Raw genomic sequence first — 45,619 nt, forward strand, 5'->3', positions numbered from 1 at the left:
TATACTATGACCGTTTTTTGCAGCCTAGTGCCAAATTTGGCAATAACTAAAATATATTTGCTAAATTGTAAACAGCAAAGGCAATGCGCTCCTAGCCTATTTAAAATCCATTTGGCAACTTATTAAAAATGAAATCATCTACATCACTATTATTTTCTTTGCTAATAATCATCTTTATTTCCTGTAAAAAGGAAGAGACAAAACTTGTTACTAAAGTTTCTAAACCCAATAGCATTGTTTTAATTTCTTTAAACGCACCCCAAAAATATGTTCATTTAGTAAAGCAAGATAGTATAGGAAAGATCTTAAAAGATAGTATAGGGCCTAAAGCTATTTGGAGCAAAAATGGCTTTACTTATTTAGACCACATGAATAATATCCAAACCTGGACACCAAAACCTAATGCTCCAGATACTCTAACTATAGAAACTTATCACGATTATCTCGAATTGTCAACAAACAACTTCTTTACCTCAATAAAAGAAACTTTTTTAGTAAAAAATGGCGATACTGTTATTTTCAATTACGAGCACAATATTCCAAAAGGAAAGATTAAAAACAGAGTTATAAATGATGTAGAATTAAATTATAATAGTTATCGGCTTAAAAAGCTATTCGATAATAAATACACCAGCCATTTTCTGATTTTTGGGAACCTCTTTTTAAATGATAGTTTAGAGAAATTTGAACAAAAATCTATCGAATATTATATTCAGGCTAAACAAGATTATGAAAGAGAGGTTAAGCTATTAGACTCATTAAAAGACAATAACATAATCTCTAAAACTAATTATTTATATCGCTTGGATGCATTAAATATGCTTATGAAGAAAAACAAAAGCATAAAAAATATAAAAAAGTGGATCGAGCAAAATGAGACGATAACCGCTACAGAAAAATTTGAAAGAATTTATGAATTCGACTTGTCACAAACAGATTCTTTAATGAAGTTTTCATTTTTTAGAGACTATCTTACAAACATTTCCCAATACAATTTAACCTTAATTGAAGAGAACAATGGAAGTTCGGGAGGCTTTTATATTGACTCCAGAATAAGGTTCGATTCTATTTTAAAAGATCCACGATTTAACCAAACGGCAAAAAATTACCTGTTATTTGATGCCTATCAGGGAATTGGACTCAATTTTAAAGTAAAAGACAAAGAAGCCTATTTTAAAAAACTTCAGGAAAATACAACCAATATTGAAGCACTAAATAAACTGAAGAAAAAATATAAACTTGACTTTAGTAAAACTGAAGAATTGCTTTTAACAAATCTTAAAAACGAGACACTTAATTATAAAACTCTTTTAGAAAACAATCAAGGAAAATGGCTTTACATCGATTTTTGGGCTAGTTGGTGCGCGCCATGTCGAAAACTAATGCCTGAATCTAATAAACTTAGAAAAGAATTAAAAAACCAGAATATTAAATTTCTTTATTTAAGCCTGAATGATAAAAAAGAAGAATGGATTAAAGCACTAAAAAGAGATAGCATTCCAAAACATCAAAATTATTTTATTGAGAACGGAAGCACCTCGAAAGTGATTGAAGATTTAAACATTAAAACAATTCCTCACTACTTAATTTATAATCCAAAAGGGGAATTAGTTAACGGATTTGCCAACCGACCTGGGAAAGGAGCAAAAAAACAATTGATGGAATTAATGACTGCAAACTAAATCTAGTACTAAATACTTAATCGATATTCGATGTTTTTAAGCTATTTTTACAATCATTTTTTCTCGAAATTCAACTTACCAGCGATACATCAACTTAATATTTTAAATGGACTATTCTGAAGTAAATAGACTCTCACGGCTAACAGCAATTCTAATTCAATTACAAACAAAAAATCTTATCACCGCTGCAGAACTGTCCAACAAATTTCAAATTAGTAAAAGAACGGTTTATCGCGATATTAGGGCTTTAGAAAGCGCAGGTGTTCCTATAATTACAGAAGAAGGTAAAGGATATTCATTAATGGATGGCTATAAAATACCTCCTGTTATGTTTACTGAAAATCAGGCAAACGCATTAATTTTGGCTGAACAGTTAGTCTTAAGAAATAATGATGCTTCCTTTATAAAAGATTATTCTGAAGCTATTGAAAAAGTAAAATCCATTTTAAGATATACCACCAAAGAAAAAGCAAATATTCTTGCAAATAGAACACAATATGACGAAGTATTAAATCAAAAACGCAACAGTAATAATTTATCAGATCTGCAAAATGCCCTTACCAGTTACAGGCTGGTAAGTATAGATTACATCAACCAAAATGGTAGCTTTACAACTAGAATAATAGAACCATTCGCTATCTTAAGTACAGAAAACTGGTATGTAATTGCCTGGTGCCGTTTAAGAAATGAATTTCGATTTTTTAGACCAGACAGGATTCAGAAAATGAAAGTACTATCTGAGCATTTTGAACCACATAATATGACGCTGCAGGAGTATTTCGATAAATTTCACTAAGTTTATTATACCCTTGCCATAAGGCTGTCACTGCTCCAATTTAGGTTTGTCGTCTAGTAAACCTTAAATAAAATAGCATGACAACACCATTATCAATTAATTTTACAACACCTAAAATGATTCCCGTTAACGATATTTCACTAGAAGTGTTTGAAGCTGGTACTCAAAACCATGGAAAACCCATCGTATTATGTCACGGATTTCCTGAACATGCTTATGCCTGGCGGTATCAAATCCCGGCTTTGGTTAAAGCGGGTTATCATGTTATTGTTCCTAATCAAAGAGGCTATGGAAACTCATCCCGTCCTGCTGAATTAGAAGCTTACGATATCATTAATCTAACAAATGATCTTGTGGCACTTCTGGATTATTTTGGATATAAAGACGCTACTTTTGTTGGGCAGGATTGGGGAGCAAATGTAGTTTGGAATCTTGCCTTATTGCATCCAAACCGAGTGAATAAAATTATTAATCTGGCTTTGCCGTATCAGGAAAGAGGAGAAAAACCCTGGATCGAGTTTATGGAAGAAGTATTTGGTGCAAACTTCTATTTTGTTCATTTCAATAAACAACCGGGTGTGGCAGACCAGATATTGGAAAAAAATACGGCTCAATTTCTGCGGAATTTATTTCGTAAAAATCTCCCGTTAAAACCTACAATATCAGGAATGTTAATGATTAATCTTGCTGAAGCTGAAAAACCACTGGGTGATCCTATAATGACTGAAAATGAACTGGCGGTATTCATTTCTGCTTTTAAAAAATCAGGTTTTAAAGGAGCTATTAATTGGTATAGAAATTTAGATCGTAACTGGCATATAATGAAAGACATAAAACCACTAATTTCACAACCAACTTTAATGATTTATGGAGAAAAAGATACTATTCCGAAGTCTGAAACTTTAAAAAATGTCGTTACAAATCTAGAAGTAGTTAGCTTAGATTGTGGCCATTGGATATCGCAGGAAAAACCAGAAGAAACAAACAAGGCCATTTTAGCATGGCTGGCCAAACAAGATCTTAAAAACTAAATCCAACATAATAAAATTACTAATCAGGAAGTTGTTATAAAATCACTTTTTTGATTAGCAATAATACATTAGCAAAACTTCATTGATTTGAAGTTTTGCTAATTTTAAAATCAAAAACTATTCTTCAATATTGATTAGACAAAATTTAAAAAAGAACGAACCTAAGATTCGATATTTTAGATATCTTTTCTATTGTAAAATTTTTCAGATTGCATGGTTTCTATCCAATTAAACATTGTAGAAACACTCATTTTACAAGTCAGCCATAAAAAACTACCGTTCAGTAGGATTAATAATGCCTCCTTAAAATTTCATTTGATATTTGGTCTATAATAATTATCAAAATATCTAAAAGATGAAATTTTTAAAATTTGTTGGAAAAACTCTTGTCGTACTTTTAATTCTGAATCTTCTTATTATATCTATATTTTGGATAAGAAATCAAGTTTATAAAGGATCAAAAAACGATGAAAATATTGCCTATTTAAAGGCTAATCATAAAGTAATTTCTGATAATAGTAATGAATATGATTTTACTAACTTCTTTAATAAAGACTTTTACGATTCTAAAATTTTTCTCTTAGGCGAAAATCACGGTTTTGCCGAAACCCAATCCATAGATTTAGAATTATTTAAACATCTTCATCAAACTATTGGCGTTAAATACTATTTAGCTGAAATGGATAGTGTACGTGCTAAAAAATTGAATAGCTTTTTGAATAAAGCTAGCAAAGACACAGTGCTATTAAAACAAATTGTAATCGATATAAAACAAAGAATTCCGCAACAATCTGGCAAGCAACTCTTTAATAAATGGTCTAAATTATACGATTACAATCATAAATTAAAACAGACTGAAAAAATAACAGTTTTAGGAATCGATAAAGATTTTGATGATGAAAGTACCGCAATTTCACGTGATTCTATAATGATATTAAACTTTCAAAATAATATAAAAGACAAAAACATAGAAAATGAAAAATTCTATGGCTTCTTTGGGTTTGCCCATGTTTTACAGGAAGCTTATGGAGAAAACCAACACCGGTCTTTTGCTGCAAGACTAAAAAGAAGTTATCCTAAAAACAAGATTAAAACCTTTGTTTGCTATAATATCGATAGTGAAGTGTATTTTCCAAAAAATGATCAATACCCTTCTCCTAGTGATGGGAAAACAAAAATTTTAAATGAAGATGGCCCTATTATGTTAGTAAAAGGCATCAATGATCTAAAAGTACTCACTAAAGCAAATTCAGTAACATTATTTAACCTTAACAGTGAGGCCTCTCCATATCATTCTTCAAAATACTTAAGCGGTATAAAAGTTAATTTTTTTGGTGGTGATGCTTTATCAAAGTCGCCAAAAGTTCATACTACAGATGTGCTACAGTATGTTTTCTTAATCCGAAACTCCAAAGCTATAAAACCCATTACGGCACAATAATTTTTAGCTTTAATCCGAATAAATTAACTTCAAAAACCTTAAATAATACTATAATTTTAGCTATTTTTAATTAGTAATTTAATTACTAGTTAAAAGCACTTAAATCCCTGTATTTATTAGGGTTGTAAGAATTTATTTCAGCAAAATCATCAATCAAAAATCATCTTTAATGAAACCAGTTAAAGTATTACCTCTTGCTATTTATAGTGTGATATTTTTCATGCTTTCCTGTGATCCAAATCAAAATAATGATCAAGACGAAATTATAGAAATTCAGGATTATAATTTTAGATATGCTTTGTTAAACACCAACGCAGTAGATACAGATAACGACGGTGTTGGCGATAGAAATATCGATCTTAATAATGACGGACAAATTCAATTAGGCGAAATTAAAGGCGTAGAAAGTTTAATTCTTGGGTTTAATTATGGATTAATTCAAAATTCGGTTGATATTAAAGAAATCAGACAGTTCTCGAATTTAAAGTATTTAGAAATTACCAGTAGCGAAGATAATGGTTTTATATTAAGCACCTATTCAGGTAAAATTCCTTATAATTTCAATGCGTTGCATGAATTAGAAGTATTAAAAATAAACCACTTATCCTCAAACAGGTACACCGGTATAGATGTTTCTTACCTTGATAAATTACGCCTGCTAGATCTTACACACAATAGACCTGATGATAATGAATTAGCCCCTGAAGAATGGGAATATCCTACGCATTTTATCAAAGTTTATATGGAAGGCTGCACTAGCTTGGAAGAAATGATCATGGAAAATAGCTTTCTTATTGTCAATTTTTGTGAAGCGCCTTCTATTAAAAAATTAAATATGCGTTATCTGGAAGGTGGCGAGCCAGAAGTATTCGATTTTCATTGCCTGGAGCAGTTAGAAGAACTTGAAATTTCAGAAAATATAATAAATACACTTATCCTTAAAAACGGTTCAGTTTTAAATAAATTTTGGGCAAATTATATAGGAAACTTTGATCTGGCAAATTATCCGTTTGTCAGAGAAGTTTGTATTGATGATATGCCTGAAGAGCTTGAACAAATTTCAGAAATTATAAATGAGGATACGCTTATAACAACAGATTGTATTTTTTAAACCTACATTAAGATTTTAAAGACTTAAATAAGGCTTAACTTAACAGAAATCATTAAATCATCATCATGCAATCCATCAAATCAAGTATTCTTCTTTTGTTCGCTTTTTTAGCAATCGTAACAGGTTGTAAGGAAAAAACACCGCAATTTGGTACGCCAAATGTTGAAATAGCTAGCATTCAAAACCATTTCTTAAAATGGTATAAATACAACAAGATCTATATCGATCTTAGCAAAGATTATCACGCATTAAATTCAAATTCCGAAGAAATAAGTAAACAGGCATTTTTAGAGAAATTAAGTACGGGCAAATATTTTATTGTACGTATGAATTCTACTAAAGAACTTACATTCTACAAATTAGTAGAGATTCCAGAAGATGGAATCAAAACAATAGGTGACCATATTGCTAAACAAGCAGAGCGTGAATTGCGAAATCTTAGTTTTGTAAATACGTCTTTACCAGATTTAGATCTCAAAACTTTAAAAGGAAAGTCTTATGACATAAACCATTTAAAGGATCAATATTTGGTGCTTAATTTTTGGTATACCACCTGTGGAAAATGTAAAACTGAACTGCCAGATATCGAAGCTCTTGCTCAAAAATATAAGTATCGTGATATTAAATTTCTTAACGTGTCGATTAACGAAAAACATACCTTAAGTAATTTTTTAGAGGATAAAGATTACCAGGTAGAAATGTTACGCCTAGACAAAAAATTTGTACTAGACAGCTTAAATATACGCCTGTTTCCTAGCTATTTTATTATCGATCCTAATCAAAAAGTTATTAAGGTTTCGAATAATTCTAAACAATTAGAAAAAAGGCTTAAAGAAATCCTAGCTGAATTAAAATGATTATATTTCAGGCTTCAACCTTTTAAATCATACATGGAGTATTCAAAAAAACCAGGGAAATACTATGTAGATTCCAGACCAGAAATGCAGGCTTTATTACCAACCAAAGCCAAGAAAATCTTAGATGTTGGCTGTGGCCAGGGTGCGATGAGTGCAGAACTTAAAAAGCAAAAAGAGATCGAGGCCTGGGGAATCGAGTTTATGGAAGATGAAGCAAAAATGGCCGAAAAACGTCTGGATACTGTTATTAATTCGAAGTTAGAAGATGCTATAGAGCTGTTGCCAGACGATTATTTTGATGCTATTTATTTAAACGATGTATTAGAACATTTGGCCTATCCAGAAGACGCATTAAAAAAGATTAAAACCAAACTGAATGAAAACGGAGTGATTATTAGTTCTATTCCAAACATTCGCTCACATAAAGTAATTACCCGTTTTATTTTTCAGGGCGATTGGAAATATCAAAAATCTGGCGTGATGGATTATACACATCTTCGTTTTTTTACCTCTAAAAGTATTAAAAGAATGTACGAGGATAACGGTTTTGAAATTATAGAGCATTTTGGCATTAATAAATCTAAATCTTTAATGCCTTACGTTTATAACATCGTTTTGCTTTGCACTGCTTTAGATTGCTTTTACCCGCAATTCGCAACCATTGCAAGAAAGTCTGCTTAAGATCAAGAATATTAAAATTCAGTATAAATTATAGAATATCGGTTTTTATCAAGCCAATATTCTATAATTCTGAATACATTTTTTCTGGCTTTAAACTAAGCTTTTAATTTTCACAGTTTTTTAAAATAATTCCCTTCTCTTTTTTCTAAATTGAAGCTATTGCCGCATTAAATTGAGAGACATGAAATTATTTTTTAGAACAATCATCGGTTTTATATTGGCGATATTAGCCATTTCACCCTTCATTTTTATAGGATTGTCTTTATACGATGCTTTCCCTAATTTCTACGGAATTATAGCATTAGGAATCATATCTATACTGAGTTTATGGATCGCTTATGGTATTTTTAAGCTCATAAAAGGCAAAGGAATATTAAAAATACTAAGTTACCCCTACGCATCTCCAGATTTGGATAAAATTAAACAGTAAATTGTCTAAGCTTATTAAATTTTTAATGATATCGGTTTGAAGTAGAGTATCTCTATACAATTGAAATATAAAAGCATAAAAAAAGAGAGGCAAAACCTCTCTTTTTAACACATCAAAAACAATTAAAACTATATTGAATAACTAACAATCCAATCTTATTCTATACTTATAGATATAGATTTCTTTTTCAACGGAATTTTATAAGCACCGTTCATTTTATCGAATTTCAGACCTAATTCTTTATTTGATCTTAAATAAGCTTCCGGGCTATCCTTAGTTTTATCATTTAAAACCAATTCTATTTCGCCTGAAGATTTATCATAGATCAATTCTTTAAAAGTACCTGCATCTAGGGTTAACCATAATCCTTTTGGTTCAAAATAGATCTTACTTTTTGCGGCAGTAGTTAGGCTTACGATAATTTCATCATCATCTTCCTCGATATTTCCACCAAAAGAAAGCCATCCTAAATCTTCGTTTTTGGTAACATACGTAGCGGTATTAATCGCATAACCAAAGAAGTTAGATCCATAATCTCCAGATAGGTAATCGATTCTCATGGTAGATGGATACGAGTGGAAAGCTGCAGATCCAAATCCATCTTTTGTGATGTTAGAAATCGCTCCTAGAGTTCCGCCATAACCAACTTTTAATAGATAGAAATCTGGATTATTTCTATAAGCTTTTAAAACCGGGATCGCATTTAAACCAGATCCATAATGATGAATTTGGCGTTCTACTCTGGATAATTTACCTCCGTAAAGGAAATCCCAATATCTACGTGCGTTACCGTTATAAGCCCAGTGTGGCATTGTTGGCATGTACGCTAGGATCGCATTTAAAGTAACGTTTGCTTTTTGCTGATATCCAAAATAATCACTCCACATAAATACTTCTTCCTGCCCGGTAGAATCCCAAGGCATTTCGCTACCAAATGGATAATTTAAAGACTTCCAGTGATCTGCTCTTTTCTTCATTGAAGCTTCTAAGCTGGTCGCCATTTCGGTTAATCCTTCTGCTTGTAGATCTTTTAAAATGTTTAAGAATACTGTTCCTTCCATTTGTCCAAAAACAGCATACCAGGGCGCTAATTCTGGCATCGTAACAGAGGTGTGATATGCCTGCTCTAAATACCATTTCCAATCATGATTATCTACCAATCCTTCGTGATATCTAGATAAACGATACATTACCCAGTAAGCAGCGGCTACGTGAGGATAGTTATACGATCTTCCTGGATCACCGGCATGCTCTTTATTCCATGCTGCCCAAGTGTTATAGTTTATATCGTCACGGTATGTTCCTTTTGGTAAAGAATCTGGCTCGTAATAAAAAATACTTTTCTTAACTCCGTATTTTCTTTTTCCTTCATCATACTGAATACCACCCCAAAGAGTTTCATCAATAAATAATTCCAGTTTTTCGATCTCTGCTTTTTCTGGCTGAATAAGTTGCTTCATCATGGCTCCTAACCAGCTACCAGCACCACCTTCATCACTTAATCCGGCTACCCATGCACGACTGTCCTGAGTAATTTGCTTTTTATCTTCGTAATCATAAGAGATCACCGAGTTTGTTCTTCCAAAGAATTCATCAGGTTGATCAAACCACTGCTCGGTCATCAAGAAATGTCCAAAATCATCGACAACTTCGGTTTCTGGCTTAATAACATTATAATTGATGGTTTGTTCTAAACCGTCTGTATAAGTAACCGTTACGCGGCTTCTACCCCAAATATTTCCTTTTACCTGATATTCAGTAAATCCGGCACCTTTTTTTCCAGTCTCTGTAATGCTAATCGCTCCTTTTGGTTCTACCAAAATCTCTTCTACAGCTTCTGGATAGTTAAGGAATAATTTTCCGTCCACATCCATTGGCAACACATAACCTGGCACACCAACGGCTACCGGTCTTTGCTCTTCAATTAATTTATCCTGAATTTCTTTAATGCTAGGCGCCAATACAAACTTCAAAGCGAAATTCTGCGTTTCACCCGCTCCAAGGCTCAAAGAAGTTGGCTTATTCCACTGGTCTTTATCTTTCCACTCTTTTTCAGCATAAGCTTTACTAAGCGCCATCCATTCGTGAACACCTTCAAACACAATACTTCTATTGGTAGGATCGTCATTTAATGGTCGATAGGCTTCAAATGGCATATTACTCTCTGGTAACACCAATAAAGCTTCGCCTTCGCCTGTAAGATGTTTTACTTCTAAATACCCGGCATCGTTCCCAATATATGGGTCAAAAAATACATTATCGGCATGCGTTTCATCTAAATGCTTTCCTTCTAAAATGTTATTGAAAGCCATTGGCGTTCCTAAAGCACCAATTTCAACAGATTTGCTCGTTGGGTTTGTAATTTCAAAACGTAAAACCAAACCACCGTCTTTTTTCTCGTAGTATCTTTTAATACTAAGTGGATTTTCCTCACCTAAAGTATTACTAAGATCGGCTGCTGCTAAAACATTACCGGACACCGATAAAGCTTCTACTTTTTTACGATGCTTAGCCGTAGAAAAAGACTTCCATTCGCCATCTTCTCCTTTTATTCTGAAGTTTAGATCGCCAATATAATAGATACCATCTTTATCCCGAATTTCGATACGTTCACCCGGAGTAAAATCGAAATCTGGATCTGAATTTGGGTATAAGCCCGCTACGGTTTGTGAGGCATTTACCAGTTTTAGTGTAAATTCGTCGGTTTTTACCTCAGTAAAACCTTCTTCGATCCCAAGTGTAGATTCCCGGTCTTTAAGGTTATCCCAATAGGTAGATTCCTGCTGTGCATTTGCCGTTATCGTTATCAAAAACAATAAAAGCAATGTCTGTAATTTAGTTTTCATGTTCATTTTTTACTCAATTCTCAAGAATTACATCCAAAAATGGCTAATCCTGACTTCTATTTTTAATGTTTTTTTCGTCGGAAAAGTATTTCTCTAGCCGACTTATTTATTCACTTTAAACTTATAGATTCCTGCGCTTTCCTTCGGAATTTCTATAGCGTTTTCTGAAATTTCTATTCCAGCTTCAGAAATACTAATACGCTCTTTATTTTCTTCATCATTAAATACCATATCATTTTCTCCTGAAATAATAAATGATTCTCCTGAAGTAGCTATGCTTTCTGAAATTCCGTCTAATTTTAAAGATTGTGTCTCATGCGTAGCGTTTACTACTGAAATTGTAAGAAATTCGCCATCTTCTGTTAGCGTGGCTGAAACATCTAAAGGCTCTGGCGATCCGGTAAATTCAACCGGCTGCGTACCAAATTCCTGACGATATAATTTTAAGACTAATCCTGTTCCTTCTAACCAGGCATCGGTCTTTGTGGTTTTTATCGCTCCAATTACATTTACGGTTTGAGCATAATTAGCCATATAATAAATATCAGACTGGCGAGAGAATTCATTCAATCCTGCAGCAATACCTAAAGCGTCTCTTAAAAAGTAACGTGTACCTAATAAACCGTAAACATGCGGCCCATACCAGTAATTCCACTCGTCCATCGCTATCTTGATATTCTTCTCTGCAATGCCAGGGATTTCTCTACGAGCTCTTCTATGTTCTTCAGCTACCGCCGCGATTACTTCTGGCATTTGATTAACGTGAGTTAACAATCCACCGGCATGCCAGTTTTGTTTGTAAAAGTGCTCACTAATAAAGGTCATATATTCTGCACTATTCTTGTACATCATATCATTCCATTTACCAGGATAACCAACAGCAATAAGATCGATGTTTGGATCTACATCCCACATTGCCTTAGCCACTTTATTATGCTTTTTCACATAATCTTCAATTGGCATATGGCCTAACTGCCAATCACCAAACATTTCGTTTCCTACGGCCCAAAGTTTCACATTATAAGGTTCTGGATGCCCATTTTCAGCTCTCCATTGTCCCATTTTTGTAGAAGCAGCTCCGTTAAAATATTCAACTTCGTTAGCAGCAAGTTCTGCCGTTCCAAGACCGGTATTTACTGCAATATTCGCTTTAGTTTCTAAGATCTCACAAAGCTGCATAAATTCGTGAATACCAACATCGTTATATTCTAAACCATTCCAGGCTCTTTCAAATTTCGTAGGACGTTTATCGGGATCGCCAATACCATCTTTCCAATCGTAACCCGAAACAAAATTTCCACCAGGCCATCTGTAAATTGGCGCATCTAATTGTTTCATTAGTTCGATCACTTCAGGGCGATATCCTTTAATATTGTCGTTTGGCATTAAAGAAGCTGCAGCTAAAGTTAGTTTACCAGTTCCTTCAAAAGTGATCTCTAAACTTCCATTATCACTGGCTTCTTCAGAAGAAAACTCAAAAGTTATTTTATGAAAATTACTGCCAGAAACATCGAAATTCTCTTCATTTCCGTTTAATGCAACAGTAACTTTTTTAATACCATTTCCTTTAAAAACCAATCGGCCTTCGTAAGTTTTTCCAGAAACAAGCGCTAATTTTTGTTGTTTTAAGCTTAAACTATTTTCTACCTGATACACCGGTAATTTTCCCTGTGAATATGTATATGAACTATCGATGCTAACCAAATTGGTATCTACAGCTGTTTCCCAAGGTGATTTTTTGGTACCCGGAACATAATAAAATTTACGATCATCCAGCATTTCTGCCCACATACCGCCGTAAATCGATTTTCCCATGTGCTCTATAAACTGCCCATAGATATATGGCGACATAGGATCTAATTTTTCTTCCAGGTTTACGGTAATTTCCGGTTTTAATTCTTTAGCTGAAATTTCTTCTAACTGAAAATTATCGAAATAGATCTTTCCTTTTGCCTGTCCTCTTTTTCCAAGTAAAAGCTCTAGCATAAAGCTATCGTCCATTTCTGTAGAGAATTCCATGTCGACTTTTGTCCAATCGGTATCTCCTTTAAAAATAATATCACCTGTAAATTCAAATTTTCCAAGTCGTAGTCCGGCACCACTATATTCGCTTTCGCCTTCTACGCCTTCAGTTTTTACAAAACCAGTTACTTTATAGGTAGCAAAAGGTTTTACATCAATTTTTTTAAACCAACGTTCAGCAGTTAAGGTATCTGAAGATAACATAAGTACCTGCGAATCGTATTGATCTGAAGCTGCATCTTTATAATGAGCCGGTGCGCTCCAGGGCTCGTATTGCCAGCCGCTTTCTTTTATATCGCTATCCTTTGCCGGAGATAATAAATTTTCGTTTTCTTCTTTTCCGCAAGACCATAGTGTACAGACTAGAAGCAAAAGAAATAATACGTTTAATTTTTTCATTTAATGAGTTTGAGTTAGAGTTATTTTGAGTGTAATGATTTACTTAAATTCGGTTGAGAACTTCCAGTTTGCTTTATAATTTTTAGGAATTTCTTTGTCTTCTAGTAACAAACGAAGTACAGCCACAGGCATCATATGTTCTTTCATCACGCGGTCGTGGAATTCTTTTTCTGTCCATCCCTTTTCTAAAAGTTCATTTCTAAGGGCATAAAACTGAAGTCCACCGATCATATACGCTAATTGATATAATGGCGGGGTGTACGATGTTGCAAAAGATCGGCGAACTTCAGCTTCAGCATTGGCATACTCATGTCCTACTTCGTCTACTAACATGTCTATACATTGTTGCGGAGTCCATTCTCCTAACTGGTATTTTAAAGAGAAAATGATACGTGCACAACGGTGAATTCTCCAAAAAAGCATTCCCATTTTTTCTTCCGGAGTACGTGGGAAGTCTTTATTCCACAAAATGATTTCCCAGTAAAGTGCCCAACCTTCCATCCAAAAAGGAGTATCAAATGAACTACGATAAGGTTTATTTCGCTGGTTCATATAAAATTGAAGATTGTGCCCCGGGTGCAATTCGTGTTGTACGGTAGGAAATGAGAAGTTTGGATTATTACCACGCATACTCATTAATTTATCTTCGTGCTCCATTCCTTCTGTTGGATACGAGATACTAATTTCCCATCCACCGGTAAAAAACGGATTCACTTTTTGTCTTTCTGGCGTCATCATGATCATTCCCCAGGTTTCTTTTGCCAGCTCTGGGATCGTAATTAGATCGCGCTCTTCGATAAATTCTACTGAATGATCGTATAAACTATTAATCGCTTCTGGCTGTTTTCCAGGCGCTACATAGGTGTTTTTTACGTGCTCTAAAGCCGCTTTCCAATCGTCACCATAACCCATTTCGTTTGCCGCTTTGATCATTTCAGCTTTACACCATGCAAACTGACTTTCAGCAGTTTCGATTAATTCTTCCGGAGTGTACGGAATAAACTCATATTCGAGGTTTTTGATCAATGTTTTTCTACCTACCGGTTTTCCTATAATTCCGCTGCCGTCGTCTTTCTGACTATCTTTTGAATAGTTTTCGCTAAGAAATTCAGCATATTCCTTCAGTTTTTGATCTAAAGAAGCATACGGAGTCTTCATCCACCAGGTAAAATCTGGATCGTAATCATAATAGAACTTATAGGCTTCTCCTAAACCACGTTGAAGCGAATAAATGATCGCTGCAGCCTTTTCAGCCTTCAACCAATCTTCAAATTCGTTATTTTTAAGCGCTTTTATTTTTTCTGAAATCTTCTTTTCAGCATCATTAAAAGCCATCGCCAAAGCTTTTGCATCTGGCTGATTTCCTCTTCTTCTTTGCTTAATAAAAGAGTACAAATTATCTGCAAAATCAACTACAGACGCAACTTCCTTGAAAGCATCGTAATCCTGATTTAGCAAATATTCTTCTTTTTCGATCAGGTTTCTTAAAAGCACATAATCTGCTTTTCCATCTTTCGATAAACCATTAAAATCAATATCCTTTAGTTTGGTTTCCCATGCTGAATAAAATTGATTGTAACGCTCGTAGTATTCTTTAGATTCACGAATATTATAAGTACGTCTTAACGCAAATTTATCGGCTCTAAAGGTGTTAATTACATCGATCATTTCATTAGCATAAATGCTACTGGAAAGGCTTATAAATACGAAAAGACAACTTAATAATTTCTTCATAATGTAATCTGAGATATTAGGTTTTAGAATTCTGATAAAAAAGTATTATTCAAGATCTACATCCAGATACACTGAATGTCTACCATAGGTTTCGTAAAATGGTTTGTAGATAATCCCGTCGATCTCGAAAGTAAGCTCCTCTGGATTTCCTTTAATTGATGCTCCAATATCTTCAGCATCAAAATTCACTTTACGCCATTCTGTTCTTGGTTCGTCTTCCTGCGCTGCTAATAACACAGGACCATAAAATAAACTTGCGATATTTTGCTGATCCATCACAGGATCTAAATGGAAACCAAATGGCATTGTTAATTCTACCGTATCACCATCTCTCCACTTTCTACTTAGCGTTAAATACGTTCCTGGTGTAGCTTCTACACTTTCTTCTTTACCGTTGATTTTAACGATAAATCTTTTAGTTGCCCAACCTGGTACACGTAATTTAAGATCGAACTTTCCTTTACCGTTAATCGTTAATTTGGTATGATCTTCTTTAGGGAAATTAGTTTCCTGTGTCACTTTTATTTTCTCTTCATGCCAATGCAAGGTCGATGGCACGTATAGATTCACGTATAAAGATTTATTATCTGCTCCTTTAAAATAGATCGAATTCTGAAGTTTTGTACTGCTCTCTAAAGCTGTACCATTACAACAGGTAAAACCGGTCATATTTGGGTTTCCAAAACTTTTTCTTGATCCAGGACGCAACGGAACATGATAGGTGTTTGCCGGAGAATCTTCAGCTACTGAAGCTAAAATATGATTGTATAAGCCGCGTTCGTAATAATCCATAAGTTCCGGGCGCTGCTCGTAAAGGAATAAATTACGAGTAAGTTTTAGCATATTGTAAGTTGCACAGGTTTCGTTTTGCCCACCGGCAGATAAACCATTTTCGTATAAAGTTCCCGGTTGTGCTATAAAACATTCGGCATTTGCAGGATTTCTGGCTCCGGCAACACCACCAATACTGTACATATAATCGTTAGTAGCTTTCACCCAAAAGTTATCGGCTACATTAAAATATTCCGATTTATCTGAATCACGATACATTTCCAACGCACCAACGATCTGTGGGATATGTTGATTGGCATGTAATCCTCTAAAAGTATCTACGTTTTTAGCTAAACCATGAGAATGATTGGCGTCCCCGAAAAATACTTTGATATTATCAAAAAGTCGGGCGGTTTCTAAATAAGCATCTTTTCCTGTGATTCTATATAAACGTGCCATAGCTTCGTTCATTCCACCAAACTCTCCAGCGATATAGCGATTCCACATGCTAATAAGGGTTTCGGTTGGTAACTCATTAAGACGAGCATACACCCAGTCTCCCATTCCTTCTGCAACCGCTAAAGCTTTTTTGTTTCCGCTTACTTCATAGATATCCATTAATCCAGCAAGGATCTTATGAAGCGTATAATATGGTGCCCAAACCTGTGTTTCCTGTCCGCCATAAGTAGCGCCTTCTTCCAGCATAATAAATTGATCTGGTGGATAGGCACTAATAAATCCTTCTCCCCAGTTCCAATAATCGGTACGGATACCTTCTTCACTTAGATCTGAACTATAGATCTCTTTTCCTGGTCCCATAGGAACCGTAGTTGGATCGGCGTTGAATTCGCCACCTTGTTCAGCAGGCTTTCCAGACATTTCCGATAAGTCGTATAAAGTATTCACCATATACGCCATTTTATCGGCAAAATTTTGCTGTAATTCTTTATCGTAACCACTGCTTGCGTAAGCCTGTGCGATTGCCGTTAAATAGTGACCAGAAGCATGGCCTCGTAGTTTTGTTTCCTGCGTATCCCAAACGCCAAGTGGTTTTGCACCTTCCGGTTGCTCTTGTCCAAAAGCATTTCTGAACATATATAAGAATGAATCGGGATCGGTTTCAGCAAGCGTATTTATAAATTTATCACGATTTTCAATGAATTTCGTGTTTTGGCCATTCGCATTGGCATCTAAACTTACCGCGTCTAAACCAAAAGCTTCTAAGGCTCTGGATGGTTTTTCAGCAGCAATAGTTTGCACTACATTAACGGTCGCTTTAGGTTTCAAATCTGTTCCGGCTACGCTTCCAGTTACCGTATAAGTCCCGGTTTTTAAAACTTCGCTATTATCTGTTGGTGCTGGCCAGGTTACTTTTACTTTTGGTCCTTTTAAGCCATTTTTATAAGTTCCTTCTAGTGTTCTTGGCAATCTTGGTAAAACGCCTACTGCAGTTTGTACTTCAATATCTTCTACGGAAGTTAAAAACTCATTGTACAGTTGCGGAGCGGTTCTTGAAAATTCAGGTAGGTTATCCTGAGGTTCTTTATGCTCGTTTACCACACCATCACGCTTTTTAAAGGCATTTTCAAAAATTCCTTTTACCTGAGTATCGGTAAGTCCTATTCTATAAAGTCTAAAATCATGAATACTGGCATCTAAAGCAGGCTTGTCTTCAGCAATAGATCGACCAATATATAATTCGTTTTCTTCGCCAGATTCTACATTAAAAACATCTGATAATTCAAGATCGATATCTTCTTCTAAACTTACCTGAACGCCGTTGATATAGGTTTTTATAGCTTTCGAAGGAACATCGATTACCAATACCAAATGCGACCAACGATCTTTTGGAACTTCAGCTACAGAAGTCGATAATTTGTATTTTTTGCTTGAATTTTTAGCGACTTCAGCTGTGAAATCTTTCGTTTCTCCAATTCCGAAGGGAGCCAAATAAGCGTGCGTATTTTTATTTTTTCCGAAGTCAAAAAGAATTTGGTCAGTATCTGTCGAATTTAACTTGACCCAACCAACCATACTAACCGACTCAACATTGCTTAATGCGGAAGATGGTAAAGAGATATATGCATCTCCTGAAAGTGACAGCACATTTTTAAATAACTCGTCTTTTACAAATTTCGCGTCACCTTTAATCGTTGCATGCAGGTTATTACGAGACCAATCCTTGGCATCCTTATCAAAAACATAGCGGGCAATTAAACCTGTTTCTCCAATTCCGTCAAGAATTTGATCACCCTGAGCGCGGACTTCAACTAATCCTGCGATCATAGCGCAAATAAAACAGGTGACAATTTTGTACAATTTCATATTATAAATCTTTCGGTATAAAAAATTAAGCTTGTTTCTACGATTCTTAGTGGATTAGTTGTAAACCTTGTCCCATGATGGCGGATCTACCTCTAATAAATGCTTCACGAAAAAGTCTCTTCGTTTACGTTCGCCAAAAACACCTCCAGAAGTATGATTTTCTCCCGGTAAAACCACCAAATCAAAATCTTTATTGGCTTTTATCAAGGCATCTGCAAATTGCATGGTAGATGCAGGGTCTACATTATCATCTACTTCCCCAACGATAAGCATTAAATTTCCCTGCAATTGGGCTGCATTTTCGATATTTGAATTTGCCGCATAATGTGGGCCAATTGGATATCCCATCCATTGTTCGTTCCACCAAATCTTATCCATTCTGTTATCGTGACAACCACAAGAAGCTACGGCAACATCATAAAAATCTGAATTAAAAACCAAAGCAGCACCTGCACTTTGTCCACCGGCAGAAGTACCTCGAATACCCACTTTATCGGCATTCATATAAGGATATTTTTCAGCCGCAGCAGTGATCCATAATTTACGATCTGGGAAACCGGCGTCTTTTAAATTTTGCCAGCATACATCATGAAAGGCTTTAGATCTGTTAGAAGTTCCCATCCCGTCGATCTGTACCACGATAAATCCAAGTTCAGCTAAAGAGCTTAATGCCCAGTAATAACTACTGAATTCCTTCGGAACAAAAGAATCGTGCGGCCCTGCATAAATATATTCGATGATGGGATATGTTTTTGAAGGATCAAAATTGGTAGGTCTTACGATAATTCCCCAAATATCAGTTTCGCCATCTCTTCCTTTTGCGGTAAAAACTTCAGGTTGTTTCCAGCCTGTTTTTTCTAATTCACTAATATCTCCTTCTTCTAAAGCTAATATTGGCTTTTTCTTACCTGTTTTTTTCAGAACAGTTACTGCCGGCATATCTACTCTGGAATATTGATCTACGTAATATTCTTTATCTGGAGAAAAAGTCACTTTATGGTTTCCGTTTTCAGAAGTAAAACGGGTGAAATTCATTCCGTCGAAATCAATTCGGCAATAATGGATCAAATAAGGATCCTGGCCTTTATCCAGACCGCTGGCAGTGAAATAAATTTGGCGATTTTCGTCATCTACTTCCACTACTTTTCTAACCGGCCAGTTTCCTGAAGTTATTTGATTTTTAACCTTCCCGGTATTGCTATCGTAAAGGTAAAGGTGATTGTATCCATCACGCTCTGATGCCCAGATAATCTCGTCTTTTCCTTTTACATCATGGCGATACTTTTTACCGCTATAATCGATAAAAGTAGGGCTGGTTTCATCGATTATCGCTGTAGCTTTTCCTGTTTTTGCATCAACTTTAATTACCCGGTATGTCTGGTGACCACGCTGATTGAACTCGAATGTAAACGAAGAACTGTCGTCTTTCCATTGATAATTATAAAGTGAAAACTGAGCATTAAAAAGATCTGTTGCTACCGGAATGTGCTTTTGAGAAGTTACATCAAAAAGTTGCGGACTCTTAAAATCCAACTCATCTCCGGGCTTTGTATAATCTCTGGTATGTAATTTTGGCTGAAGCTGATCGTCTGGGCTGGATTCTACAAAATAGATATCATGCTGTTCTCCCGGTCTTACTTTATACGCAACTATTTTTTCGCTATTTGGCGACCAGATAATATTTGCAGCATAAAAGAAACCTTTGGTACCGTCGAAACTTAATTGTGTTTCTTTTTTTGTTTTATTGTCTTTTATATAAAGATTAGAATTCTTTATAAAAGCGGTATATTTTTTATCCGGAGATGGTACAGGATCGCCTTCACGCTCGTTTCCTCTTCTACCCCAGTATCCTCTGTCCCAATTTCTACGCGGAACATTTTCGATCACGCTAAGCTTGTATGCAGCAAGATCTATATTGTATTTTATGGTATCTAGCTGAAATTCCAAATTCGATTTATTTTCATCGAATTTTAGATTAGAAATATCGATTTTGGAACTTTCAATGTCCTTTTCTAATTTTTCTGAAAGTGCAGCTGCTAGTTTTTGATGATCAAAAGCTGATTTTTGTTCTTGTGTCTCAGCATTTACAAAAACATATTCACTTCCTTCCTTGGTATTATTTTTATACCAAAATTCGTTTTTATTTAACCAGTTAAAACTGCTTGGCGTATTAAAAACTTTATTTCTGAAAAGAGTATCCAGGGATTCTGCTCTTTTATAATCTTCTACTGTTCCCTGAGCGAATAGACTACTAAAACACAGGAGATTAAAAAGAACTAAAAATTTTCGTTTCATATAGCAAATTTTTCAGAATAAATTTAGTTGATCTTCTCCTGAATTTGCTAAAATATATTAGCTTATACTTGTACTATATTAACTAGAATTTTATTTTTTTTAAACCTAATGCGTATTTATTATATATAATATGTAATATTTTAAGATTTTAGTTAACACTAAATTCAGTATAACTTAAAACTAAAACCGCTCCAAATCAAATGGTTCTAATAAAACAGAAGTAGTATTAGCGTCTATAATTTCAGACATTAATTTACCTGTTATTGGGCCAAGACTCCATCCCATCATCGCATGCCCAGCAGCGACATTAAGATTTTTGAATTTTGAAGATTTTCCAATAAACGGTAAACCATCTGGAGAAACAGGTCGTAACCCACTGGTAGCCGATTGTTTTTCTTCTGAAGTCAGTTTGAATCCTGAATAAAAACTTGAAGCTGCATTAGCAATCGCTTCTACCCTATTTGGTAAAATAGTACTGTTATCACCAGATAATTCCATCGTTCCAGCAAATCTGGTAAAGCCATCCATTGGTGTAACCGCCACTTTTGCTTCGGTTAAAATTGCTGGTAAAGTAATATTAGTCTCTCTGGTAATATTCATACTATAACCTTTACCGGGTTGGATAGGAATATTAAGACCTAATTTTTTAGCAAGCGGGAAGGTCCAGCTTCCTGCAGCCATAATAAATTCGTCGGCTTCTATAGTATTGGTTTCTGTCGTGATAGCTTTAATTGTTTTTCCATCTACTTCTAAACCGGTAACCGTTTCCTCTAAAACAAATTTCACCCCTTTATCATCCAACCATTTTTTCAGGTTTTTCATAAAGAGATTTGGTGTACTATGTGCATCACATTCATAATGAACTCCGCCAATAACGTCTTCGCTAAACTGAGGTTCCAGATCATGCAATGCCTTTTTATCCAAAACACTAACATCCAGACCTAATTCTTTTCCTTTTTCAGCAAGTTTGGCTTCGTGCTCTTCGTTCTTCGCACTTTTATAAACCATAAGAAGACCTTTACGCTCCATGTGAAAATCAAAATCTAAAGATGCTAACATCTCAGCGTAAAGGTCTCTACTTTTTTCATTTAATTCCTTAAGCACAGGAATAGCTTTCGCTACTTTTTGTTTAGTTGAAGATTTTTTGAAATACCAGGACCATTTGAAGAAATCCATATCCCATCGCGGTTTTATATAAAACGGACTAGAATTATTGAACATCCATTTAATTCCCTGGTTAATCATTCCAGGTTCTGCAATTGGCACAAAATGACTGGGAGTCACATAACCTGCATTAATAAAAGAAGCGCCATCTGTGATATTACCTTTATCTACTATGGTAACATCGTGGCCGGCTTTTACCAAATAATAAGCCGAGCATAAACCAGTAATTCCACCACCAATAATTGCAACTCTCTTCATAATCTAAATTTTAAAGTACCTGAAATCCGTGAGCATAAGGATCGTCATCATCGATAACGATATTATTATAACCGGTAACCATTGCCCAACCTTCTATACTTGGCACAATCGCTTTTTTACCGCCTAATTCTGTCTCTTCTTCTATTCTTCCAATAAACTTACTACCAATAATACTTTCGTGTACAAAAAGATCACCTTTTTTAAGCTTTCCTTTAGCATACCAGTGAGCCATTCTTGCTGAAGTTCCTGTACCGCAAGGTGAACGATCTATAGCTTTATCGCCATAAAAAACAGCATTACGAGCGGTAGAAGTTTCATCGATCACAGCACCTGTCCATTGGATATGACTTAAACCAAAGATCGTAGGATCTTCTGGATGAATAAATTCGTGGGCCTCGTTTAATTTACTTCTTAACTCCCTGCTCCACGTAATTAATTCACTGGCCTGGTAATGCTCTAAACCTTTAAAGTTTGCCTGAACTTCTACAATAGCATAAAAATTACCACCGTACGCAACATCAACTTTTAATTCGCCAAGAACATCGCTATGTACACTAATATCTTCTTTTGCTAAATACGATTTGATATTTACGATTTTAACCGATTTTACTTTTTTTCCTTCCTGAACATAACTCACTTTTACAAGTCCCGCCGGAGTTTCCAGCCTTAGCGTTCCAGGATTTTTGGGAGAAACCAAACCTTCTTCGATTGCGACCGTTACGGTACCAATCGTTCCATGCCCGCACATTGGCAAACATCCACTGGTTTCAATAAAAAGGATTCCGCAGTCATTTTGGGGATCTGAAGGTGGAAACAAAATGCTTCCACTCATCATATCGTGACCGCGTGGTTCAAACATCAAACCACGACGAATCCAATCGTATTCCCGCATAAAATTTTGACGCTTTTCACTCATGTTCTTTCCTTCGATAAACGGGCCGCCACCAGCAACCACTCTTACCGGATTCCCACAAGTATGGGCATCAACACAAAAAAAAGTTTTTCTTGCCATTAAAATCTATAAGCTATCTGTTGTGTATTTATTATTGATATTACGTAAAATTCCTAAAGGATTTTCATCTTTTAGTGCCTGCGGAAGCAATGCCTGTGGCCAGTCCTGGAAAGAAACCGGTCTTACCCATCGTTGTACCGCAGTTAATCCTACTGAAGTAAATTTAGCATTAGACGTTGCCGGGAATGGCCCACCATGCGTCATCGCAGCACAAACTTCTACACCTGTTGGTACACTGTTATAGATGATTCTACCTACAGTATCGGTTAAGGTGTCGATAATCGTTGCAAATTCACTTAATTCTTTTTCTTCGGAATTTAATACCGTACCGGTTAGCTGTCCTTCTAATTGCTGAAGCACTTCTGCCAGTTCTGTTTTATCTTTACATTTCACCACTACTGAAAATGGCCCAAATACTTCTTTATGAAAGTTTTTATTCTGAAGGAAATTAGCACCAGAAACGGTGATTACCTGCTGTCTACCAAAGTTTGGCGCAACTTCACCATCGTATTTGCTAACTTCTGTATAACCTTCTTGTGCTAAAACTTCAGATTTTGAAGCTTCATATTGATTTTGAATCCCAGGACTCAACATCACTGAAGGGGCAAGATTCGATAAATTTTCCCCTAATTTTTCAACAAAACTATCTAAAGCAGCGCTCTCTATTCCTAAAATTAGTCCGGGATTTGTACAAAATTGTCCACATCCAGCAGTGATCGAACCAGCATATTGCTCGGCCCAAAAATCTCCTTTAGCTTCTAAAGCAGATGGTAAAGCCAAAACAGGATTAATACTTCCCATTTCTGCATAAACCGGAATAGGCTCTGGGCGATCTGCAGCTAATTTAGTAAGCGCAGTACCTGCTTTGTAACTTCCGGTAAATCCAACCGCTTTTATTTTTGGATGTTTTACCATCCACTCACCTACTTCAATTCCTTTACTGTTTAGATTGGAGAAAACACCATCTGGCATTCCGGTTTTCTTAGCGGCTTTAATGATCGCTTCAGAAACCAATTCTCCCGTACCTGCATGTAAAGGATGAGATTTTACGATAACCGGAGACCCCGATGCTAATGCACTAGCAGTATCTCCACCAGCCGTAGAAAATGCAAATGGAAAATTACTTGCCCCAAAAACAGCTACCGGTCCAAAAGGCACCTGCATTCTTCTAATATCAGGTTTTCCTTCAGGATTGCTAATAATAGCTTCTACCCAGCTACCTTCTTTAAGCATCGTAGCAAAAGCTCTTAATTGCCCGGTTGTACGAGCAAATTCTCCGTTAGAACGTCCTTCTGGTAAGCCAGATTCTGCTCTATAAATTTCCTTTAAAGCTTCAGCATTTGCCTCTAATTCCTCAGCAATTGCTTCTAAAAATCCAGCTTTTTCAGCATCAGATTTTTGTTTATACACTTTAAAAGCGGCTGCCGCTTTTTCTACAGCAGCATCAACCTCCTGGGTTGTAGCTTCAGTAAAAATAGCGGCAGTTTCTTTATTTTCTTTTGGATCAAAAGTTTTAAAGGTAACATCACCTTTACCTGAAAGCTCCTCACCAATATAATTTTTTCCTGTAATCATGCTTTCTGTTTTCTTGATTTATAAAGATTTGTATTCTACTAATTCTGGTCTTACAGCCATTGCAGCATCAATGATTCCCTGTACTCTTTCTCTTTCAGCTCCCTGTAAAACTAATCTTGGCGCTCTTACATACTCGGTCCCTAAACCAGTTGCAACTTCAGCCAATTTGATATTTTGTACTAATTGCGGAGAAATATCCAATTCTAATAATGGCATAAACCATCTGTAGATTCTTAAAGCTTCTGCGATATCTTCTGTTTTTACTAATTTATAGATTGCTACAGTTTCTGCAGGATAAGCCGCTACTAAACCAGCAACCCAACCATCTGCACCAGCTACCATACTCTCTAATGCTAATGTATCTACACCACATAAGATCTTGATACGGTCACCAAATTTATTCTTTAAACGTGTAACATTACTAATATCACGAGTAGATTCTTTTACTGCTTCGATTGTAGGACAATCTGCTAAAAGTTCTTCGAACATCTCGATAGTAACTTCGATCTTATAATCTACAGGGTTGTTATAGATCATAATTGGCAGCGATGTGCTTTTTGCGATCTCTTTAAAATATACTACAGTCTCGTGATCTGTTGCTTTATAACGCATTGGTGGTAACAACATTAATCCTTGTGCTCCCCAAGCTTCAGCATTTTTTGCAACCTGAATCGCTTCAGTAGTAGACTGCTCGGCAATATTAATGATTACCGGCACCTGTCCTGCTGTAATTTCTAAAGTTTTCTTTACAAGCGTTTCCTTTTCTGCCGGTGTAAGAGTACTTGCTTCACCCAAAGTTCCTCCTAAGATGATTCCGTTTACACCTGCTTCCAGTTGTGCGTTAATGTTCTTTTCAAAGGTTACTAAATCCAGTTTGTCGTCTTTTGTGAATTTAGTGGTTACTGCGGGCATTACCCCTTCCCATTTTATTGCCATGTGTTTAATTTTTTAACAAAAATATATGCATTAAATCGCTTTCAATTTGTATTGATTAGCTAAACCTGATACGATATTACCATATAAATTGCCTAATTCGGTTTTTTTTAATAATATTTACAAAAACTCACACCAATGAAAGTCTTACCATTTAAAATCCCTAAGCCAGAGAAGGAAGCTTTGGTTTATCAGGAGGACCATGAAATTATATTTTATGATAAACTTCACCAGCACGAGGAGATACAAATTAGCTATATTATGGAAGGTAGCGGCTCTTTAATTGTTGGTGATAGTATTAACGAATATCAGCCCCACGATATTCTTATTATAGGCGAAAATATTCCGCATGTTTTTAGAAGTGATGCAGAGGCTCATCCAAATTCTATCATGTACACCTTATTTTTTACCAAAAAGTCCTTCGGAAAAGAATTTTTCAATCTAACTGATCTTAGCGGAATACAGAAGTTTTTTGATGAATCTGAATACGGAATGAAAATTAAGGCTGATGAAAAAAAGTTTCATCTTTTTAATAATCTGAAGCGGCAAAGTAAAATTGAAAGAGTAGCTACTTTATTATTATTACTGAATGAACTTACGCATGCCGAGCGGCAGCCATTGTCTTCGTTCGTTTACCAGAAAAAATATACCGAGGATGAAGGAAAACGAATGAACGATGTTTTTCAATACGCCATGGATAATTTTCAGGATAATATTTCTTTAGACGATATTGCAGATATTGCTTTTATGAGTAAAAATGCTTTTTGTCGATATTTTAAGAAAAGAACCAACAAGACTTTTTTTCAGTTTTTAATCGAAATAAGAATAGAACATGCCTGCAAATTATTATATAAAGATCAGGACTTATCGGTATCAGCGATCTCTGAACTTTGTGGGTTTCAGAATATCGCCAATTTTAACCGAAAGTTTAAAGAATTAAAAGGAGTGACACCTACACAATATAGGCAGCAAACCGATTAATGTTCTTTTAAAAGCGCATTTCTAATTTCAGATTGCAATTTGTTTTCAGCTTCAATCTTTATAAGCTGATATTCTTTTTCTACGATCTCAGTTTTTTCGTCATCTACTAGAGACATATCTAGCGCGAGTGCGGCGTGCTTCAGGTATTTTTCATAGTCTGGTGTTCCTGTAGATTCTACATAACTTCTTATTTCATCTAAAGAATTACCGGCCATTGTAGCCACTGTTTGCCAAAATTCATCTTCAGTATAACCTCTTCCCTGTTTGCGATAATATTCGTTGTACAAATAGCGCATCACATCATCTAGAGATTTTTCGTTCTCACTTTCATGACGAATCGCAATATCTAAAAGCAGCCCAATAATTGGCCCTTTTTGGTAATACGAAATTGTAGTTTCGTTGGTGATCTCGTCGTTATTTAAAAAGTGGTTCCAAACATCGAAACTCGATCTTTCTAAAGACATATGATCTTTACCTTCTTTATTTTCTATAGCTTTAAAATGACTGCTTAAAAAGTCTAAAACATCCTGGGAAGTTAATAATCCCGCGTCGCGCATAATCATGTATTCATAGTACACGGTAAAACCTTCTGCTACCCAAAGCATCGTGGTATAATTTTCTTTGCTATAATCAAACGGCCCTAATTCTATTGGCCTTATGGCTTTTACATTGTATAAATGAAAATACTCGTGCGTAAGAAAATTCATGAAGGATTTATACGCGTGATCGTTCTTAAAATCCATACTTCCGTAAGTGAAAACTGCCTGAGAATTCCAATGTTCTAAACCGCCGCCGCCTGGCTCCATCATAATAAAGGTGTAATCTTCAAACGGAATATGTTGCATAAGATCTGTAGTTCGCAGCATAATTTCACGAATATCTTTAGTGAATTTCTGTTCATCTAAACCTTCAGGAGTAGCGATAGATAAGGTAACATCTTTGCCTAATTGCTGAAATTCGATAATTTTCTGGTTGCCTAAATAAAACGGACTATCATAAAGAATATCAAAATTTTCAGCATAAAAATGGCCATTTTCAAGCTCTTTTAATCCTGTGGCGATCTCTTGCCATTGTTCAGGTAATTTAATCTGAAGACTGACCGGAGTATTGATCTTATCTTCAGGAAACATAAAAATATCGGTATTGGTTAAAAAGGCTTTTTCTTCTGAAATATTAGATTCGGCCACCGATTTTCGATTCGCGAACACCCGATAACTTACAACTATTTTCTCATTTTGGTCATTTTCGATAAGCCATTTATTTTTTGAAGTTTTTTGCCATTTTACAAGTTCTCCTGAAGTAGTTTTTACTTCAAAATCGATAATATGGGCAGGATTATCCAAAATCATATAATAACCTGGCGTCCAAACCGGTAGCACCAGCGTATTTTCTGTAGATTTTAGGTTTTTATACTGAAGTTTTACCTCAGCATAGTGATCTTTGGCGTTTTCGAACGAGATTTGATACTGAAGATCTGTATTTTGCTGAAAAGCAAGCACATTTTGAATCATTAGGGCGCAAAATGAGATAAAAATCAGGTGTTTTTTCATGAGTTTATAAATTTCCGAAGAAAAAAATTCTTCCTTTTTTTATACAATATCGGCCTATAGAAAAGGCACTTTCAAATTTCTTAAAATTAAAATTTAAATGAATAAAAAAGCAGGAAATATTTAGAATATCCCCTGCTTTTAAAACTAAACTAAATTCAAATTTATCTTCTCCATTCGTTAACCCCATCTCTTATACGGTTTCTCCATACAAGATTAGAATTTACGATGGTATAAAAATCGTTAAACTCGTAATCGATTCTATAATTCAGTGTAAAAGTAGAGGTCTCTGGATCGTAAGAGTTTTCTTCGCCATCTAGCATGGTAATACCAGATACTGCAGATTGCTCTTCGGCACTTGGCACCGGAGTTCCCCAGGTTCTCCATTCTAAGATTCCCTGTGAAGCTGTCGCTACAAAATGCATTCTTAGACGGTTTGTAGTTACTGAAAGTTCTGTATCATTAAACATGTTTGCATTTACACCAACTTCGTTCTCTACTCTAACCCAGGCCTCGGTTTCCATATCCCAGTATTCCATATAAGCATCGTAAGGAATTAAAATTCCGCCGTTATCTGTCCACCAGTAAATTTGCGATAAGGTGAAATTATACACATTATCACCATAATCGTATTCTACCCAGTTCCAAACATCGTCGTTTGGCCAGTTTCCGTAAGCGCCATCTCCTTTATCTGTACTGCTTGATGGTGTATAATCATCTTTTATCGCATTGATATTCTCCCAGGATGAAACATAAGAAGTAGCAAGTGCAACACCTTCATCTGTAACAGCTACGTTTTGCGGAGCATTATCTGCATTAGGATTTGGATAATATTCTAAGGTCACATTATCATGATCTGTAGGATTAACATTCATCATAAAATCACTACCTCTAAAGATCATTCCATCTGTTCTAAAAAGATCGTTAGAAAGTGTTGTCCCATTAATTACATTTTCGATTGCGCCAGAGTTTAATTCATTTCCTTCAAGATCGTAAGTTGTATAAGTAACATCTTGATCGTAATATCCATGAAATCTATTCATATAACTAAGTACCAAAACCTTTGTACTTTGCGTAGATAAAATAGAATCTGCATTAGTTTCAGTTAATCTAAATGGCAAGGCGTAATGTCTTTCTGTTGCCAATGGATCATTTAAAAAACGTGTTGAATCTAAAGCGATATTTACGCTACCTATAATATTTCCTGAAGGTATTACAAATTCTTCTGGATTACTTAGATCGTAATAATCTGAAGGTAAAAGTTCGTAATCTGTCCCGGTTAACAAAGAAGGATCGATATCGTAGCTAACATAACGTTCTTCATTATTTTCTATAACTCCGGCCAAATAAACCCCAAAATCCAGGTTTAAGCCTTCGTCTTTTACTACCGTTCTCCACATCGTATCTGGATCACCAGAACCACCATCTGCAGTAGTAAAAGCCACTGTTGTATGCGAATAATCTACACGGTAATCATCATAACAAGCCGTAAAAATAGACGCTACAAAAATTAATATTAGTAATCTTTTCATAGTATTATTGAACTTTTTAATTCCAACCATCATTTTGCGATAAATTATCCATTATAAGTACCTGCTCGAAAGGAAGCGGAACATATCTCATATATTCCTGATACTGGTGCTGCTCTACATCTATGTAGTTATACGTATACTCACCATCTCCAGACGGAGTTATTCTAACCCCTTCGATCGTGTGATTTAACTCATCATTCCATCTTCTGGTATCCCAAAATCTGAAACCTTCAAAAGACAGTTCGATTCTTCTTTCGTTATGAATAAAATCTCTAAAAGCATCTGTTCCAGCCATAGATTGCTGCGTTAAGTATTCGTCCTGAAATCCTTCAACCTCAGCATCAGAATCTATACCGGCTCTTCTTCTAATGGTTTCCATTACCTGAGCGGCAGAATACCCTAAAGAAGTATCGTCTGGACCAAGTGCTTCGTTAGCAGCTTCAGCAAAATTTAAATAAAGCTCTGTTCGGCTTAAATACACTTTAAATTTCTCGTCTGTTGTAGCATCACCGGGAGTTAAACGAACATTCATACTTAATTGCTTTTTCATGTAATATCCTGTGCGAGTTCCCTGCTGATTTAATCCACCAGCAGCATCCTGCCCACCAACAAATGTTTCTATGATATTACCGTTATAATCATCTCCATTATAAAAAATGAATCGCTCGAATCGTGGATCTCTATTTTCATAAGGAGCATCTTCAGCGTATAAATCGCTATCTTCTATTGGATAACCATCTGCAGCTGGAAAAGCATCTACAAGATTCTGAGAAGGATTTATATTACCTGAACCATATAAAGACGGAGGATAGTAAGTGCTCTCTAGTCCATTAGATATATAAGTTGGCTGAATCCAGATATTCTCAAAATTATCTGCATCATTAAAATTTCCAAATGGAGAAAGGTCTGTTAAACCACCAGAAGCATCCATAGCTTCTACAGCAGCATTAGCAGCTCTTAACCAAAGATCGCTCGTAGAAGGTCCATAAGCGGGACTGGCTGCATTTAGATAAACTCTTGCTTTTAAAGCTATCGCACCTAAACCAGATCCTCTACCACGATTGGCAAGACCAGAAAATGTTTCACTACCATTATTATACATTAGTGGTAATCTTTCTATCGCTAAATCACAATCACTAACAATTTGCGCAACAACTTCTTCGTAAGTATTTCTTGGAAGATCCAAAGTTTCTGCTTCCTCTAACGGAGTGGTTACAATTGGGATTCCCATTATTTGCCCATCTACTTCTCCAGCATATTGCTTTAAAAGTTCAGCATGATACCAGGCTCTTAAGAAATAAGCTTCACCTATACGCTGACTATTTTCAATATCGTTTTGAACAGGATCTGAAACCGAGTAAATAAGATCCTCTGCATGTTCTAAAAATATATTGATATACTTTATATTATTGTAATTCTCTGTCCATTTACCAATAGGATTGTTTTCTACCGTCCAGTTACCAACAGCTATCGCATTTTGCCCCGGTGTAGCAGGAACAGCATTATCTGTATACGTATCCATAGATATTTGCTCATCAATATCAGTATTTAAACCGGTATAAGCTCTGGTAAGCAAACCTTCACCGTAATTGGCGTGACTCCAAAGATCCTCGTCTGATTGATCTTGTATTGGATATGGCTCTACATAATCACATGATATCATTGCTGATAAAATGCCCGTAAATAGAAGTGTTTTATAAATTTTCATCGCATTAAAATTTTGTACTTAAACCAAAGGTTAGTGTTCTACTAATAGGATACATAGAGATCCCTGAACTAAGACTTTCTGGATTTAAGCCATATTCGCTATGTATTTTAGAAAATGAAGCCAGATTACGACCTCTAAGGAATAACTTAAGCTCTTGCATATTCAGTTTTCTGGAAATATTATTTGGGAAGGTATATCCTAACTGAACATTTCTTAGATTTAAATATGCCCCATCTTCTAACCAGAATGAAGAAACCTGATGATTATTCTGAGATACTGTTGTTAATCTTGGCACATTATTACTTACCGGCCAACGATCTAGCATTGCTTCAGAGTAGTTGTTATTAGTTGAATTATTTAAAAAATATGAATTATCTAATATACTTTCATTGTCTTCATTAACATTACCCAATATAACCTCTCCATTTGCTCTACCATTCGCCAAAACAAAAAGATCAAAACCTTTATAAGCTAAAGAGATATTAATACCATAAGCAATTCTAGGTCTATGGCCTATAGCATGAATATCCTGCTCTGTAATTACGCCATCATTATTATAATCTTCGTACATAATATCTCCGGGAGCTAAAGTTCCCCAGCTTTGAGTAACTCCTCTAGAATCAATTTCAGATTGAGACTGATATAATCCTAAAGCATTATATCCAAAAAACACATCGTTACCATAACCTGCACGCTGTCTATATTCAGCAAGCGCAGCAGGTTCATCTACCACTAGGTTTTTACTTCTTAAATACATGGCATTTACACCAAGTGAAACCTTAAAGTCTCCAAATTGATCGTTATACTGAATCATTCCATCTACACCATAGTTACGAGACTCCTCGAAATTCTGAATTGGTAAAAATCCGCCTGTTCCATAAATTGAAGGCGTGAAATTGCTCATTGGTGATAAAATACCCACATCTTTTTGATCGAAGTAATTCGCCTCTAAAGCAATCTTTCTATCAAAAAATTCAGATTTAAACCCTATGTTGAAATACTGTCTCTCTGGTAAAGAAAAACCTGTACTACCATACTGAAGCACTTCGTAAATATTATCTGCTCCACTACGCTGTCCTTCTATACCACTACTCCAAGTACCAACATTTTGCCATAGCGTTTCGTACAAATAATATGGGTTATAAGTCCCGCCGAAATTGAAGTTATTTACTCCCATTATTCCGTAAGAAGAATACAGTTTTAAATAATCTAAAACATTGCTGTTTTTTAAGAAAGATTCTTCAGATACATTCCATGACGCACCTACAGTTGGATAAAAATTGAATCGTTCCCCATCAGGTAATCTCATGTTCCCGGTGTATGAAGCATCAAACTGTAAAGCGTACTTACCATCGTAAAGATAATTTGCTCTAAAACCTAGATCCTGAATACGATCTGGCTGATAGTTTCTAATCACAACACGATTTTCCTGCATAGATTGATAGTAAGAAAGATCTAAATCCAGGTCATGTTCCTCTTTTACGAACTTATAGCTAAGATTAGCCATTGCACTAATGCGACGATCATAAGAATCGTCCCCATTATACATGTTAGACTGTACTTCCTGCTCTACTACACGCTCCAATTCATTATCTGTTCCTGTAACTCTTCTATAAAGTGCCGCAGTTCCACCAAGGTTATTTACTAAAACATTGTTCGCATCTAAAGCTGCACTTGCATAAAATTCTAGACCTTTAGCTACGCTTTCAAGATCTATTAATAATGACACCAAATTTTGCGTGTTCAATTCGGTAGACTCTGCATACCCGCCATAAACCAATTCGTTAGTTAGGTTAACAGGATAATTATCACTTACGATCAATTGATCTTCATACCAAATTGGCGTTGCATTAGATGGGTAAGATGATAAAATACTAAACATATTATAACGAGCAGCGCCATCTCCTTGATTAGGGAATTCAGCTCTACCATAAGTACCAGAAAGGTTAATGTTCATTCGCATAAAATCGGTTAATTTTATATCTACATTTCCTCTAATCTTGTACCTATCATAAGTAGTTTCCTGGCCTACTTCTTCGTAACCGCCAGAACCAACATAATTTAAATTCGAGAAATAAGTAACCTTATCTGATCCTCCCTGAAAATCTACATTAGCACGAGTAAATCGGCTAAAATCCTTTACATAACGATCGTAATAATCGACATTAGGATATCGCAGTGTATTATTTCCGGTTTGATACGCATCTAAAGCTTCCTGAGAATATAAAGGATCTAAACCATCATTAGCTAAAGCCTCGTTATATAAAGTTGCGTAGTTATAAGAATCTAGGTAATTAGGTAAGTTTGCTGCTTCACTATAACCAGTTTCAGCAGTAATATTAATTTCATTCTTATTTTCCTGCCCTTTTATTGTGGTGATCCAAACAATTGGACTTGCCCCGCTGGTTCCAAGCGTTGCTCTTCCAGAGAAATCCTTGATCACTTCTACTTTATCAATTTCGTAAACAGTTAAGTCTCTTGGGTTTCTTTGAATCCCATCGATATAGTAAATGGCTGCTTCACCTCTTACTAAACCTGTCACCCATTCGGCTCCAGGAGTGTAATCATTTTGACTCATTGTTAACCCAGGTAATCTTCCTTCTAAAGCTTCTAAAAATTGAATAGAAGGGAATGTTCTTAACTCTTCCCCAGTAATGGTATTTATTGCTGAAACATTCTTAGAAGATTTTAGATCTAAATATGGAATCTTAAGATCATTAGTCCCATATAAATAAGGAGCTTCTTGTAAAACAATAGGAGCTTCAAGATCTGCAGAAACAAACATGCTTTGGCTTTCGTAGCCTTTCTTTACTACTCTTAAGAAATCTGCTTCTTCACCAGAAATCTCTACTGTAAATTCTCCATTTTCGCCAGTTTCAACAACATTTTTTGCTAAAACAGTAATCACTTTAGCCTTTGCAACTGGTTCATTATCCTTATCTACTATCTGCCCTGAGACAGTCCTATATTCGGTATCAGTCTGTGCATACGTATTATGGCAAAATACGATACCAAGACTAAAAATAAATAAAAGGAATATTGTATTATTTTTCATTCTTTATTTTTTAACTGATAGTGTTATCAATTGTATACTATTTTACCAACCCGGGTTTTGATTAAACTCTGGGAAAATTGTAGCATCCTCTAATGGTATTGGCCATCTGTAATGTCTTTCTCCAAAGGTTAAAGTAAAAACAGGTTCAGATGTTCTATTAATACTATAACCCGTAGGTTGAGAAGGATCTTCTGTCAATTCTACTCCGTAAATTGCTCTATGCTCTAAATCGCTGGCATCTCTCCACCTTTTTAGATCGAAATATCTTTTTCCTTCCAGATACAACTCTATAGCTCTTTCATTTTTAATACGCTCTCTAAAACTATCTGCATTTCCAAGATATTGAGCTGCTACTCCTGGCATATTTACTCTGGCTCTTACACGATTAACAGCTTCTACAGCAGTAAGATTTGCTCCCGGAAGACTATAATTTGGTCCTCCAATTTCGTTAGCTGCTTCAGCATATTGTAACAAGATATCTGCAAGTCTAAAATATATCACATGTGTATTTGGTGCTGTAGCACCAGACCATTGGTCGATATTTCTAGCCCAAAATTTTCTGGCTAAATAACCTGTAAAAGAGTAATGTGGTTGTCCTGTTCTTTCTTCGCCACCTTCAAAAAGCTCCATATAGTTCCCGGTTTGGGAAGTCCATCGTTCCTGATTAAAAATAATCGAGTGATAAAATCTAGGATCTCTACCAACATAAGGGTTTTGAGGATCATAGTCTGGATCGTCTGAAATCGCTAAACCATTCTCGGTTTCAAACATATCTACCATATTTGCACTTGGGCTAAATCCCTGAATTACACCACCCGGAGCCAAACTAGGAACACTAAATACATTCCACGTATCGGTATAACGGCTTGCCTGATAATTTTCCCAGATAATTTCTGAATTTGTTGGCTGATACATAAAAATGCTATCAAAACCACTGGCAAACTGAATGCTTTGTTCACCTTCAGGAGTTAAGTATCTTACTTCATCTGTGCCGTTTGAAGGCACTAAAGAATATCTACCAGCATCGGCAACTTCAATAAGATCCCAAGAGGCCTCAGCCGCTGCTTCCCATCTTGAAACATCATTCCCTGCGTTATTATTTGGGCTGGCATCAAAAAGCAAGGTTGAGGCTTTAAGTGCCATGGCTGCTCCTTGTGTTGGTCTACCAAGATTGGCTTCGTCCCAACGTGTTGGCAATAAGGTTGCAGCAGTATCTAAATCTGCCACGATATTCATCGCAGTTTCGTGGTAAGAATCACGTGGTAAAGCAAAATTATCTGAAGCACTAAAACTTCTGGTAATATATGGCATTCCACCCTGTCTTTTTAAGAATTCATAATAATACCACGCACGCATAAAATGCGCCTGACCCTTAAGTTGATCGATCTGAGCCTGCGAAGCATTTTCTAACATATCTAAATTTTCAAGAGAAATATTTAGAATTCTAATGCTGGCCCAAGATCCCCAAACTCCGTCTCCATTAAACTGTAAGGCCTGTGCTGTGTTATATGCTCTTAAGTAATCTCCATTCTGAATAACCGGGAGCGTTTCCCAATCTGAGCTCATATAACCTTCGTCTGAAACTGCTGCGATGTACGAGTAATCACCGGGAGACAAATAATGAAGTAGATCCTGATACATACGATCCTGAAAACTTCTAAAGTTATTATAGTCGGTAAAAACTTCATCTTCCTGCATACCGGCAGAATCCTGTACTCTATCTAAATAGTCTTCACAACTTGTGAAAAACGGTAGAGCAATAAGAAAAAATAATAGTCTTTTCATAATCAATATTTTTAGAATTCAATAGATAGATCAAAAGAGTATCTCTTCATCTGTGGGTAGGCACCAAAATCTGCCCCGAAGTTGAATCCTTCAGGATCACCTCCCCAACCTCTACGTGACCAGGTTAACAGGTTGGTACCGGTTAAACCGAAATTCACGTTTTTAATACTTAATTTATCTAAGAAGTCTGATTTTAAAGTGTATCCCAGTCTTACATTTCTTAGCCTGATATATTGCCCGTCGATCATAGAAAACTGACTAATACGATAGTTATATTGATCGATCGCTACATTATGTACAGATGGGAATTCTGCATTTGTATTGGTTGGCGTCCAGTGATTGCCATGTGCGGTAAAAGCATTGTTCTTACCTTCTGTAAAAGGATATAAGAAGAACATTCCTCCCTGGCGCATTGGTTGCTGAGTTTTACCAATACCGTATAATTGAACATCTAAAGACCAGTTTTTAAAATTAGCACCTAAAGATGCATTCCAGTTAAGTTCTGGTACAATTGGATATTCTGAAACTATTCTATCCTGCTGGTCTACAACACCATCTCCATTAAAATCCATGAAAGCAAGATCTCCTACGATTGGGCTACCACCCGAAGCTCTTGGGTACATGAATAATTGATCGAAATTTTGATAAAATCCATTATCCATAACTCCTGTTCCTGGTGTATACCATCCAAGTCTTCTGGCGATCTCTACCGGTTTTCCTTCTGCTTTTAAATGAAAAGGTCTTGAAGCTGGCTCGTCATAGTAAACCACTCGGTTTTCAGACCATGCAATATTTGCAGATCCATATACAACCCAGTTATCATTTATCGCTTTATTGAAGCCTAACTGTACTTCCATACCATGACTCTTGGTTTCTCCAAGGTTTCCTGAGATTCCTGAAACCCCGATATAACTTGGTACAGATTGTCTAGATTGAAGCACACCTGTTCTTCTTTCATCAAATAAATCGACTGATAAGGTTACAGCGCTATCAAAAAATCCAAGATCTACTGCAACGTTAGATTTTGTTGCTTCTTCCCAGGTTGCATCGGTTACCGGTATATTTCCTTCATTAATTACCGGGTAATATTGAATAGGATTACCAAAACCAATAGTTTGATCACCATCGGTAAATTCAGAAATATAAAGCCATCTATCGATACCGGCATCACTACCAACAACCCCGTAAGAACCTCTAAGCTTTACGAAATCCATAAATGTGCTTGCCTTCGAGTCTTTATAAAAACTTTCGTTAGAAATTGTCCATCCACCGGCAAATGCTGGGAAAGTACCAAAACGAAGTCCGGGAGCAAATTTCTCTGAACCAGAATGCGTAATACTGGCTTCAAGAAAATAACGCTGATCATAATTATAAGTTCCTCTACCTATCCAGTTTTCTTCGTAATGTGTAAAGTCTGAAATTGCTCTTGATTCTCTTCTTGTAAATACTCCCGTTAATCCAAAATTATGTTTTCCAAAACTTCTGTTATAATTTAACTGTCCCTGGTAAAAATGAGACCTATAAGCATCTGAAATATTTTCTGTTTCTGAAATATTCAATGGAGGCTGAGGTGTATCAAGATCTTCTGTTCCCCAGTTATCATAACGAGACCACTCTTGTGTTTGTGGATTTAAAAAATATCCAAAGTATAACGGTAATCTATAATATTTTCTATACTGCTGTAAAGTATTGTATGAATAAAGAATATTAGCAGATAAACCTTTAGTAATAAAATCTAATTCCTGATTAAATTTTATATCCACATTCAATTCATTAGACTTTAATCGTTGGAATCCCTGACCTCCCTGCCAGTTTAAACGCACTTCTCCCATATCTGGATTGATATAAGGACGAATGCCCGACTGGTTATAAGGGATTAATCCATCCGGATATGCATTTAAAGCATCTGCAGGATAATATGGCATTGCCGTAACAGACTGGTACCAGTTTTCCTGAGTATAATCATCAATAGGCTTATTCCAAACTTTTAGGTTACCTCCTACGTTTAAGGTTAATTGTGTAGATTCAGTTAACGTAAAATCTAAATTATTTCTGAAGTTATAACGCTGGTGCCAGTAGTGTGCATTTCTTTCGTCATAATCATAAGGAAAAACATTTCCAACATCAAAAACATCACCCTCTTCTAGATATCCTACAGAAACAAAATATTTTACAAAGTCTGTTCCTCCACGAGCATTTAGATTATAATTCTGGTCAAAACCAGGTTTAAAATAATAATCCATCCAATCAAAATCTGGATATAAATAAGGCAAATCCTGGTCTCTATAATGTGCCAGCTCTTCATCGCTAATTAAGTTATTCCACATACCATCGTTACGATAGGCTTCATTTCTTAATAGCATTGTTTCGTAGGCGTTCATATACTCCGGTAATTCTGTTGGAGTTTTAATAGAAAGCTGAGAATTAAAGTTTAGCTGAAGTGCTCCAGATGCACCTCTTTTCGTATTTACAATTACAACTCCGTTTGCTCCTTTAACCCCATATACTGCAGTTGCCGAGGCATCTTTTAATATAGAGATAGATGCAATATCGTTAGGATCGATATTCGAAATTGGTCTTTCTACACCGTCTACAATATAAAGCGGACCGTTAGACCCCATAGAAGAAGTTCCTCTAATAACCATAGAAAGACCTCCTATCGCTTCTTCACCTGGCGTAGGATCTGTACTCACTACGGTTAAACCTGGCAAATTTCCCTGTAAGGAGTTTTCTAAACTTCCTCCCATTTTTACTTTTTGCAAGGTTTCTCCAGATACCTGAGAAATTGCCCCTACAACAGATTCCTTTTTTTGTACACCAAATCCAACAATAACGACTTCCTCTAAGGCGCCAGAATCTTCTTCCATTTGTACGTCTAAAACGGTATCACTACCTACTGTAATTTTTTTCGTTTTTAGTCCAATAAACGAGAAGACCAAAACATCACCGCTTTCGGCTTCAATAGAGAATTCTCCTTCCCAATTGGTGGCGGCTCCAACATCTGTTCCTTCAACCTGTACATTAACACCTGGTAAACCTAAACCATTGGCATCTTTTACCACACCCGTTATTGTTTTTCCGGTTTGGGAAAAACCTAAAATGGGTATGAAAGCACAAATTAATAGTAGAAATTTTAATCGATTTTTCTTACTAAGAGTGATTTTCATTTTAACAAAACTGTTTGATAATTAACTTTTGAATTAAAATTCACTTTTTAATATTATTTAACATTTTATGTATAGTAAACACACCAAAAACACTTAAATAATTTTAATAATGAACAATAAACAGTAACAATATTAGGTATAATATCACTCCAACTTTGATAGTATATTAACACAAGCTTATCATATATTATGATAATTTTTAATAATAAATTAACTTTAAATGATTTTTTCGATTTAGCATGTAGACATAAAAAAATCTGGTAGTATTTACCAGATCTTTTTAGTTTATTTCGATTATAAAAGGAAGCTTATTTTTATCTAATATCGAGCCCTATAAATTCAAAATTTTTCACCATAATTTCTTGAAATTTAGCTCGCCAAAAGAATTAATATTTCTTAAAAATTACGGCATTTTTTAGCTGAAATTGTTAGTGATGAATATCGATTATCGAGTGAAAATTCCTATCCATCCTCCACCTTTATTCATTTTGATCTCTATCTTATCTTCTGAAGTTAATTTTGCTGATTTTTTGGCATAATCTTTAGCCACTTTATCTGAATTTTTACCATCTTCGATCCAATCTAATTGATAATTTGTATTATCATCTAAAAACGAAAGATCAATTTCAAAAGTTCTGGCAGAATCATCTGTTATGGCTCCTACATACCAGGAATCGCCATTTTTACGAGCAATTATTAAATAATCTCCAATCTTGGCATCCAACACTTTAGTTTCTTCCCAAACCACTGGGATTTTTGAAATGAATTCGGCCGATTCTCGATTTTCGTAATAACTTGAAGGTGTATCGGCAAGCATTTGCAATGGTGCTTCAAAAATAGTGTACAAAGCTATTTGATGTGCCCTGGTTCCTAAAGTCATTGGGCGATCAAAACGAACTGCAAAGTTTTCTTTGTGTGCATTATCCATACCACCCGGAGTATAATCTAAAATTCCGGCGGTCATTCTGGTAAATGGAATTGTAAGATCATGCTCTGGAGTAATAAGATCTTCCCATTTATCGTTTTCCAGACCTTTTACCGCTTCATAGTTTATGATATTTGGATAGGCTCTTCGCATTCCAGAAGGTTTCATGCCGCCATGATAATCTACCAGTAAATGATGATCTGCAGCACTTTTTGCAAGCCTTTCATAAAAATTAGTCACATATTGATCTGCTCGCTGAATAAAATCTACTTTCACTCCTTTAATCCCCCAAGCTTCATATTTAGATAAAAGCGCTTCCATATTTTCGTCTAATGGTCGCCATAAACTCCATAGAATAATTCCTACATTTTTCGCTTCAGCATAAGTAGTCAATTCTTCCATGTCGATATCTTCATTAGGTTCCATCACATTCAGTGTAGATTTAGACCAGCCTTCATCTAAAATGATATATTCTAAACCAAATTCCGAAGCAAAATCGATATAATACTTATATGTTTCAGTATTAATTCCACTTTCAAAATCAACATTATAAACATTGTTCGCATTCCACCAATCCCAGGCTACTTTTCCCGGTTTTATCCAAGATGGATCTTTTAATTTAAGTGGACTAGCCAATTGATACACCAGGTTATTTTCGATGATTTCCTTATCATTTTCAGCAATCATAAAAACTCTCCACGGGAATTCTCTTTTTCCTTTGGTTTTCGCGATAAACGGCGCCGCTTCTTCTATAGCTTCCAAACGATCCTGTCCCGGTTTTAATTCCTTAGTTTTTAATACATACTTCGGAAATTTACTTTTGAATCCGTTTTCAGTTTTCTCTAAAAAAAGATTAGGATAATCATACAAATTCGATTCGGTTACCGAAAAACTGATGCCTTTTTCATTCGTAAACAAAGTTGGCAAAGCTGCGATCGTTCCGTTTTCTATTGCTGAAGTTGGAAGTTTTTCATAGTAATTTTCAAAATGAGAGATCAAACTTTCTTCTTCAGGTAAGTAGCAGGTATAATCTTTTCCTAACTGAAGATTCATTTGTTCATCTAAAACTTCAATTTCACCCTTCAGTTTAGAAACAAATCGATACGCCCAGCCATTGTTATAAACTCTAACTTCAAAATCGTAATTTTTGAAGCTCATTTTTAAAAGATTGTAGTGATCTCTAATGAGCTTTGATTTCACGGGAACAACAGCCTCGATTTCTTCATCGACGGTTTTAGTGCTTAGATTTTTAAGTTTATCGCCAGCTCCAAAAGATTTACCGCCAGTAAACTCCATTTTGGGATTTACCTTTTCGATAAGCTCTTCATTATTCAAGTAAACTTTTAAATAAAGTTCGTTATCATGCTCAATTTCAATCTTTATATGATTATTTGGTGATGTGATTTCTTCCTGAGAAAAAACATTGGTAAAAACACCTAATATGGCTATAAAAAGGATCTTAGTTTTCATTCTTCGGGTTCGTATTTTCAAATTTTAGCTTGTAAGGCCATTGTTCATCATTATCTGGATTACCGTCAATCTTATGAATGAAATGTTCTGTTGGAGCACCACTTACTACCAACCATAAATGCGCTGTGGTTTGTGGAATTTCAAAACTAATTTCATTCTTAGCCTGGCTGTACATCTTTCCGTAGTGACGTTCTCCATTTTCGCTCACCGCTAAAAATCCATACCTCCAACCTGCAATTTCAGGTTTAAGAATATTGAATTCTTCACTTTCGATTATTCCTTCAAATTTCAATTTTACTTTTTCAGAGGTTGGCACTTTTAAAGGAATGGCATTATAGCCATAATTTTGCGGTGCTTCTTTTGCTGAAATCTGAAACCAATCATCTTCGATCTTATCTAATTTGGTATGATGGATATTCGCATATTCACTACTTACTTCTTCTATTCTTGGCATATCCCAAGTCACAAATCTTCTGGAAGCGTCAAAAATTTCATCATTAAAAGTTTTCTGATCAATATTAGTTAATCGCTGATAGGTTAACACAGGATCTTCGCCTTTTTTAGAATTTCTCCAAAGCTCACCAATAAAGGTTTTGCCATGTTTATTCGACCAGTATTCTAAAACAAAAGGTGAATGATACATATTTTCTTCGTGTAGAAATGCTCGATATGTATTGTCTAAAAATGCCTGTAAATGATAATTTTCAAACTCGATCCAGTTAGGATAAACCTGCCATAGCATCCATTGCGACGTCATTTCCCAAATACTACCGCCATTTTTAAACCCAAAATGCCCATCGGCTCCCGTTAAATACTGAAATGAATGCCCAAGCTCGTGCGCCAAAGCGCCATAAGGTGGTTTATGGATTCGTACCGCCGGCGACCATAACATCCCAATACTATCTTTTCCTGCCCCGTAGGCAGTACCATCATCCCCACCAAAGACGTACATCAAGATTTTGGTGCTATCTGTGGTAGATTTTCCTTTTTCTAAAAACTGAAGTTCATCTACATAATAATTGAAAAAGCGCTCTCCCTCTAGAATCAAGGAATCAACATTAAAAGTCTTTACCTCGTTTTCATTCTTAGAAGGATCTTCGCCATATTCTTTATCCCAAAAAATAGCGAAATCATTAGATGTTCTAAATCTTGAAAAACTGTACACACTTTCTGGATCATCATAATCGTTAGAATCTGGCACCATCCAAACTTTCTCAGGAATTTTCAGTTGTTTTTCGATCACAACAGATTCTTCCTTAGTTTCTTCGGCATTGTTTTTACAAGCCATTGCCAAAAGCGATAATCCTAAAATACTGGTTAGTTTTTTCATCCTTAAGATTATTTTAGTCCGTTATGTTCTAAGAAATAATTAGTAATTAACGTATACAGGTGAATCGAAGTGTTTTTCCCTTCGTAAATATGATGCGCCCTGTTTGGGTAAGACATCATATCGAATTGCTTGTTATTTCGTATTAATTCGTTCACTAAAAACTCCATGTTCTGGTAATGCACATTATCATCGCCGGTACCATGAATCAGCAATAAATTCCCTTCCAGATTTTTGGCATAGGTAACAGGCGAACCTTCAATAAACTTCTCTTTATCTTCACTCGGCAATCCCATATAACGTTCCTGGTAAATATTATCGTAGAATAATTGATTGGCAACTCCGGCCACTGCAACTCCTGTTTGATAAACTTCAGGATATCTAAACAATAAATTTTGCGTCATCGAGCCTCCACCGCTCCAACCCCAAACATTCACTCTATTTTCATCCAGAAAATCGTAAGTTGAAAGTACTTTTTTAGCCGCCGCGGCTTGATCGTTCGTATTGATCACTCCCATATTCTGGTAAATACTTTTTCTCCAATCACTACCCTTTAAGGTCGGCGTACCGCGATTATCGATACTAATCACCACAAATCCCTGTTGCGCCATAAAGATCTCGTATAAACCAACCCATTGATCTGTCGCGACAACGCCCCAGGGTTCTCCATAAACATGAAAAAGCACCGGGTATTTTTTAGCCGAATCAAAATTTAATGGCTTGGTCATTCTGGCATCCATTTCAATTCCTTTATCGGTTTTTACTTTTAAAAATGAGGTTTCAGGTAAAGCTAAAGTGCTTAGCTTGTTTTTTAATCTTTGATTATCGACTAAACTTGTAATCGACTTATGCTTAGGTAAACTCACTAAACTTACCGTATTTGGTGTGCTAACATTCGTGAATTTATGGATTGCATATTCTCCGTTTGGAGAAACATCATAAGTATTTACTCCCTGAAATTCTTGCGGAGTAACTTTGGTTAATTTTCCGTTTCCGTTTAAAGGCACGCTGTATAAATAGCGCTGCGTTGCATTTTCTGGTGAAGCAACGATATATAAATTCTTATCATCAGTTTTGTAATACGTCGCTACGTCGTAATCGCCAGGTGTAAGCAATGTTTTCTCACCAGATTCCAGATTAACTTTGTAAATATGGCGCCAACCATCATTTTCTGTCATTCGTAAAAACGATTTACCGTCTTCTACAATTAACTGATCGTTATTTCCCCATTGGTTCGAAGAAATATCAGGATAGCGCAAATCTACCCAAGTGTCTTCAGTTTCGGTATATACTTTTTTTAATGCTGAAGTCGAAGGTTTATAAGTAAAAATATTAAGCTCATTCTGCTTTCTATTCATTTGCTGAATTAGTAACATATCTTCGTCAAGCCATTGCATGGCAGGTAAATAATGCTGAACAGGATCTCCCGGCATCGGAATCCATTTTACTTCGGAAGTTTTTGTATCTACAATACCAACTTTTGCTGAAGAAGGATTGAATCCCGCTTTTGGATATTGAAGCGGAATAGGTTCAGAATAAACCGAATCTGTAGTATTGATCATATAAAACGTCCCAATTTCTGAAGCATCTAATTGCCAGAATGCGATCTTTGAAGCATCGGGATTCCACATAAATCCGTCGCGCATCCCAAATTCTTCTTCATAAACCCAATCAAAAGTTCCATTGATGATATCTCCGGTGCCATCTTTGGTTAATTGGCTAAGTTCTCCTGTTTTAAAATTCTCTTTATAAATATTGAAATTATGCACATAGGCCACAAACTGATTGTCCTCTGAAAACTTAGCAAACATCAATGACGAAGACGGAAAATCTTTTCCTAACTGCTTTAATTCTTTAGTATCGAAATCATAAACCCAAAAATCACCTTTGGTATTAGAACGCCAAACTCTGCTAGAATTTGTAAAAATAAGCACCTTGCTAGCATCTGGTGATAACGAGAAATCTTCTATTGCCAGGTTTTTTCCATTTACACTAAGATTATTGGCCGCTAAATATGTACTTGATTTATAATTTTTACTCTCGTATCTTATAAGCTCATCATTACCGGCATCATCTTTTTCGATACTTACAAAAGCATCACCATCTTCGATCCAAAAAATAGGACGTTGATAGTCGCTACTAAATTCTGAAGAAGAATAAATGCGTTCTAAGCTTAAAAGCGAAGGATCTTCCTGTGCAATTATCGAAGAAGAAAAGAAAAGCACTAGCGCGATTCTTAAAAGGTAATTTTTGGCCATTATGTGATAGTTTACTGTTAACAGTTTACAGCGTACAGCTGATAGCTGTTATTTTTTAGTTTTATTATTATTTTCTTTTTACGACATCCCAACCCTGCCTCACCGGCAGGCAGGCGTGGTGGAGGGATTTATATGAAATACATTTTTTAGAACCCTTTACTTCATTCCGTGCTTGACACGGAATGTCATCCAGCATTTTTGAAAAATCCTCTAAATTCAGCTTTCAGTATAAATCTTATATAATTTCATACTCAAACGGAGATTTCTCCAATCCGCTACGCTCCCGTCGAAATGACACAAGAAATTCAACATTCAACCTTTATCATTTTTATAGACTTCGTTTCGTCATTCCGTGCTTGACACGGAATCTCATCCTACATTTTTGAAAACGTCCTCTAAATTCAGCTTTCAGTATAAATCTTATATAATTCCATACTCAAATGGAGATTTCTCCAATCCGCTACGCTCCCGTCGAAATGACACAAGAAATTCAACATTCAA

Annotated in this window: 27 protein-coding genes; 9 read left to right on the top strand and 18 right to left on the bottom strand. The window is 35.7% G+C overall.

Annotation, left to right across the window (positions count from 1 at the left end):
* Positions 1 to 128: 128 nt before the first annotated feature.
* From IIF7_RS18620 to IIF7_RS18655, 8 genes are all read left to right on the top strand, one after another.
* A complete protein-coding gene (locus IIF7_RS18620) occupies positions 129 to 1,682 on the top strand; it encodes a TlpA family protein disulfide reductase (RefSeq protein WP_084843194.1) in 1,554 nt (517 codons plus the stop codon).
* Positions 1,683 to 1,788: 106 nt separating this feature from the next.
* Positions 1,789 to 2,478, top strand: coding sequence for a helix-turn-helix transcriptional regulator (locus tag IIF7_RS18625; RefSeq protein WP_084843195.1), 690 nt, complete (start codon positions 1,789 to 1,791; stop codon positions 2,476 to 2,478).
* Between the two features lie 77 nt (positions 2,479 to 2,555).
* Complete coding sequence (locus tag IIF7_RS18630; protein WP_217806694.1) at positions 2,556 to 3,509, top strand: alpha/beta fold hydrolase; 954 nt, start codon at positions 2,556 to 2,558, stop codon at positions 3,507 to 3,509.
* Between the two features lie 355 nt (positions 3,510 to 3,864).
* A complete protein-coding gene (locus tag IIF7_RS18635) occupies positions 3,865 to 4,950 on the top strand; it encodes a hypothetical protein (RefSeq protein ID WP_084843196.1) in 1,086 nt (361 codons plus the stop codon).
* 169 nt (positions 4,951 to 5,119) lie between these two features.
* The gene (locus tag IIF7_RS18640; protein WP_084843197.1) at positions 5,120 to 6,061 is read left to right on the top strand and encodes a hypothetical protein; all 942 of its coding nucleotides are present in this window, start codon (positions 5,120 to 5,122) and stop codon (positions 6,059 to 6,061) included.
* A 65-nt stretch (positions 6,062 to 6,126) separates the two neighbouring features.
* A complete protein-coding gene (locus IIF7_RS18645) occupies positions 6,127 to 6,918 on the top strand; it encodes a TlpA family protein disulfide reductase (protein ID WP_084843198.1) in 792 nt (263 codons plus the stop codon).
* Between the two features lie 33 nt (positions 6,919 to 6,951).
* Positions 6,952 to 7,599 (top strand): class I SAM-dependent methyltransferase, encoded by a 648-nt coding sequence (locus IIF7_RS18650; RefSeq protein WP_084843199.1) that lies wholly within the window; start codon positions 6,952 to 6,954, stop codon positions 7,597 to 7,599.
* A gap of 181 nt (positions 7,600 to 7,780) precedes the next feature.
* The gene (locus IIF7_RS18655; RefSeq protein WP_084843200.1) at positions 7,781 to 8,029 is read left to right on the top strand and encodes a hypothetical protein; all 249 of its coding nucleotides are present in this window, start codon (positions 7,781 to 7,783) and stop codon (positions 8,027 to 8,029) included.
* Positions 8,030 to 8,184: 155 nt separating this feature from the next.
* Here the strand turns inward: IIF7_RS18655 and IIF7_RS18660 are convergent, their stop codons facing one another.
* The 9 genes from IIF7_RS18660 to IIF7_RS18700 all read right to left on the bottom strand — a co-directional run bounded on the left by IIF7_RS18660 (position 8,185) and on the right by IIF7_RS18700 (position 25,366).
* Positions 8,185 to 10,875 carry a DUF5695 domain-containing protein gene (locus tag IIF7_RS18660; protein WP_084843201.1) on the bottom strand — a complete coding sequence of 897 codons (2,691 nt, stop codon included), beginning with the start codon at positions 10,873 to 10,875 and terminating at the stop codon, positions 8,185 to 8,187.
* A gap of 102 nt (positions 10,876 to 10,977) precedes the next feature.
* Positions 10,978 to 13,296, bottom strand: a complete 2,319-nt coding sequence (locus IIF7_RS18665; protein ID WP_084843202.1) for an alpha-L-arabinofuranosidase C-terminal domain-containing protein — start codon at positions 13,294 to 13,296, stop codon at positions 10,978 to 10,980.
* Positions 13,297 to 13,335: 39 nt separating this feature from the next.
* Complete coding sequence (locus IIF7_RS18670) at positions 13,336 to 15,030, bottom strand: DUF885 family protein (protein ID WP_084843203.1); 1,695 nt, start codon at positions 15,028 to 15,030, stop codon at positions 13,336 to 13,338.
* A gap of 45 nt (positions 15,031 to 15,075) precedes the next feature.
* Positions 15,076 to 18,126, bottom strand: coding sequence for a beta-L-arabinofuranosidase domain-containing protein (locus IIF7_RS18675; RefSeq protein ID WP_084843204.1), 3,051 nt, complete (start codon positions 18,124 to 18,126; stop codon positions 15,076 to 15,078).
* A gap of 54 nt (positions 18,127 to 18,180) precedes the next feature.
* Positions 18,181 to 20,421 carry a S9 family peptidase gene (locus IIF7_RS18680; protein WP_084843205.1) on the bottom strand — a complete coding sequence of 747 codons (2,241 nt, stop codon included), beginning with the start codon at positions 20,419 to 20,421 and terminating at the stop codon, positions 18,181 to 18,183.
* A gap of 180 nt (positions 20,422 to 20,601) precedes the next feature.
* Positions 20,602 to 21,843: an NAD(P)/FAD-dependent oxidoreductase gene (locus tag IIF7_RS18685; RefSeq protein WP_084843206.1), complete on the bottom strand. Its 1,242-nt coding sequence runs from the start codon at positions 21,841 to 21,843 to the stop codon at positions 20,602 to 20,604.
* Between the two features lie 10 nt (positions 21,844 to 21,853).
* The gene (locus tag IIF7_RS18690; RefSeq protein WP_084843207.1) at positions 21,854 to 22,855 is read right to left on the bottom strand and encodes a 4-hydroxyproline epimerase; all 1,002 of its coding nucleotides are present in this window, start codon (positions 22,853 to 22,855) and stop codon (positions 21,854 to 21,856) included.
* Between the two features lie 6 nt (positions 22,856 to 22,861).
* Positions 22,862 to 24,430 carry an aldehyde dehydrogenase (NADP(+)) gene (locus IIF7_RS18695; RefSeq protein ID WP_084843208.1) on the bottom strand — a complete coding sequence of 523 codons (1,569 nt, stop codon included), beginning with the start codon at positions 24,428 to 24,430 and terminating at the stop codon, positions 22,862 to 22,864.
* An 18-nt stretch (positions 24,431 to 24,448) separates the two neighbouring features.
* Positions 24,449 to 25,366, bottom strand: coding sequence for a dihydrodipicolinate synthase family protein (locus IIF7_RS18700; protein WP_084843209.1), 918 nt, complete (start codon positions 25,364 to 25,366; stop codon positions 24,449 to 24,451).
* 135 nt (positions 25,367 to 25,501) lie between these two features.
* Between IIF7_RS18700 and IIF7_RS18705 the strand changes: the two genes are divergently transcribed.
* Positions 25,502 to 26,344 carry a helix-turn-helix domain-containing protein gene (locus IIF7_RS18705; RefSeq protein ID WP_084843210.1) on the top strand — a complete coding sequence of 281 codons (843 nt, stop codon included), beginning with the start codon at positions 25,502 to 25,504 and terminating at the stop codon, positions 26,342 to 26,344.
* On the opposite strand, the gene IIF7_RS18710 is transcribed toward IIF7_RS18705, so the two are convergent.
* The 9 genes from IIF7_RS18710 to IIF7_RS18755 form a co-directional block, all read right to left on the bottom strand.
* Positions 26,341 to 27,894, bottom strand: a complete 1,554-nt coding sequence (locus IIF7_RS18710; RefSeq protein ID WP_084843211.1) for a M61 family metallopeptidase — start codon at positions 27,892 to 27,894, stop codon at positions 26,341 to 26,343. The two genes, IIF7_RS18705 and IIF7_RS18710, sit on opposite strands and share 4 nt — an antisense overlap.
* A 161-nt stretch (positions 27,895 to 28,055) precedes the next feature.
* Positions 28,056 to 29,423 carry a DUF1735 domain-containing protein gene (locus tag IIF7_RS18720; RefSeq protein WP_176219008.1) on the bottom strand — a complete coding sequence of 456 codons (1,368 nt, stop codon included), beginning with the start codon at positions 29,421 to 29,423 and terminating at the stop codon, positions 28,056 to 28,058.
* A gap of 16 nt (positions 29,424 to 29,439) precedes the next feature.
* Positions 29,440 to 31,131 carry a RagB/SusD family nutrient uptake outer membrane protein gene (locus IIF7_RS18725; protein ID WP_084843214.1) on the bottom strand — a complete coding sequence of 564 codons (1,692 nt, stop codon included), beginning with the start codon at positions 31,129 to 31,131 and terminating at the stop codon, positions 29,440 to 29,442.
* Between the two features lie 4 nt (positions 31,132 to 31,135).
* Positions 31,136 to 34,186 carry a SusC/RagA family TonB-linked outer membrane protein gene (locus IIF7_RS18730; RefSeq protein ID WP_084843215.1) on the bottom strand — a complete coding sequence of 1,017 codons (3,051 nt, stop codon included), beginning with the start codon at positions 34,184 to 34,186 and terminating at the stop codon, positions 31,136 to 31,138.
* Between the two features lie 42 nt (positions 34,187 to 34,228).
* Entirely contained in the window at positions 34,229 to 35,971 is a 1,743-nt protein-coding gene (locus IIF7_RS18735; RefSeq protein ID WP_084843216.1) for a RagB/SusD family nutrient uptake outer membrane protein, read from the bottom strand.
* An 11-nt stretch (positions 35,972 to 35,982) separates the two neighbouring features.
* On the bottom strand, positions 35,983 to 39,138 hold the full coding sequence (locus IIF7_RS18740; RefSeq protein WP_084843217.1) for a SusC/RagA family TonB-linked outer membrane protein: 3,156 nt from the start codon (positions 39,136 to 39,138) through the stop codon (positions 35,983 to 35,985).
* Between the two features lie 445 nt (positions 39,139 to 39,583).
* Entirely contained in the window at positions 39,584 to 41,533 is a 1,950-nt protein-coding gene (locus IIF7_RS18745; protein WP_084843218.1) for a glycoside hydrolase family 97 protein, read from the bottom strand.
* Entirely contained in the window at positions 41,523 to 42,863 is a 1,341-nt protein-coding gene (locus IIF7_RS18750) for a DUF6055 domain-containing protein (protein WP_084843219.1), read from the bottom strand. The genes IIF7_RS18745 and IIF7_RS18750 overlap by 11 nt, the downstream gene beginning before the upstream one ends.
* 8 nt (positions 42,864 to 42,871) lie before the next feature.
* Complete coding sequence (locus IIF7_RS18755) at positions 42,872 to 45,118, bottom strand: S9 family peptidase (RefSeq protein WP_084843220.1); 2,247 nt, start codon at positions 45,116 to 45,118, stop codon at positions 42,872 to 42,874.
* Positions 45,119 to 45,619 lie beyond the last annotated feature (501 nt).

Source organism: Zunongwangia atlantica 22II14-10F7, assembly GCF_002094855.1.
Classification (GTDB): Bacteria; Bacteroidota; Bacteroidia; order Flavobacteriales; family Flavobacteriaceae; genus Zunongwangia; species Zunongwangia atlantica.

What these genes read in the sequence shown, in the direction of transcription:
- IIF7_RS18700 (WP_084843209.1), bottom strand. Translation starts at nt 25,366, where the DNA reads ATGGCAATAAAATGGGAAGGGGTAATGCCCGCAGTAACCACTAAATTC.
- IIF7_RS18705 (WP_084843210.1), top strand. Translation starts at nt 25,502, where the DNA reads ATGAAAGTCTTACCATTTAAAATCCCTAAGCCAGAGAAGGAAGCTTTG.
- IIF7_RS18645 (WP_084843198.1), top strand. Translation starts at nt 6,127, where the DNA reads ATGCAATCCATCAAATCAAGTATTCTTCTTTTGTTCGCTTTTTTAGCA.
- IIF7_RS18725 (WP_084843214.1), bottom strand. Translation starts at nt 31,131, where the DNA reads ATGAAAATTTATAAAACACTTCTATTTACGGGCATTTTATCAGCAATG.
- IIF7_RS18695 (WP_084843208.1), bottom strand. Translation starts at nt 24,430, where the DNA reads ATGATTACAGGAAAAAATTATATTGGTGAGGAGCTTTCAGGTAAAGGT.
- IIF7_RS18650 (WP_084843199.1), top strand. Translation starts at nt 6,952, where the DNA reads ATGGAGTATTCAAAAAAACCAGGGAAATACTATGTAGATTCCAGACCA.
- IIF7_RS18690 (WP_084843207.1), bottom strand. Translation starts at nt 22,855, where the DNA reads ATGGCAAGAAAAACTTTTTTTTGTGTTGATGCCCATACTTGTGGGAAT.
- IIF7_RS18685 (WP_084843206.1), bottom strand. Translation starts at nt 21,843, where the DNA reads ATGAAGAGAGTTGCAATTATTGGTGGTGGAATTACTGGTTTATGCTCG.
- IIF7_RS18660 (WP_084843201.1), bottom strand. Translation starts at nt 10,875, where the DNA reads ATGAAAACTAAATTACAGACATTGCTTTTATTGTTTTTGATAACGATA.
- IIF7_RS18710 (WP_084843211.1), bottom strand. Translation starts at nt 27,894, where the DNA reads ATGAAAAAACACCTGATTTTTATCTCATTTTGCGCCCTAATGATTCAA.
- IIF7_RS18665 (WP_084843202.1), bottom strand. Translation starts at nt 13,296, where the DNA reads ATGAAAAAATTAAACGTATTATTTCTTTTGCTTCTAGTCTGTACACTA.
- IIF7_RS18670 (WP_084843203.1), bottom strand. Translation starts at nt 15,030, where the DNA reads ATGAAGAAATTATTAAGTTGTCTTTTCGTATTTATAAGCCTTTCCAGT.
- IIF7_RS18675 (WP_084843204.1), bottom strand. Translation starts at nt 18,126, where the DNA reads ATGAAATTGTACAAAATTGTCACCTGTTTTATTTGCGCTATGATCGCA.
- IIF7_RS18720 (WP_176219008.1), bottom strand. Translation starts at nt 29,423, where the DNA reads ATGAAAAGATTACTAATATTAATTTTTGTAGCGTCTATTTTTACGGCT.
- IIF7_RS18735 (WP_084843216.1), bottom strand. Translation starts at nt 35,971, where the DNA reads ATGAAAAGACTATTATTTTTTCTTATTGCTCTACCGTTTTTCACAAGT.
- IIF7_RS18630 (WP_217806694.1), top strand. Translation starts at nt 2,556, where the DNA reads ATGACAACACCATTATCAATTAATTTTACAACACCTAAAATGATTCCC.
- IIF7_RS18680 (WP_084843205.1), bottom strand. Translation starts at nt 20,421, where the DNA reads ATGAAACGAAAATTTTTAGTTCTTTTTAATCTCCTGTGTTTTAGTAGT.
- IIF7_RS18730 (WP_084843215.1), bottom strand. Translation starts at nt 34,186, where the DNA reads ATGAAAAATAATACAATATTCCTTTTATTTATTTTTAGTCTTGGTATC.
- IIF7_RS18745 (WP_084843218.1), bottom strand. Translation starts at nt 41,533, where the DNA reads ATGAAAACTAAGATCCTTTTTATAGCCATATTAGGTGTTTTTACCAAT.
- IIF7_RS18620 (WP_084843194.1), top strand. Translation starts at nt 129, where the DNA reads ATGAAATCATCTACATCACTATTATTTTCTTTGCTAATAATCATCTTT.
- IIF7_RS18655 (WP_084843200.1), top strand. Translation starts at nt 7,781, where the DNA reads ATGAAATTATTTTTTAGAACAATCATCGGTTTTATATTGGCGATATTA.
- IIF7_RS18750 (WP_084843219.1), bottom strand. Translation starts at nt 42,863, where the DNA reads ATGAAAAAACTAACCAGTATTTTAGGATTATCGCTTTTGGCAATGGCT.
- IIF7_RS18635 (WP_084843196.1), top strand. Translation starts at nt 3,865, where the DNA reads ATGAAATTTTTAAAATTTGTTGGAAAAACTCTTGTCGTACTTTTAATT.
- IIF7_RS18740 (WP_084843217.1), bottom strand. Translation starts at nt 39,138, where the DNA reads ATGAAAATCACTCTTAGTAAGAAAAATCGATTAAAATTTCTACTATTA.
- IIF7_RS18640 (WP_084843197.1), top strand. Translation starts at nt 5,120, where the DNA reads ATGAAACCAGTTAAAGTATTACCTCTTGCTATTTATAGTGTGATATTT.
- IIF7_RS18755 (WP_084843220.1), bottom strand. Translation starts at nt 45,118, where the DNA reads ATGGCCAAAAATTACCTTTTAAGAATCGCGCTAGTGCTTTTCTTTTCT.
- IIF7_RS18625 (WP_084843195.1), top strand. Translation starts at nt 1,789, where the DNA reads ATGGACTATTCTGAAGTAAATAGACTCTCACGGCTAACAGCAATTCTA.